General features: G+C 66.2%; 54 protein-coding genes (1 of these 54 only partly in view). 16 read left to right on the plus strand and 38 right to left on the minus strand.

Annotated elements, in window-relative coordinates:
- From WFP78_RS16200 to WFP78_RS16255, 12 genes are all read right to left on the minus strand, one after another.
- On the minus strand, nt 1–798 hold the 5' portion of the coding sequence (locus WFP78_RS16200; RefSeq protein WP_336964581.1) for an alanine/glycine:cation symporter family protein. The gene continues 651 nt to the left of window position 1, outside the view; the window shows 798 of its 1,449 coding nt (coding positions 1–798); the start codon lies at nt 796–798; its stop codon lies beyond the left edge, outside the window.
- 272 nt (nt 799–1,070) lie between these two features.
- The gene (locus WFP78_RS16205) at nt 1,071–1,712 is read right to left on the minus strand and encodes an RraA family protein (RefSeq protein WP_336964584.1); all 642 of its coding nucleotides are present in this window, start codon (nt 1,710–1,712) and stop codon (nt 1,071–1,073) included.
- A 17-nt stretch (nt 1,713–1,729) separates the two neighbouring features.
- Nucleotides 1,730–2,497 (minus strand): ethanolamine ammonia-lyase subunit EutC, encoded by a 768-nt coding sequence (eutC, locus tag WFP78_RS16210; protein WP_336964587.1) that lies wholly within the window; start codon nt 2,495–2,497, stop codon nt 1,730–1,732.
- On the minus strand, nt 2,494–3,885 hold the full coding sequence (locus WFP78_RS16215; protein ID WP_336964590.1) for an ethanolamine ammonia-lyase subunit EutB: 1,392 nt from the start codon (nt 3,883–3,885) through the stop codon (nt 2,494–2,496). The genes eutC and WFP78_RS16215 overlap by 4 nt, the downstream gene beginning before the upstream one ends.
- Before the next feature lie 8 nt (nt 3,886–3,893).
- The gene (locus WFP78_RS16220) at nt 3,894–4,970 is read right to left on the minus strand and encodes an ABC transporter ATP-binding protein (protein WP_336964593.1); all 1,077 of its coding nucleotides are present in this window, start codon (nt 4,968–4,970) and stop codon (nt 3,894–3,896) included.
- The gene (locus tag WFP78_RS16225; RefSeq protein ID WP_336964598.1) at nt 4,963–6,708 is read right to left on the minus strand and encodes an ABC transporter permease; all 1,746 of its coding nucleotides are present in this window, start codon (nt 6,706–6,708) and stop codon (nt 4,963–4,965) included. The genes WFP78_RS16220 and WFP78_RS16225 overlap by 8 nt, the downstream gene beginning before the upstream one ends.
- Nucleotides 6,705–7,814, minus strand: coding sequence for an ABC transporter substrate-binding protein (locus tag WFP78_RS16230; RefSeq protein WP_336964601.1), 1,110 nt, complete (start codon nt 7,812–7,814; stop codon nt 6,705–6,707). Before WFP78_RS16230 ends, WFP78_RS16225 begins: the two co-directional genes overlap by 4 nt.
- Nucleotides 7,811–8,593, minus strand: coding sequence for an HpcH/HpaI aldolase family protein (locus WFP78_RS16235; protein ID WP_336964604.1), 783 nt, complete (start codon nt 8,591–8,593; stop codon nt 7,811–7,813). Before WFP78_RS16235 ends, WFP78_RS16230 begins: the two co-directional genes overlap by 4 nt.
- Nucleotides 8,580–9,419 carry an alpha/beta hydrolase family protein gene (locus WFP78_RS16240; protein WP_336964607.1) on the minus strand — a complete coding sequence of 280 codons (840 nt, stop codon included), beginning with the start codon at nt 9,417–9,419 and terminating at the stop codon, nt 8,580–8,582. Before WFP78_RS16240 ends, WFP78_RS16235 begins: the two co-directional genes overlap by 14 nt.
- Nucleotides 9,420–9,499: 80 nt before the next feature.
- Nucleotides 9,500–11,635: a TonB-dependent receptor gene (locus tag WFP78_RS16245; RefSeq protein WP_336964610.1), complete on the minus strand. Its 2,136-nt coding sequence runs from the start codon at nt 11,633–11,635 to the stop codon at nt 9,500–9,502.
- Nucleotides 11,636–11,764: 129 nt separating this feature from the next.
- Complete coding sequence (locus WFP78_RS16250) at nt 11,765–12,661, minus strand: proline iminopeptidase-family hydrolase (protein ID WP_336964612.1); 897 nt, start codon at nt 12,659–12,661, stop codon at nt 11,765–11,767.
- Nucleotides 12,658–13,494, minus strand: coding sequence for a carbon-nitrogen hydrolase family protein (locus WFP78_RS16255; RefSeq protein ID WP_336964615.1), 837 nt, complete (start codon nt 13,492–13,494; stop codon nt 12,658–12,660). The genes WFP78_RS16250 and WFP78_RS16255 overlap by 4 nt, the downstream gene beginning before the upstream one ends.
- Before the next feature lie 122 nt (nt 13,495–13,616).
- Between WFP78_RS16255 and WFP78_RS16260 the strand changes: the two genes are divergently transcribed.
- The gene (locus WFP78_RS16260) at nt 13,617–14,243 is read left to right on the plus strand and encodes a GntR family transcriptional regulator (RefSeq protein ID WP_336964617.1); all 627 of its coding nucleotides are present in this window, start codon (nt 13,617–13,619) and stop codon (nt 14,241–14,243) included.
- On the opposite strand, the gene WFP78_RS16265 is transcribed toward WFP78_RS16260, so the two are convergent.
- On the minus strand, nt 14,212–14,487 hold the full coding sequence (locus WFP78_RS16265; protein WP_336964620.1) for a hypothetical protein: 276 nt from the start codon (nt 14,485–14,487) through the stop codon (nt 14,212–14,214). The two genes, WFP78_RS16260 and WFP78_RS16265, sit on opposite strands and share 32 nt — an antisense overlap.
- Before the next feature lie 29 nt (nt 14,488–14,516).
- Between WFP78_RS16265 and WFP78_RS16270 the strand changes: the two genes are divergently transcribed.
- On the plus strand, nt 14,517–17,018 hold the full coding sequence (locus tag WFP78_RS16270; protein WP_336964622.1) for a PepSY domain-containing protein: 2,502 nt from the start codon (nt 14,517–14,519) through the stop codon (nt 17,016–17,018).
- A gap of 100 nt (nt 17,019–17,118) precedes the next feature.
- On the opposite strand, the gene WFP78_RS16275 is transcribed toward WFP78_RS16270, so the two are convergent.
- The 3 genes from WFP78_RS16275 to alr are packed head-to-tail and all read right to left on the minus strand — an operon-like array spanning nt 17,119 to nt 19,903.
- Entirely contained in the window at nt 17,119–17,466 is a 348-nt protein-coding gene (locus WFP78_RS16275; protein WP_336964624.1) for a RidA family protein, read from the minus strand.
- Nucleotides 17,467–17,519: 53 nt separating this feature from the next.
- A complete protein-coding gene (locus WFP78_RS16280) occupies nt 17,520–18,773 on the minus strand; it encodes a D-amino acid dehydrogenase (protein WP_336964627.1) in 1,254 nt (417 codons plus the stop codon).
- On the minus strand, nt 18,770–19,903 hold the full coding sequence (gene alr / locus WFP78_RS16285; protein ID WP_336964630.1) for an alanine racemase: 1,134 nt from the start codon (nt 19,901–19,903) through the stop codon (nt 18,770–18,772). Before alr ends, WFP78_RS16280 begins: the two co-directional genes overlap by 4 nt.
- Nucleotides 19,904–20,028: 125 nt before the next feature.
- Between alr and WFP78_RS16290 the strand changes: the two genes are divergently transcribed.
- Complete coding sequence (locus tag WFP78_RS16290; RefSeq protein WP_336964633.1) at nt 20,029–20,472, plus strand: Lrp/AsnC family transcriptional regulator; 444 nt, start codon at nt 20,029–20,031, stop codon at nt 20,470–20,472.
- Between the two features lie 415 nt (nt 20,473–20,887).
- Here WFP78_RS16290 and WFP78_RS16295 read toward each other — a convergent pair whose 3' ends face one another.
- The 4 genes from WFP78_RS16295 to xseA form a co-directional block, all read right to left on the minus strand.
- A complete protein-coding gene (locus tag WFP78_RS16295) occupies nt 20,888–23,872 on the minus strand; it encodes a TonB-dependent receptor domain-containing protein (RefSeq protein ID WP_336964636.1) in 2,985 nt (994 codons plus the stop codon).
- Nucleotides 23,873–24,285: 413 nt separating this feature from the next.
- Complete coding sequence (locus tag WFP78_RS16300; protein ID WP_336964639.1) at nt 24,286–25,203, minus strand: M23 family metallopeptidase; 918 nt, start codon at nt 25,201–25,203, stop codon at nt 24,286–24,288.
- Complete coding sequence (locus WFP78_RS16305) at nt 25,200–25,424, minus strand: DUF2093 domain-containing protein (RefSeq protein ID WP_336964642.1); 225 nt, start codon at nt 25,422–25,424, stop codon at nt 25,200–25,202. Before WFP78_RS16305 ends, WFP78_RS16300 begins: the two co-directional genes overlap by 4 nt.
- Nucleotides 25,425–25,455: 31 nt before the next feature.
- Entirely contained in the window at nt 25,456–26,994 is a 1,539-nt protein-coding gene (gene xseA, locus WFP78_RS16310; RefSeq protein WP_336964645.1) for an exodeoxyribonuclease VII large subunit, read from the minus strand.
- A gap of 7 nt (nt 26,995–27,001) precedes the next feature.
- Between xseA and purD the strand changes: the two genes are divergently transcribed.
- From purD to WFP78_RS16340, 6 genes are all read left to right on the plus strand, one after another.
- On the plus strand, nt 27,002–28,282 hold the full coding sequence (gene purD, locus WFP78_RS16315; RefSeq protein WP_336964648.1) for a phosphoribosylamine--glycine ligase: 1,281 nt from the start codon (nt 27,002–27,004) through the stop codon (nt 28,280–28,282).
- Nucleotides 28,283–28,448: 166 nt separating this feature from the next.
- Complete coding sequence (locus WFP78_RS16320) at nt 28,449–29,066, plus strand: hypothetical protein (protein ID WP_336964651.1); 618 nt, start codon at nt 28,449–28,451, stop codon at nt 29,064–29,066.
- A 230-nt stretch (nt 29,067–29,296) separates the two neighbouring features.
- The gene (gene crtY, locus WFP78_RS16325) at nt 29,297–30,394 is read left to right on the plus strand and encodes a lycopene beta-cyclase CrtY (protein WP_419722986.1); all 1,098 of its coding nucleotides are present in this window, start codon (nt 29,297–29,299) and stop codon (nt 30,392–30,394) included.
- Nucleotides 30,391–31,875, plus strand: coding sequence for a phytoene desaturase (locus WFP78_RS16330; RefSeq protein ID WP_336964656.1), 1,485 nt, complete (start codon nt 30,391–30,393; stop codon nt 31,873–31,875). The genes crtY and WFP78_RS16330 overlap by 4 nt, the downstream gene beginning before the upstream one ends.
- A complete protein-coding gene (locus WFP78_RS16335) occupies nt 31,872–32,453 on the plus strand; it encodes an LOG family protein (protein ID WP_336964659.1) in 582 nt (193 codons plus the stop codon). The genes WFP78_RS16330 and WFP78_RS16335 overlap by 4 nt, the downstream gene beginning before the upstream one ends.
- Nucleotides 32,454–32,494: 41 nt before the next feature.
- Nucleotides 32,495–33,391, plus strand: coding sequence for a phytoene/squalene synthase family protein (locus WFP78_RS16340; RefSeq protein WP_336964784.1), 897 nt, complete (start codon nt 32,495–32,497; stop codon nt 33,389–33,391).
- Nucleotides 33,392–33,444: 53 nt separating this feature from the next.
- Here WFP78_RS16340 and WFP78_RS16345 read toward each other — a convergent pair whose 3' ends face one another.
- Nucleotides 33,445–33,993, minus strand: a complete 549-nt coding sequence (locus tag WFP78_RS16345; protein WP_336964662.1) for a hypothetical protein — start codon at nt 33,991–33,993, stop codon at nt 33,445–33,447.
- Between the two features lie 192 nt (nt 33,994–34,185).
- The gene (locus tag WFP78_RS16350; protein WP_336964664.1) at nt 34,186–35,508 is read right to left on the minus strand and encodes a hemolysin family protein; all 1,323 of its coding nucleotides are present in this window, start codon (nt 35,506–35,508) and stop codon (nt 34,186–34,188) included.
- Between the two features lie 171 nt (nt 35,509–35,679).
- Between WFP78_RS16350 and WFP78_RS16355 the strand changes: the two genes are divergently transcribed.
- On the plus strand, nt 35,680–36,360 hold the full coding sequence (locus WFP78_RS16355) for a YiaD family glycine zipper/OmpA-like lipoprotein (RefSeq protein WP_336964666.1): 681 nt from the start codon (nt 35,680–35,682) through the stop codon (nt 36,358–36,360).
- Nucleotides 36,361–36,526: 166 nt separating this feature from the next.
- On the opposite strand, the gene WFP78_RS16360 is transcribed toward WFP78_RS16355, so the two are convergent.
- From WFP78_RS16360 to WFP78_RS16395, 8 genes are all read right to left on the minus strand, one after another.
- Nucleotides 36,527–37,144, minus strand: a complete 618-nt coding sequence (locus WFP78_RS16360; RefSeq protein ID WP_336964668.1) for a MarC family protein — start codon at nt 37,142–37,144, stop codon at nt 36,527–36,529.
- The gene (locus WFP78_RS16365; RefSeq protein WP_336964671.1) at nt 37,141–37,875 is read right to left on the minus strand and encodes a hypothetical protein; all 735 of its coding nucleotides are present in this window, start codon (nt 37,873–37,875) and stop codon (nt 37,141–37,143) included. Before WFP78_RS16365 ends, WFP78_RS16360 begins: the two co-directional genes overlap by 4 nt.
- On the minus strand, nt 37,872–38,765 hold the full coding sequence (gene folD / locus WFP78_RS16370) for a bifunctional methylenetetrahydrofolate dehydrogenase/methenyltetrahydrofolate cyclohydrolase FolD (RefSeq protein ID WP_336964673.1): 894 nt from the start codon (nt 38,763–38,765) through the stop codon (nt 37,872–37,874). The genes WFP78_RS16365 and folD overlap by 4 nt, the downstream gene beginning before the upstream one ends.
- Complete coding sequence (locus tag WFP78_RS16375) at nt 38,762–39,076, minus strand: DUF167 family protein (protein WP_336964675.1); 315 nt, start codon at nt 39,074–39,076, stop codon at nt 38,762–38,764. Before WFP78_RS16375 ends, folD begins: the two co-directional genes overlap by 4 nt.
- Nucleotides 39,073–39,366, minus strand: coding sequence for a YggT family protein (locus tag WFP78_RS16380; protein ID WP_336964677.1), 294 nt, complete (start codon nt 39,364–39,366; stop codon nt 39,073–39,075). Before WFP78_RS16380 ends, WFP78_RS16375 begins: the two co-directional genes overlap by 4 nt.
- A 122-nt stretch (nt 39,367–39,488) precedes the next feature.
- The gene (gene argB / locus WFP78_RS16385; protein WP_336964680.1) at nt 39,489–40,394 is read right to left on the minus strand and encodes an acetylglutamate kinase; all 906 of its coding nucleotides are present in this window, start codon (nt 40,392–40,394) and stop codon (nt 39,489–39,491) included.
- Nucleotides 40,395–40,432: 38 nt separating this feature from the next.
- On the minus strand, nt 40,433–41,074 hold the full coding sequence (locus WFP78_RS16390) for a queuosine precursor transporter (RefSeq protein ID WP_336964683.1): 642 nt from the start codon (nt 41,072–41,074) through the stop codon (nt 40,433–40,435).
- A 73-nt stretch (nt 41,075–41,147) separates the two neighbouring features.
- Entirely contained in the window at nt 41,148–42,206 is a 1,059-nt protein-coding gene (locus WFP78_RS16395) for an NAD(P)-dependent alcohol dehydrogenase (RefSeq protein WP_336964686.1), read from the minus strand.
- Between the two features lie 381 nt (nt 42,207–42,587).
- Between WFP78_RS16395 and WFP78_RS16400 the strand changes: the two genes are divergently transcribed.
- Complete coding sequence (locus WFP78_RS16400; RefSeq protein WP_336964689.1) at nt 42,588–43,817, plus strand: NupC/NupG family nucleoside CNT transporter; 1,230 nt, start codon at nt 42,588–42,590, stop codon at nt 43,815–43,817.
- 68 nt (nt 43,818–43,885) lie between these two features.
- On the plus strand, nt 43,886–44,953 hold the full coding sequence (locus WFP78_RS16405; RefSeq protein ID WP_336964692.1) for a DUF1176 domain-containing protein: 1,068 nt from the start codon (nt 43,886–43,888) through the stop codon (nt 44,951–44,953).
- Between the two features lie 38 nt (nt 44,954–44,991).
- Here WFP78_RS16405 and WFP78_RS16410 read toward each other — a convergent pair whose 3' ends face one another.
- From WFP78_RS16410 to gluQRS, 3 genes are read right to left on the minus strand one after another with little or no spacing between them, the layout of a single operon-like run.
- Nucleotides 44,992–45,561, minus strand: coding sequence for a cob(I)yrinic acid a,c-diamide adenosyltransferase (locus tag WFP78_RS16410; RefSeq protein ID WP_336964695.1), 570 nt, complete (start codon nt 45,559–45,561; stop codon nt 44,992–44,994).
- 26 nt (nt 45,562–45,587) lie between these two features.
- Entirely contained in the window at nt 45,588–45,821 is a 234-nt protein-coding gene (locus WFP78_RS16415) for a twin transmembrane helix small protein (RefSeq protein ID WP_336964698.1), read from the minus strand.
- 9 nt (nt 45,822–45,830) lie between these two features.
- On the minus strand, nt 45,831–46,721 hold the full coding sequence (gluQRS, locus tag WFP78_RS16420) for a tRNA glutamyl-Q(34) synthetase GluQRS (protein ID WP_336964700.1): 891 nt from the start codon (nt 46,719–46,721) through the stop codon (nt 45,831–45,833).
- 92 nt (nt 46,722–46,813) lie between these two features.
- Here gluQRS and WFP78_RS16425 point away from each other — a divergent pair, with 92 nt between their 5' ends.
- From WFP78_RS16425 to WFP78_RS16435, 3 genes are all read left to right on the plus strand, one after another.
- Nucleotides 46,814–47,380, plus strand: a complete 567-nt coding sequence (locus WFP78_RS16425) for an HNH endonuclease (RefSeq protein ID WP_336964703.1) — start codon at nt 46,814–46,816, stop codon at nt 47,378–47,380.
- A 244-nt stretch (nt 47,381–47,624) separates the two neighbouring features.
- A complete protein-coding gene (gene murA, locus WFP78_RS16430; RefSeq protein WP_336964706.1) occupies nt 47,625–48,908 on the plus strand; it encodes a UDP-N-acetylglucosamine 1-carboxyvinyltransferase in 1,284 nt (427 codons plus the stop codon).
- Nucleotides 48,901–50,457 carry a sensor histidine kinase gene (locus WFP78_RS16435; protein WP_336964709.1) on the plus strand — a complete coding sequence of 519 codons (1,557 nt, stop codon included), beginning with the start codon at nt 48,901–48,903 and terminating at the stop codon, nt 50,455–50,457. Before murA ends, WFP78_RS16435 begins: the two co-directional genes overlap by 8 nt.
- Here WFP78_RS16435 and WFP78_RS16440 read toward each other — a convergent pair.
- From WFP78_RS16440 to WFP78_RS16455, 4 genes are all read right to left on the minus strand, one after another.
- Entirely contained in the window at nt 50,402–50,836 is a 435-nt protein-coding gene (locus WFP78_RS16440) for a response regulator (RefSeq protein ID WP_336964711.1), read from the minus strand. The two genes, WFP78_RS16435 and WFP78_RS16440, sit on opposite strands and share 56 nt — an antisense overlap.
- A gap of 191 nt (nt 50,837–51,027) precedes the next feature.
- The gene (locus tag WFP78_RS16445; RefSeq protein ID WP_336964715.1) at nt 51,028–51,222 is read right to left on the minus strand and encodes a hypothetical protein; all 195 of its coding nucleotides are present in this window, start codon (nt 51,220–51,222) and stop codon (nt 51,028–51,030) included.
- Between the two features lie 100 nt (nt 51,223–51,322).
- Nucleotides 51,323–54,172 (minus strand): TonB-dependent receptor, encoded by a 2,850-nt coding sequence (locus WFP78_RS16450; RefSeq protein ID WP_336964787.1) that lies wholly within the window; start codon nt 54,170–54,172, stop codon nt 51,323–51,325.
- Nucleotides 54,173–54,365: 193 nt separating this feature from the next.
- On the minus strand, nt 54,366–54,686 hold the full coding sequence (locus WFP78_RS16455) for a hypothetical protein (RefSeq protein ID WP_336964717.1): 321 nt from the start codon (nt 54,684–54,686) through the stop codon (nt 54,366–54,368).
- A 119-nt stretch (nt 54,687–54,805) separates the two neighbouring features.
- Between WFP78_RS16455 and WFP78_RS16460 the strand changes: the two genes are divergently transcribed.
- Nucleotides 54,806–55,990 (plus strand): serine hydrolase domain-containing protein, encoded by a 1,185-nt coding sequence (locus WFP78_RS16460; RefSeq protein ID WP_336964720.1) that lies wholly within the window; start codon nt 54,806–54,808, stop codon nt 55,988–55,990.
- A gap of 4 nt (nt 55,991–55,994) precedes the next feature.
- On the opposite strand, the gene WFP78_RS16465 is transcribed toward WFP78_RS16460, so the two are convergent.
- Nucleotides 55,995–56,789 (minus strand): PhzF family phenazine biosynthesis protein, encoded by a 795-nt coding sequence (locus tag WFP78_RS16465; protein WP_336964723.1) that lies wholly within the window; start codon nt 56,787–56,789, stop codon nt 55,995–55,997.
- Nucleotides 56,790–56,800: the final 11 nt, after the last annotated feature.

A 56,800-nucleotide genomic window follows, 5' to 3' on the forward strand; every position in this document is an offset into this window, starting at 1 on the left:
GAAAGCCTCGGTCACGATCAGCAGCAGGGTGGAGGGGATCTTGTCCGCATGCAGGACCAGGATGATCGCGATGCCAAGCATGTAAAAGGCGCACATCACCGGCACCAGGCGGGACGTCACCCGGGCGAGCACGGCCACGCCGCCGATCAGCACGATCGCCGTCGCACCGGCGATGACAAGCCCGTAAATCAAAGCCGGCTCCATGCCGCCGCCCAGCCCGAGCACGATCCTGATCTGCGAATAGGACTGGTTGACCTGCACGACCTGGATGAAGGCGAACAGGGCGAAGATCGCATAGATCATGCCCAATATCTTGCCCAGCCGTGGCATGCCCCGGGCAGCAAGACCATTGCGCAGCATCCACATCGGGCCGCCGGAATAGCGGCCGTTGGACAGGATGGTGCGGTATTTGACGGCAAGCAGAACCTCGGCGAACTTGAGGCTCATCGCAAACAGGCCACCGACAATCATCCAGAAGACCGCGCCCGGACCGCCCATGGCGATCCCGATGGCGACGCCGGCGATGTTCCCCAGGCCAAGCGTGCCGGAAAGAGCGGTCGAAAGTGCCTGGAAATGCGACATTTCTCCCGGCGCATCCTTTTCCCGATGACGACCGAGCAGGATGCCGACGGCAAAGGCAAAGCCGCGAATATTGATGCATTTCAGGCGGATCGTGAAAAACAGCATCGCGGACGCCAGCCAGATCACGATGAGCGGGAAGCGGACCTGGAAGATCTCGATTTCGGCGAACACAAGGGACGACAGGGCATGGGCCGCAGCAGGAATGATATCCAGCATCACGCGGCCTTATCGAACATGATGCGAGGATCATGTCGATCCTCGTTCAGGGGATCAGAAAAACCGGGGTGCTTGCGTTCCGATCGAAACATTGGTCGCGTCCTCCATGCGTGGCGGGATGTTGGCGCGTTGATCGCCAAGCCTGATGCCCGCGACGCTATGAAGATCGCCCGATCGAAGCCAGACGTCGGCCCAAATGCGCCGCATTTCGGCCCAGCATGACAAAACCGGGCGCCTGTTTCGTGGACAGCCGACGCAGCGGCAGCGGCAGATCACATCATCCCGGCGATGAGCGCGCTGGCGCCCGATATGTCCGCAAGCCGCTCTCCATTGCGGAGCCGTTGCAGGATATCGATCTCGGCGGATTGCATGGCGATGGCACGCCGGGCCAGGGCCTCTGCCATGTCCGGCGGCAGCACGACAACGCCGCTCTCATCCGCCAGGATCGCGTCTCCGGGGCAGACGGTCACGCCGCCGACCGACACGGGCACATTCATCGCACCGCCAAGATTGAGGAATTTCGTCGTCAGCGGCGTGGCGCCCCGGCACCAGACCGGCAATCCGACCCGCCTGATTTCCCCGAAATCGGTAGCCGGGCCGTCGATCACGATCGCCGCGACCCCGGCAAGATGCGCCGCATTGGTCGTCACTCCGCCCCAGCAGGCATGCCGGGTATCGCCGCACCGATCGATGACGAGAATGTCCCCCGGGCGGGCAATGCTTACGGCATGATGCAACAGCGTGGAATCCGCGCCGGCGATCCGCACGGTGACGGCCGTGCCTGCGACACGCGCATCCGCATTCACCGCGCGGATGGCAGGATCGAGGAACCCGCCATGCAGCACATGGCCGATCGTGGCCGTTTCCACGTGCGCGAGCAGCGCCACGACATGCTGGGGCAATGGCTGTGGCATAGGGTTGATCCGCAACATCAGCCGGGTTCTCCGTGAAATGCCGTGAGCCTGTCGCTCGATTGCTCGTCCTTGAGCGCGATGCCGGTCAGTTCGAGCGCCCTCGCGCGGCGCAACAGCCAGGCGATCTTCCCCGCCGCCGCCTGATGCGAGAGGCCGTGCGGCGGACGGATGTTGGAGACGCAGTTCCGCTCGCTGTCCATGCGCTCAGGCGCGGGCCGCCATGTGATATAGGCGCCCAGACTGTCGAAGGCGCTGAGCCCCGGCCGCTCGCCGATCAGCACCACGACCATTCGCGCGCCGATCCGCGCGCCGATATCGTCCCCCAGCGCGACCCGCCCCTGATGGGCGACGATATCGGGCGCGATCGACCATAGCGGCAACTGGGCGCGCAGGGCATTCGCGACCGCGGCGGCATGCGCCATCACGGCCATCGAAGACAGCCCGTCCGCCACGACGATGGCCAGATCGAAAGGCCCTTCGGCAGCGATCGCGGCAAGCCGGTCCGCCGACGGGCCGTCCAGCCGCCGGCCAAGATCGGGGCGCTGAAGATAGGTCGGCCGGTCGACCGCCGCGCTCGAAACCGCGATGGCGCCGGGCGAAAGGCCATCGATCAGCCGCTGCGTATCCAGCCCGGCATGAACCGCATCGCGGGCCAGCGCGTGCGCCATCTGGAAATCCAGCATCGCCCGGTTGGGCAGCCCCGCCCCGACCCGCCCCAGACCGATACGCGCCTGGGTCAGCATCGCCAGCCGGGCCTTGAGGGCAGGCGTGGCGGCGTCCGTCATTGCAGCACCGGCGGCAAGGCCAGGGGCGATTGCGCGCCATCGAGCGGGATGTTCCGCAGCACCCCCTGTTCATCCTGCAAGCCCATTTTCGACAGCCAGGCGTCGAATTCGGGCGCGGGGCGCAGGCCCAGCACGCGGCGGGCATAGAGCGTGTCGTGAAAGCTGGTGGATTGGTAATTCAACATGATGTCGTCGGCGCCCGGCACGCCGATCAAGAAATTCACGCCCGCCACGCCCAGCAGGGTGAGCAGGACATCCATATCATCCTGGTCCGCTTCGGCATGATTGGTGTAGCAGACGTCCACCCCCATCGGCAGGCCCATCAGCTTGCCGCAGAAATGATCCTCAAGGCCCGCGCGCACGATCTGCTTGCCGTCGAAAAGATATTCCGGGCCGATGAAGCCCACCACCGTGTTCACCAGCAGCGGGCGGAAGGCGCGGGCCACGGCATAGGCGCGCACTTCCATGGTCTGCTGGTCGATGCCGTGATGGGCGTTGGCCGAAAGCGCCGCCCCCTGCCCGGTTTCGAAATACATCACATTGTCGCCAATGCTGCCGCGCCGCAGGGAAAGCGCCGCGTCCCGCGCTTCGCGGAGGATGGCGAGATCGACGCCGAAGCCGCGATTGGCGGCCTCGCTGCCGGCAATCGACTGGAAGACCAGGTCGACCGGCGCGCCCTGCTCGATCGCCTGGATGCTGTTGGTGACATGGGTGAGCACGCAGCTTTGCGTCGGGATGTCATAGGACAGGCGCAGATCGTCGATCAGGTGGAGCAGGGTCTTGGCCGCCGCGACATTGTCCGTGGCGGGATTGATGCCGATGACGGCATCCCCGCAGCCCATGAGCAGCCCATCCAGGATCGAAGCGGCGATCCCCGCCGGATCGTCGGTCGGGTGATTGGGCTGCAACCGCACGGCAAGCGTGCCCGGCGCGCCGATGGTGCTGCGAAAACGGGTGACGACCCGTATCTTCGCCGCGACCATGATGAGATCCTGATTGCGCATCAGCTTGGAGACGGCGGCCACCATCTCCGGCGTCAGGCCATCGCTGATCGCCGCGATGGCGGCACCGTCGCACGCATCGCCCAGCAGCCATTCGCGCAACTGGCCGACGGTCATGTGCCCGACCGGGGCAAAGGCGGCGGCATCATGGCCATCCACGATCAGCCGGCTGACCTCATCCCCCTCATAGGGGATCAGGCATTCGTCCAGAAACCGGCGGAGCGGAATATCGGCCAGCACATGGCGCGCCGCGATCCGGGTCGCCGCATTGTCCGCGGCAAGTCCTGCCAGCACATCGCCCGACCGCAGGGGCGAGGCCGCGGCCAGCACGTCCTTCAGCGCATCGAAGCGATAGCGCGTGCCGCCCAGATCAACCGAATATACCATCGCACCCCTCAGGCCGACACCAGCAACGTATCCTTCGGTGCGAAAGACGCAAAGACCGGGCCGGGTTCCAGCACATCCTCCGCCTCCGCGATCAGGCTATGGCCGCCAATGGCGATCGCATAGGCGTGCCGCGCGCCCAGATAGGTGCGCTCGACAATCCGGCCTTCCAGGATATTGCTGCCGTTCGCTTCGGGCCGCTGGCGCGACAGGCGGATATATTGCGGCCTGACGGTCAGCATCGCGCTGCTGCCGCATTCCCCCGCCGTCGTCGCCACCGCCGACAACAGGCCCTGGCCTTCGAACAGCACCTGGAAAAACTCCGCCGACCTGCCCTTGGTCTCGACCGGCAGGAAATTGCTGGCCCCCACGAAATCCGCGACAAAGGCATTGGCGGGGCGGGTGTAGATGACTTCCGGGCGATCGAGCTGGGCGATCCTGCCCCGTTCCATCACCGCGATCCGGTCGCTCAGCGCCAGCGCCTCTTCCTGGTCATGGGTGACATAGATGGTCGTGAGGCCGAGCTGGCGCTGCAGCTGCTTGAGCCAGCCGCGCGCCTTGATCCGCAGCTTCGCATCCAGATTGGACAGCGGCTCATCCAGCAGCAGCAGCGTCGGGCGAAACACCAGCGTCCGCGCCAGCGCCACGCGCTGCTGCTGACCGCCCGACAATTCATGCGGCAGCCGGTCGGCATAATCCTCCATGTCGACCAGCGAGAGCGCTTCGGCGATCCGGCTGGCCTGCTCCGCCTTCCCCACGCCGCGCAACTTGAGCGGGAACGCCAGATTCTGCCGCACCGACATATGCGGCCAGAGCGCATAGGATTGGAACACCAGGCCGAGATTGCGATGCTCGGGCGGCACGTCGATGCCCCTGCCCGCGTCGAAGAAGACATTGCTGCCGACCCGGATGGTGCCGCCGGTCGGCCTGTCCAGCCCGGCGATCGCGAACAGCGTGGTCGACTTGCCGCATCCCGACGGGCCGAGCAGCGTCAGGAATTCGCCCTCCGCGACATGCAGGTCGACACCGTGCAACGCGGTGACATCGCCAAAGCGCTTGGAGAGTTTTTCGACATAGACATCAGACATCGCGATGAGTCCTTGTGATGAAACGGGCCGCCGTCACGAAGAAGACGGTGATGAGCAGCTGGATCACGGAGAGGGCGGCGACGGCGCCGGTATTCCCGTTCGACCAGAATGACAGCATGGTCGTGCCGATGATCTCAGACCCCGGCGCGAAGAGGAAGACCGCCGAGGCATATTCCTTGAGCGCCCCCAGAAACAGCAGGGTGAAGGCCGAGAACAGGGCCGGCTTCATCAGCGGCAGGATGATCCGCGTGGAGACCGTCCACCAGCCCGCGCCGGCCGAACGGGCGCTCTGGTCGAGCTCCCGCCCGATCTGCATCAGCGCCGGCGCCAGCGCGCCATAGGCCGTGGGGATGCCGCGCATGGTGAAGGCGATCATCAAGATCCAGATCGTCCCCTGCAGCAGGCTGGCGCCGGGCAGCAGCAGCATCGCCCAGAAGAAGCCGATGCCCGCGACGATGCCCGGCATGGCGCGCGGATAGAGCGCCACGAATTCCAGCTGGCGGCGGAAGGGGAAATCGGACCGCTGGATCACCAGCGCAAGCACCGCGACAAAGGCCGTCGCCACCACGCCGCCGACCAGGGCGATGACGACGCTGTTGGTGATCGCCCGAACATAGGCCGGATAGGCGAACAGGATCGTGAAATTGTCCGTCGTCAGCAACTTCATGGGGGAGAGCAGCGGGGTGAGAAAACTGGTGAAGGCGCGCATGACGATGCCGGCCAGCGGAATGATGACGCAGAGCAGGATATAGAGCCCCAGCAGCGCGGCGACCGGCCAGCCCGCCTTGCCCAGATCGGCCAGCTTGGGCCGCTGCGCCTTGCCCCGCACCGTGATGAAGCGGTTGGCCTTGCGCAGCAGCAGCCCCTGCAGGACGAGCAGACCGGAGACCAGCAGCAGCAGGAACGCCGCCGCCGCGCCCACCATGCCGTAATCGGGCGTGATCGCGCCCAGCCCCTTGCTGTAGAGAAAGGAGGTGAAGAATTCGAGCCCGGCGGGGCGGCCGAAGACAAGCGGGATGGCCAGCATCTCAAGCGACCCGATGAACACGAGCAGCCCGCTGTAGATGATCGCGGGCCGCATCAGCGGCAACGATATCGACCACAGGACGCGGAGCGCGCTCGCCCCCATGCTGCGGCCGGCATCCTCCAGCGTCGCGTCGGCCATCCGCGCGGAGCTGGAGCAGAAGAGATAGACCAGCGGCGCCTGGGTCGCGCCGGCCACGATCGCCATGCCCGGAATGCTGTACATGTCCCATGGGGGCACGCCGATCCACTGCTCCCCCAGCAGGGTGAAATAGCCCGCCGGGCCATAGACCACATACCAGGCAAAGGCGGTCACGAGCTGGGAAATATACATCGGCCACAGGATCAGGCTGCGCAGCAGGCCACGGCCGGGCAGGTTCGTCCGTTCCAGGAACAGCGCGAAGGCGACACCGGCGCCACAGGCGACCAAGGTCGAGAGGAACGCCAGTTCGAAGGAATTGACCAGCACGTCATGAAAATCGGGATCGCCGAACAGGCGCGTGTAGTTCACGCCGGTCAGCAGCGCGCCCGCCTCGTACAGCGGGCGATCCAGCAGGGATTGCCACAGGATCGGCCCCAGCGGCGCGGCCACCAGCACCAGCGTCACGATCGCCATGCCCCACTGGATCAGCACGGCATGGGACAGCGGCGATCGCCCGGAAAAAAGCGATGCGGATGGAGAGGATGTGACGGTCATCGATATCTGTCCGCTCATGACCGGCGCCTGTGGAAAAGGGCGTTCCAGCCTTTGATGAAAGCCGCATAGCCAGCCACCATGCGGGGGTCGTAGCCCACCAGCACGACATTGGCGGCACCCACCCGGCGCACGACGGCATCATGTGTCAGGAAGGGCACCTCATGCTCGCGCACATCGGGCCGATAGGGGGTCAACCCACCCTTCGCCGCCGCGATCTGCCCTTCGCGCGAGAGCAGATAGTCGAGCATCAGCCGCGCCGAGGCCGGGCTTTGCGCCGCCGCCGTGGCCGCCATGCCGCGCAGGACGACGGGCGTGCCGTCGGCGCAGAGCGTCCAGTCGACAATCTTGGCGCGGCCCCGCGTCAGCATCTGCGGCAGCACGGTGACGGCCGACACATGATAACCGACCAGATATTCGCCGACGGTGACTTTATCCATCATCGTCGCGCCGCCCGTTTCCACGCGCACATAGGGCGCGATGCGCTGCATCAGGTCCCAGCCGCCCGGCCGCTTCTGCTGGATCGCCGTCCAGTGGACGGCATAGGCGAGCGCGTGGCTCGATGCGTCATAGGTGGTGATGCGGTTGCGGAACTTGCGCGGATTGGCCTGCGCCAGCGTCAGGAGCTGCCGCAATCCGGTGGGCCTTTGCGCGGGATCGAGCAGCGCCTTGTTGTAGACGATCAGCATCGGATCGGCCGACAGGGTGTAGAGGCCCGGCGCGGGCAGGCTCCATGCGGGAAGATGCGCCGCCTGCGGGCTGCGATAGGGTGCCGCTCCACGCCGCCCGAGGAAACGCAGCCACGCATCGGGCGCGCTGCTGACGATCATGTCCGCCGAGCGCCGCCGCGCCGATGTTTCAGCATAATAGCGTTCGAAGACTTCGGTCGGCCCCATGTCCAGCGTTTCGACGTCGATCCAGGGGTAACGGCGCCTGAAACCGCCCAGAATCTCGCGCCAGTTATAATCGGCCATGTTCGAATAGATGCGCAAGCCGGTTTCACGCCGGGATGCCACCGCCAGATCCGGCCCGGTCGCGGCCGATCCACCCAATGGCCAACAGGCCGCCGCAAGCCCGCCAAGCGCGCCCAGAATCGTCCGCCGGTCGAGGAAAGGCGTGTCTCTCATGACGCGACGATATCCCTCTTTGGCAGGGCGGCAAGCGCGGCCGAACGGAGCAGGCCGGCGTCCGCGCCGACCGTGACGAAGGCATAGCCGCGATCGAACAGCGCTTGCGCCGGCAGGCCGGGCAGGATCGTCCCGCCCAGCGCGATGCCGCTTTCCCTGGTGCGACGCTCGGCTTCATCGGCAAGATCACGGTATGCCGCGCAATCATAGTCACCGGGGACGCCGATGCTGGCCGAAAGATCGAGCGGGCCGAGGAACAGCATGTCGATGCCGGGCACCGCCGCGATCTCCGGAATGGCCGCAACGCCCTTTTCGGATTCGATCATGGCGACAGTCAGCAACTGGCTGGCGGCATGGGCGGGATAATCCGCCGTCGCCGCGCCCCAGCCGGCCGCGCGCGACACGGTATAATGCAGGCCACGGCGGCCGCGCGGCGGATAGGTGGCGCTGGCGACCAGCGCCGCGGCCTCGTCGGCGCTCTCGACATTGGGCGCGAAGAGCCCTTCGGCACCGGCGTCGAGCACGGGCTTGGTCATCATGCTGTCCGCCGCCGGCAGGCGCACCATCAGGGTCGGGCCATCGCTGCCCCGGTCTGCCGCGCGCATCTGGTCCACGACCTGCGCGATGCCGACCGGCGTATGCTCCATGTCGACGATCAGGGCATCGAAGCCGACATGCGAAAGGAGTTCGGCCGCAGGCGGGCTGCCCAGGAACAGCCAGCAACCGGTGGAGGGCTGGTTGCGCGCGATCCGCGCCTTGAGCGCATTAGGCCGCAGCATCGCGTTGCCCATAAAAGCTGGAGAAGAATTTCTCCGCCTGCCCGACCATGGCGGCGCGTTCATGCCGCACGCCCGCCAACAGCTCCATCCGCGCCTCTATGCCCTGCGCCTGGAGGCTGCGATGCAGAGCCCGGAGGCGGTCGACGCGTGTCGTGCCGCTGTCATTCGCGCCCTCCATCCAGTGTGCGCTGCCCGGACGGTGCGTGATCTCCCAGGTGTCGAGGTCCGCCAGCCCCACCGCCAGATGGACCGCAACGCGGCGCATCGCCGCGATATTCAGCGCGCAGCCAAAGCGCGCCTCCATGTCCGCGACGCCCACCCACCATGGGCGATCGGCATCGAGCAATGTGGGCGAGCCCGGAGCGCAGACCGACAGCGCGCTCAACCTGTGCGGATGCAGATAGAAGAAGCGATGCACGAAATGCGCGCCGCCGGAAAATCCGAAAAGGGCAAATGGCCCTTCGGGCACGGCATAGCGTGCCGCCACTTCGTCCACCATCGACAGCAGAATCCGGTCGAAGCGAATGCCGCGATATTCGATATATTTATAATTGTCCCGGTCATGCGGATCATCGATGCCACAGGGGAACAGCGGCGCCAGGATGATGAGGTTGAGCGCGTCGGCCAGGGGCGCGAACAGGTCGCGATAGACATGATTGGCGCGCTCGGTGCCGTGAACCGCCACCAATATGCGCCGCGTGGCCGGATCGCCCTCTTTGGGCACATGGAGCAGATAGGAAAAGCGCTGGTCCAGCCTGCACGCCGTCGCTGGCGTATGACCGAAATCGTAAGGACCAAGGGGCGGCGGTGTAGACGGAATGGACATAGATATGATGGTGCGGCCGGCGCCGGGGCGACCGGCCGCATTCCTCCTTGATCACAGGGTGTCGTGCGGCCTTCAGGCCGTCAGTAATTGAGGCCGAGCTTGATGTAGACGGTGCGACCCTGGGCCTTGCTGTACAGCTCGTTACGATTGAGCATTTGCGACGTGACCGAATAATAGTCTTCGTTCAGGAGGTTGTTCACACCCAGGCTGACGTCGAACGCATCCACCTTGAACCGGGTCGAGGCGTCGATACGGTCGACCGGCCGGACCCTGCCCGTGAAATAGCTGCCGACGGTGGCGGTGGGGAATTTGTTGCGGCTGCCCGAATGGTTATATTGCAGGCGCACCAGCCAGTCGGTCGTCAGGTCATGTTCGATCGCCATGTTGAGCTGATCCGGCCCGATGCGACGACCGCTGAGCGGCGTGTCCAGCGTGCCGTCATGGTCGGCATCCCGGCGGCCTTCGGTATGCGCATAGCTGGCCGACCAGCGTGTGGCGACGCCGATCTTGCCGTCGAGCGACACTTCCCAGCCCTGAATCCGCTCCTTCTCCCGCAGCGTCTTCGCCTCGGTCGGATTGGCGGTGTCGATGACGAAATCCGTGCCATATTTCGATTTGCTGATGAAATAGGCGGCGGCATAATGGATGCCGTAAGCCGTGCCGCGCACGCCCAGCTCGAAATTGTTCACCAGCTGCGGCTTGGGATCGAAATCATCTAGGTTGGTCACGGACACCCGGCGCAGCGGCGCGCCGATGTCGGGGATGGAAAAGCCCTGGGAAAAGCCGCCGAAGACCTGCACTTCCGGCATGACCTGGATCGTGCCGCCGATGTTCACCGGCGTCGCCGCATAGTCCAGCTTGCCGCCCGACACATGCACGCCCGTCAGGCCCGCGACGAAATCGTCGATGGTCAGGCGGAACTCGTCATGCCGCACGCCGGCGCGCAGGGTGAACCAATCGGTGACGGGCAATTCGAGCTGCGCGAAGATCGCATAGTTCATCTGCTTGAGCGGCGGGGTGAAGGTGCGCCCGTCGCCCGGCGCGTTGGTCAAGGGGATAAGGGGCTGCGCGGTCGTATCCCGGCTGATGTCGGTGCCCCACAGCAGTTCGCCCTTTGGCAGGCCGAATTTTTCCAGCGATGTGCGGAAATCAGCCTGCACGCCATATTTTTCCGAGGTGATGGTCGTCTGCGTACCGCCCAGCCGCGCCGGATCGAAGGAGAAGACCGAATAATTCTTCAGATAATAGACCTGCAGATGGAATATGCTGGCGAGCAGGTCGTCATTATAATAGCCGACATAGCTCATCAGGTTGCGATTGACCGGATCGAGCGCGCGCGCGTCATAGGAACCCTTGGTCGCGGTTTCCTTGATGCCGTTGGCGATATTGCCCGTGACGCTGATATAGTCGGTGTCCTGATGCTGGCGATAATAGTTCACCATCGCCTCGATACGCTGGCCGCCGAAATTATAGCCGACCTTGCCGAACAGGTTGACGATGTCGGAGTCGGCGATGCCGCCATAATTGTGCGGATCGGGCGCCAGCCGATCGCCGTCGGCATCGAACTGGCCGTTCACCCGCTCATAGCTGCCGTTCAGGGTGATGTCGAAACCGCCGGCGGCGCCGGTGATCGTCTGCGCGATGGAGGGGTTCAGGCTGTCGCCGAAATGCTCGGTCGAAAAGCCGGTGCCCAGTTCCGTCCGGAATTTCCAGCCATCGCTGGCGGTGCCCTTGCGCGTCACATAGTTGATGATGCCGCCGGCGCCGCCCTGGCCGTAGATGGCCGAAGCGCCGCGAATGACCTCCACACCCTGGATCGCATTGGGGGAAATCAGGCGCAGGTCGCGGCCGCCATCGCGCAGCGGGTTGGACACCGGGACACCGTCGACAAAAACGCGCAACGGCCGGCCACGCAGGCCCTGCTCCACATTCGCCGCCGTGCCGTTGGACGCGGCAAGGCCCGGAACGGTGAAGGCAAGCACCGATCCGATATCGTTGGTGGTGGCGAGCTGTTCTTCCAGCTGCTTTTCCCCCAGCACCGTCGAAGAGCCCGGAAAGGATTCCAGCGTCTTCGACAGGCGCGAGCCGGTGACGACGATTTCCCCTTCGGTGGCGTCACCTGCCGGCGTCCCGCCTTCGCTGCCCTGCGCCAGTGCCTGGCCCGCAAAGCCCAGCATCGCGGTCCCCGCGAGCAGAATGTGAGTGAGTTTGCGCATTCCCCTTATCGTCCTTCCCAACTTGAGATTGGTCGCCCCTGACGACCGACTCATAGATAGTAGCCAATACACGCTACAAATAGTAGCCAATTATTGATACTATCATAAATAGATTATAATCTATGAATTTCAGTTATTTATGCTCTCGTAAAACCGTGTGAGGACCGCAAAATAGGCCTCAGGCTCTTCGTAGAAAGGCATGTGCGAGCTGTGCGGAAAGATGTGGATCTGCGATTGGGGAAGCGCCGCATGCATCCGGAAGGAACATGCCGGCGTCAGCTCGTCATATTTCCCCGCGAGCACCAGGCAGGGCGCGGCGATGCCGGCCATCGCCGGCACCCGGTTCCAGTCCTTCATATTGCCGGTGTAGGTGAACTCATTGGGCCCCTGCATCGTCTCATAGGGGCCCATGTTCCAGTCGGCGAGCGCGTCTGTCAGCGTGTCCGGCCAGACCGGCAGCCGGCAGACATGGCGATGGTTGAGCAGGGCGACCGCCGCCTGATATTCGGGATGATCCAGCGTGCCCTGCGCCTCATGCGCCGTCATCATCGTCACGGTTTCGGCGCCCAGCGCGGCACGCAGCCGATGCAGTTCACTCACCAGATGCGGGATGTCGCACGCGCCATCGGCAATCACATAGCTCTTGACCCATTGCGGATAGGTGAGGCTGTATTCCGTGAAGAGCCAGCTGCCCCAGCTATGCCCCAGGACATGCACCGGCCCCAGGTCCAGCGCGGCGCGCACCTGCTCCGCCTCCTTGACATAACGGTCCAGCGTCCACAGTGCCGGGTCCGTCGGCCGATCGGACGCGCCGCAGCCAAGCTGGTCCCAGGCGACCACGCGATAGCCCCGGTCGACCAGCCGGGCGTGCGGCGCGCGCAGATACAGGCTGGGCAGCCCCGGCCCGCCATTGGCCAGCAGGATGGTTTCCGGCCCGGTGTCATGGAGATCGGGGCCATGGATATAGGCCACGACCTCATATCCTTCGCGCAGGCGGATGCGCCGGATTTCGGGAGCATGGCTCATGCCGCCACCTCGCCCATCGTGATGGCCCGGCCGTTGGCCAGCGAGGGAATGGCGGACCGGAAACGGTAGACCTCCTCCAGGTCGATATCCGCCATGATGACGTCCACCTGGCTGCCCGCCTGCGCCAATATCCGGCCCCACGGGTCGATGATCATCGAATGGCCATGGCTCCAGCGTTCGCCATAATGATGGCCGCATTGCGCGGGGGCGATGACGAAGCTGCCCGTTTCGATCGCGCGCGCGCGCAGCAATGCTTCCCAATGCAGCGGCCCCGTCATGCTGCTGAACGCGGCGGGCACGGCGATGATCTCCGCGCCGGCACCGGCGAGCGACCGATAGAGGCCGGGGAAGCGCACATCGTAGCAGATGCTCATGCCGAGCCGCCCCCAAGGCGCCTGCGCCACCACGCCCGTCGTCCCCGCGCGATAGAAGTCGGACTCGCGCGCGGATGTGCCGTCGGGCAGGTCGACATCGAACAGATGCACCTTGTCGTAGCGGGCCGCGACATCGCCATCCGGCGCGATCAGCACGGACCTGTTGGCCACCGCGCCATCGACAGAGCGTGCGGAAACCGACCCCGCGAGCAGCCAGATCCGCAATTGCCCCGCCAGTTGCCGAAGCATGTTGAGGGCAAGATGGTCGGCCTCTTGCCGGGCATAATCATGCATTTCCGTGGCCGTCGGGACCAGGCAGTCAAATGCCTCGGGCAGAGCGACAAGCTGCGCGCCCTGGCCGGCCGCCTTTTCGATCAGCCCATATGCCTGCGCAAGATTGGCGGGGACATCGGGCGTTGCGCATGTCTGCACGCATGCGACGCGCATGGCTCGTGACATTGGTTTCTCCTTGGATTGATGTCTTTCGAGGCGAAAGCTGGCAACCGATCGAGACAGTTGCTAAACTAGACCGCCATCATTGGCTGTAATGATTGGCTACTATTTTTGCGGAGTCAAACGGTTTGAAGAAAAAAGATGGAGCGGCAGACCTGATTGCGGCGATGGAAGCGGACCTGCTGGGTGGTCGCTTCCGGCCCGGCGAATGGCTGAAACAGGCGGACATCGAGGCGATGTACAGCGCGCATCGATTCGACGTCCGCATGGCCTTGCTGGACCTCAAGGTTCGACATCTGATCGAGCATGTGAAAAATCGCGGCTATCGGGTGATCAACCTGACCGAGCGGGAGCGCGAATATCTTATCGAGACGCGCACCATCCTGGAAACCGGCGCGATCAGCCTGGCGGCGCAGCGGCGCAGCGAAGAGGATATTTCAGACCTCAACGCGCTGGTCCATCAGTTCGAGGACGCCATCGAACTGGGCGACCTCGACGTGCTGCGCGGCCTCAACGCCGAGTTCCACGACCGGCTCTATCAGGCGTGCGGCAACCTCACGCTCGCCGCGGAGATCAAGGCGCTGCGGCAACGCGGCCTGCCGGGCGCGCGCGGCTGGCGCTCCGTCCCGGCCATCAAGAACAGCAACAAGGATCATGCCGAAATGGTGCAGTTGCTGGAAGCCCGCAATGGCGAGGCGCTGTCGGCGATTGTCCGCGCGCACCTCAACAGATGGCGGGAGGGGCCGGAAAACTGAAGAGTGGGCTAAAGGCGGGGGTAATGATGGCCCCGCCGCCGATTACGCCTGCGCCTGACATGCCTTGCCCCGGCCGATCATCCCACGGCAGGCACCCCGACAGAAGCAAGCCCGCAATTCCGATCAGCCAGCCATCAACGCCGGCACAGGAAAGCACGCCGTTCAGCGGCGCCCAGATCGCGAATCGTTTGACACTCGAATAATAGTAGCCAATTATGGCTTCTACGTTGATGCGATCCGTCATCGGCGGTGTCCCGAAGACGAAAAGACCGCATGATCCGTCCGTTGCTCTTCCACATCCATTGGCTGCTGGGGATGACCGCTGGCCTCGTCCTCGCCATCATGGGCGTCACCGGCGCCATGATGGGCTTCGAGGACGAGGTGATGACGGCGTTCAGCCCCGGCATCGTCCGGGTGGAAGCCTCTTCCGCCCCGCGCCTCTCGCCGGACGGGCTGATTGCGGCGGCATCGGCCCAGCGCCGGGGGCTTGGCGTTGCCACCATCGTCATGCCGATCGACACGGACCGGGCACCGCACATCGTCTTCGATCCGCCAGCGGGCAGGCAGGGGCGCGGCGAACGCAGCTATATCGCCCCGCAGCGAGGCACGCTTCTGGGCGACGCCAACGGACAGGGCTTTTTTGCCTTCGTGCGGGCGGTGCATCGCTGGCTTGCCCTGCCCGGCGGTGGCGAAGGCATCGGCCGGCGGATCACCGGATTTTCGGCACTCGCGCTGATCTTCTTCGCGCTGTCTGGTCTCTATCTGCGCTGGCCGCGCAAGCCCTTGGACTGGCGTTCCTGGCTGCTCCTCGACCTGCGCCGGACCGGCCCCAACCTGTACCGCATGCTGCATGCCGTCATCGGCGGCTGGGTGCTGATCTTCTACCTGCTCAGCGCCATGACCGGGCTCTGGTGGTCATATGACTGGTATCGCCAGAGCGCGACCTATGTGCTGACCGGAACCCGTGCCGGGCCGGAGGAAACAAAGCCGCCAGCCCCCGTCGCCCCAGCCCTCCCCGTGCCGATCGACCGCGCATGGGCCAGCTTCAACCGCGTTTCACATGGCCGCTACCAGGAAGCGACCATCGTCCTTCCCAGGGGCGACGGGCCCGTCCGCATCCGCGCGCTGCTGGCTGATGCCCGCCACGACAGGATGCTTGACCAGATCGAGATCGATCCTGTCCGGGGGAACATCCTGAAGATCGACCGATATGCCGACCGCCCGATGGGACAGGTCGTCATCAGCGCCATGCTGGAAATTCACCGGGGCGCCTTTTTCGGTCTCCCCGGCCGGGTCGTCATGACGCTGGCGAGCCTCGCGATGCCGCTCTTCTCCGTCACCGGCTTGCTGCTCTATGTCTCGCGCAGGCGCCGCAAGAAAGAACTGCGCGCGCTCACCCCCTCCCCTTCGGTCGCCTGCGATGCTTCCGGCCCGCTGATCGTCCATGCCAGCCAGACCGGCCATGCCGAACGGCGCGCACGGATGACCGCCAGCGCATTCGACAATGCATCGGTCGTCCCACTGGCGCAGCTCACGCCCGAACGGCTGCGCAGCGCCGGGCGCGCGCTGTTCATCGCCAGCACCTATGGCGAGGGCGGGCCGCCCGACGGCGCGCGCGGCTTTGCAAGGCAGCATATGACATCGCCCGCGCTGCTGGCCGGGCTGGACTATGCCGTCCTTGCCCTTGGCGACCGGGAATATCCCGATTTCTGCGCCTTCGGGCATCGGCTGGACCATTGGCTGCACGACAGCGGCGCCACGCGGTTGTTCGATCTCGTCAAGGCCGATGGCGAGGACAGCCATGCCCTCCACCATTGGCAGCAACAGCTTGCCACAATCGGCGGCCATGGCGACCGGCCCGACTGGCGGGCACCCGCCTGCACGCCATGGCGGCTGGTGGAACGGCGCCTTCTCAACCCGGGGAGCGTGGGCGGCCCGGCCTATCATATCGCGCTGGAACCGGTCGACGCGGCGCATGCCCAATGGCAAGCGGGCGATATCGCCGAGATCGGGCCACGCAACGCCCCCTCGAAGGTCGCCGCATTCATGGCGGAGGCACGGCTGGACATCGCCGACACGGTGAACGGCCTGCCGCTTGCCGATCACCTCGCGCGCAGCATCCTGCCCTCGCCCGCGGATCATGGCGCACTCGACAGCCTGCTTGCCCTGCCTCCCTTGCCCCGTCGCGCATATTCCATCGCGTCCATTCCCGGCTGCGGTCAGTTGCAGTTGCTGGTGCGGCAGGTCGCGGACCCGGACGGCGGCCTTGGCCTTGGTTCGGGATGGCTGACGGCATTCGCGCCGATGGGCGGGGCCGTGGATGTCCGCATCCGGCCCAATCCGGGATTCGGGCCGCCCGACAGCGACCGGCCGATGATCCTGATCGGCAACGGCACCGGCCTTGCCGGGCTGCTCGCCCATCTGCGGCATCGGGCATCTACGGGCGGCGCGGACGCATGGCTGCTGCTGGGCGAGCGCAACCGGGCCTGTGACGCGTTCCACGACATGGCACTGATGGCGCTGATGGCCAGCCGCATATTGACCAGGCTGGACCGCACATGGTCGCGCGATGCCGCCGGAGGCTATGTGCAGGATCTTGTCCGGGCGGCGGCCGAGGATATCCGGCAATGGGTCGCGCGGGGCGCGGCGATCCTCGTCTGCGGTAGCCTGAAGGGCATGGCGCCGCAGGTGGACGCCATGCTGCGCGCCATATTGGGTGACGACAGGGTGGAGGCCATGCTGGACGATGGCCGATATCGCAAGGACATCTATTAAGGTCGTCCGGGTCGATGACGACAAACCCGTCGGCCGCGCACATATCGGCGCGGCCCGATCGCCGAAACCGGCGGTCAGGCCGCGCCCAGGCCGGTCGGCCTCAGTCGATGGCGGCGGTGACGATCACTTCCACCTTATAGTCCGGGGTTGCCAGCTTCGCTTCTCCGGTGGCGCGGGCAGGCGCGTCCTTGCCGTCGATCCATGCATCCCACACCGCGTTCATCTCGGCGAAATCGGCCATGTCGGCGAGCCAGATGGTGGCCATCAGCAGGCGCGACTTGTCGCTGCCCACCTCCGCCAGCAGCGCTTCTACCGATGCCAGCACTGCCCTGGTCTGGGCGGTCACGCTCTCGCCGGGGGCGCCGACCTGACCGGCCAGATAGGCGGTGTTTCCATGGACGACGGCCTGGCTCATGCGCGGGCCGGCCTCAATGCGACGAATGGTCATAACAGCTCCTGTTGTGTGTTGATGAGGGTGAGCGTTCCGGCTTCCCGTCCATTTCAGGCATAGCGGGAGAGCGAGAGATCGCTGGTATCGATGGCGGCCTGACGATCGCTCATCAGGTCGGCGATGACATGCGCCGAACCGCATGACATCGTCCACCCCAATGTGCCGTGCCCGGTGTTTAGGAACAGGTTGGGGATGCTCGTCGCGCCGATGACGGGGGTTCCATCCGGCGTCATCGGCCGCAACCCGGACCAGAAACTGGCCCCCAGCAGATCGCCCGCGCCGGGGAAGAGATCGCCCACGGAGAAAGCCAGCGTATCGCGGCGGCGCTGCTCAAGACCCAGCTTATAGCCCGAAATCTCCGCCATGCCGCCCACCCTGATGCGATCGCCAAGGCGGGTGATCGCGATCTTGTAGCTCTCATCCATCAGCGTGGAGACGGGCGCGCGGTCGGGCTCGACGATCGGGGCGGTGATCGAATAGCCCTTCACCGGATAGACGGGCAGCTTGAGCCCCAGCGGCCGCAGCAGCCCCGCCGAATAGCTGCCCAGCGCGACCAGATAGCGATCCGCCTGCACGTCGCCCTTGTCGGTCTGGATGGCGCGCACCTGCCCGCCCGCCATGTCGATGCGGCGAATGCCCGTGTCATGGCGGAACGTCACGCCCTGCGCCTGCGCCAAAGCGGCAAGCGCGACGGTGAACTTGAAGCAATCCCCCGTCTCGTCCCCGGGCAGGCGCAGACCGCCCACGAACTTTTCCTTCACCACGGCCAGCGCCGGCTCGGCGGCAATGCATCCGGCGGGGTCCAGCACCTCATAGGGCACACCCGTCTCGCGCAGTACGGCGACGTCCTTGGCACTGTCCTGCACCTGCTTCTCGGTACGGAAAAGCTGGAGCGTGCCCTGCATCCGCTGGTCATAGTCGATGCCGGTCTGCGCGCGCAGATCGATCAGGCAATCGCGGCTGAACTCGGCGATCCTAACCATCCGCTCCTTGTTGAGCGCATAGCGTTGCGCCGTGCAGTTGCGCAGCATGGCGAACAGCCAGCCGAGCATCTCGCGGTCGACCGCCGGACGCAGGATCAGCGGCGGATGGTTCATCAGCAGCCATTTGATCGCCTTTTGCGGAATGCCCGGCCCCGCCCATGGCGAGGCATAGCCGGGCGAGATTTCGCCCGCATTGGCAAAGCTGGTTTCCAGCGCGGGGCCGGGCTGGCGATCGATCACCGTCACCTCATGCCCGGCTTTGGCGAGATAATAAGCGGAAGTGACGCCGATGACCCCGCTGCCCAATACCGCAATCTTCATGGCCTGCTGCTCCCCATATGACCGCCCAGGTAAACGCGTTCGTAGCGATGCCCCAGGCTGGTCAGGATCTCATAGGAAATGGTGCCGGCCGCCACGCCGACCGCGTCGATCCCCTGGTCGGGACCGATCAGGTCGACCCAGTCCCCTTCGGCAAGGGTGCCGTCCTCCAGTGCGCCGATGTCGACCGTCATGCTGTCCATCGAAATGCGCCCCACGGTCGGCAGGCGGATGCCGTTGAACCAGGCACTGCCACGACCTCCACCCAGCGACCGCGGCCAGCCATCGGCATAGCCCACGCCCAGCGTCGCAAGCCGGCAGAGCCGGTCCGCACGAAAATCCAGGCCATAGCCGACGCCCGTCCCCGGCCCGATCGCGCGCAACTGGACGATCTGCGCCTGCAACCGCACGACCGGTTTCAGCGCCGCGCCGATCCCGTCATTGGCGGCACCTCCATAATGGGCGATGCCGGGCCGGGCCATCGCCTGATGATAGGAAGACGGCAGGAACACGCCCCCCGAATTCGCCAGTGAACGCGGGACATCGGGGAAGCAGGCCGCCGCCACCTCGAAAGCGCGCAGCTGATCGCCATTTGACGGCGCCTCCGATCGGTCGGCGCAGGCCAGATGGCTCATGATGAGGCGCAACGTCACCGCTGCGCGGAAGGCGACATCCCCCGCCAACGCCGCGGCATCGTCCGGCGACAGGCCGAGGCGCGACATCCCACTGTCGATCTGCAACGCGGCCTTGCCGGGCCGCCCCATGGCTGCGCCGAACGCCGCCCACCGCCTCGCCTGCCCCATGCTGTTGAGCACCGGGATCAGGCCGGCCCGCGCGCATTCTTCTTCCGCGCCGGCGGGGAGCCCATTCAACAGGAAGATTTCGGCATCGTCGGGAAGCATGGGCTTTGCCTCCAGCCCTTCGGCGAGATGCGCAACGAAGAAAGCGCGACAGCCGCCCGCCGCCAGCGTCGCCGCGACCGGCAGAACGCCCAGACCATAAGCATCCGCCTTGATCACCGCGGCGCATTGGGCGGGCGCGACCCGATGGGCGAGGGTCCGGTGATTGGCAAGCAGCGCGTCAAGATCGACCGCCAGCCTGCCGCTTGCAAATGCCTGCCCCGCACCCTTCATCACAGCCCCCTTTTCAGCGGCGCCAATATGAGCGATAATTATTCGAATTTTTGCCCTGATTGCACAATATTTGGCTTTCACAGCGCATAATATAGAATGATATTCGAACTTTTTAGAGGATCATTGTGTCACTCGATTCCATCGACCGGGCCATCATCCGGCAATTGCGGCTGAACGGCAGGCTTCCGAATACCGCGCTGGCCCGGGCGGTTGGCCTCTCCGCCTCCGCCTGCCTGCGCCGCGTCGAGATTCTGGAACGCACCGGCGTGATCAAGGGCTATACCGCGATCATAGGCGGCCTGCTCGATGACGGGATCGTCGCCATCGTCCGCATCACGCTGGAGCGGCAGACGGAGGAATATCTCAACCGGTTCGAGGCCGCCGTTCGCCGCCATCCCGAAATCGAGGAATGCTTCCTGATGACCGGCGACGTCGACTATGTCCTGCGCGCGCGCGCCGCAAACGCCGCCGCGTATGAACAAATCCACAAGGACATCCTGTCCAGGCTCCCCGGCGTCAGCCGCATCCACTCCAGCATCGCAATGCGCAGCGTGATGGCTGCCTTTTGACGAAGGCCTTGGCCGATGCACAAGGATGCGATTCTGGGGAGCGATCCTGCGCTATGAGTGTTCGTCCCGCGTGGCATTCTTAGGCTTAGGCGAGGGGCTGCGGAATGCAGGGACAGATAGCCATCGTCATTCTGGGCGGCTGGCTCAGCGCGGCGTTGGTGGGCCTTCTCCGGCGCCTCGCCCGCGTCCACCGTTGGCGCTGAAAGCCTGAAAACGACGGGCTTTCCACTACCCATGCCCTTGCAAGACAGACGTTCCACGCAGGACTTCTGCCTGTGGAACCGCAACCCGGCATATCCTGTCCGCTATTGCGTAAGCGGGCGAAGCACGGCAAGCGCCCACCAAATGCCGGACAAACAAAAAGAGGCGACACCTTCCGGTGCCGCCTCCCAATGTCATGTTCCGATCGATCGGATCAGAAGCCGAACTTCACGCCGGCCTTGAAGTAACGACCCAGAATACCGGTGCCGCCCTGCACAGCGTTGTACAGGTGGGCGCCATAGGTCACCGGATCAAGCGGCGGCATATCGTTGAACATGTTCAGAACGCTCGCGTAGAAGGTGAACTTGTCATTGATCTTCACCTGGCCCGTCATGTCGAACGTGATGTACGCATCAACCTTACAAGGCACGCTGCCATCGGAGAGGCCGCAATCCTTGTAATCGGTGCCCTGATCCATCGCCGACAGGTCATAACCGTCGAAATAGTTCAGGGTGCCGTTCAACTGGACCTTGCCGAAGTCGAGCGTATTGGTCCAGGTGCCCTTCCACTTCTGCGTACCGTTGCCGGCCGTCAGGTTGAAGTTACCCAGCGTGCCATCATAGCGCTCGCTGGTCCCATCGGGGAACACGGTTTCCAGCTTGATGATGTAGCTGGCGGTCGCGTTCGTCGTCCACTTGATGTTATCGGTGATGTCAAAGCTTGCATCGACCTGGAAATCCAGACCGCTGACCTTGATCGTGTCGGCGTTGATCAACTGCGACTGAACGAACGCAACCCGCGGCGTGGCCGTGGGATTGTTCGGATCAGGCGCATCCGCGATCACCGTGTAGCCGGCCGGAATGGCCTGCCCGGAATAATATGCCGCCAGCGCCGGCGCGTTGCTGGGCGAGGTGATCGCCCCGGTCTTCTTGATGTTGTAATAGTCGACCGAGAACGACACGTTCGGCAACGGCTCAACGAAGATACCGGCCGTGAAGCTGCGCGACTTCTCGGGCTTCAGGTTCGGACTGGCCAGAGTGGTCGAGCCATAGGAACCACTGCGAATGTAGGTGGGGCATGCCGAGAAGGTCGTCACCGAGCAGCCAGCGCCATATTGCGCGAGATAGGTGTTGTTGAACAGCGTCGCGGTGTTGGCCACATAGCCTGTGGTCGGCAACGCATTAGCTTCCGCGAAGGACGGGATACGGAAGCCCTTCGAGTAGGTGCCGCGCAGCACGACCTGACGGATCGGCGTGAACTTCACGCCAACCTTCGGAGAGAAGGCATCCTGACCGCTGGAATATTTGTCGTAGCGGCCAGCAGCGCTCAGTTCCACCTGCTCAAGGATCGGCGCCTTCAACTCGGCATAGGTCGAGTAGATGGTGCGGCTGCCCTTGGTGCCGAATGCGTTCAGCGTGAAGTAACGCTGGGTCGGGCCGTTGATGTCCGAGTTCCCGCTGGGCGAATCCACGGCTTCATAACGGATCGAGCCACCGACACCCAGCTGCAGCGGGCCACCGGGCAGGTCCATCAGCTCGACGCCCAGGTTGGCCTGGAGCTGATACTGATCGGACGTTGCGTTGGTGATGTTGGTCGGCATCAGGTAGTCGAGAACCGACTGCGGCGTCGCAGCCGGATTGACGAAATTGTAGGTGCCGTCTGCGATCACGTCCAGCAGGTGCTGGATGTAGACATAGCCGTCCGACTTACGACGCAGTTCGTCATGCATCGCGGTTGCGCCAATGTCGATGGTGATCTTGTCGCTGAGCGAACCGCTGAGGCCGAAGGCCGCGCGATAGGCACGGTTGCGGGTCTCGTTGTTGGTGACATTGTTGATGTCACGACCAATGAGACGTGCCACCTGCCCCTGAGCCGCAAACGGGTTGTTCGGGTTGAGGGTGCGGTTGGCCGAGGTCGCGCAGTTGACGCGCTCGGGGCAGACATAGATCGGCAAGGTCAGGATGGCCGAACCCGGAGCACGGTTTGCGGCGCCATCAGACGTGCTGTACTGTGGATAGTAGATGCCGGTCGGCGCCACGGCGCGAATGGCCGCCGGATCGCCGGTATAATCCACCTTGCTCTGCATGAAGTTGAACTCAGCATAGGCTTCCAGCGAGTCATTGATGCGGCCGGTGAACTTGGCCGATGCGCCCCAACGCTGGATGTTCGGCTGAATCACGCCGTACAGCTTGGTGTAGTCATACTGGCAGACAGTGCCCGGCGCCGTCGGTGCGGCTGCACGTTCGGCCGCGGTGAGCGTGTAGGCCGTGCCCACGCCGCAGTTGCTGCCCAGATTCTGATACGTTCCCAGCGCCGTCGTGTTGGTCGCGTCATAGGGACGGACCATGAAGTTGGCAGCCGTGCCAAGCGCGAAGGCACTGCCGTCGTTCGAACCATTGATTACGCCGTTGCCGCCGCAGGTGCCGTCGTTACACACGTTGCGCAGGTCGTCCGAATTGTACGGATAGCCACGCTGGCTGTTTTTCACCATCTTCGACTGATAGTAGAAGCCGCTGATATAGGCGTTGTAGCCGTCCTCATCGAGGTCGCCCATGCCCGCAGTCATCGACAGACGATACTGCTGGCCATCGCCGCGGCTGGAAACGCCTCCTTCGGCGCGGCCGCTGATGCCAGTGACCTGCTTCTTGGTGATGATGTTGACCACGCCGGCGATCGCGTCGGCGCCGTAAGCCGACGAAGCGCCGTCACGCAGCACATCGATCCGCTCGACGATGTCGTCGGGGATGGTGTTGAGGTCGACGAAGTTGCGCGAACCGTCGTCAGCCAGCGGATAATAAGCTGCACGCAGGCCGTCGAAGAGCACCAGGGTCGAACTGGTCGACAGGCCACGCAGCGAGACCGCCGAAGCACCCGCCGCGAACGCACCGTTCGCCGAGAAGCTGTTGGTCAGTGCCGGACCGTTGTTCGCCGCCAGCGTCTGGATCGCGTCCTGCACGGTCGACACGCCGCGCTTGTCAAGCGATTCGCTGGTGACGGTGGTCACGGGGGACACGGTAATCTTGTCCGCCTGACGCAGGATCGAGCCGGTGACGACGATGACATCGTCATTGCCGGTGGCGGCAGCCTGAGGCTCCTGCGCAAACGCCGGGGCGGAGAAGGCCGTAAAGCCAGCGCCGACCAGCGCAAGCGTCTGCAATGCTGCGCTGCCGCGCAGTCCGATTTTCGAGATATTCTTCACTATCCAGTCCCTTGCTCTGGAGTAAGGGCCCGTTCAGGCCCCCTGTTTCATGCTAACGCGCAAAGGGGTGAGGTCGCCGATTTCCCGACAGACCCGCGTTGCCCGACAGCAACCCCTATGCACGGGCTGCCCTCAGTCTGCGCGGCGGTCAGACAGGTGTAAAGCACGGCAAAGCGGGCATTTCCGCTTTTGAGATGAGATGTAGTAATTATGCAACAGGCCGTCACATAGGTGCCAAATCGCAGCATTTGGCAACATTGTTTCAGTCTGTGGCAAGAGCGCAATATGATTGATCCCGCTTTGCCGCGACGCAGGAAGAAAGTAACGAAATCTTCCTGCCCGATCGGACTTCGGGCGGTCATCGGGCGGTCATTAAATCGTGAAATCGCGGCCCGGCGCCCCACGCCTGCAGATCAGCTGCCCGGCATCGGCCCCGCCACCAGCAGCGGATCGATCCGCGCATCGTGCCATTTCATCGCCCAGTGGAGATGCGGCCCGGTGGCCCGGCCGGTCGCTCCAACCGCGCCGATCTGCTGCCCCTTCACCACATGCTGCCCCTCCCGCACGTCGATGCGCGACAGGTGCAGGAAGGCGCTATTGAGCCCGGCGCCATGATCGATCATCAGCAGATTGCCTTCCAGGGTGAAGGGATGGTCCGCCGCCAGCACGACAACGCCGTCGGCCGGCGCCAGCACCGCATCGCCCGTTGCGGCGGCGATATCCACCCCGCCATGATAGGCGCCCGCCTGCCCCTGATAGATGCGCTGCGCCCCGAAAAGGCCGGAAATGCGCCCCGTGCGCGGCCAGGCGAAGCGTTGGCGCCAGCCCTCGCTGTCGGTCTTTGCCAGGCGCGCGGCCGCAATCCTTTCCAGTTCGGGCTTGCGGAGCGCCAGGAAGGCCTCGGTGTCCCGCGTCGGGCGCAGCGGCGCGTTGATCCGCTCGATCCGCCAGGCGCGCGGCGCCACGGTCAGCGCCAGGGGCACGGACCGGCCATCCTTCAACTGCGCAACCAGCGTTGCGACGGGCGGCGCATCCCGGTCGAACGCGATGAGGAAGCGGCCATCGGCTTCGACCGGCACCGACTGGCCGTTGAGCGTCAGCGTCGCCGTGCCGGATGGTGCCGTGCCGACCAGCATACCGCCCTGGGTCGGCGCACCCTCCAGGGCGAAGCGCGCCTGCACCGGCTCCTGCGTGATGCGCCGTTCGGGCACGGTCCGGATCGAAGGCGGCGCAGCAGCGACCGGCGCGTCCGCCTGCGGCACCGCGGCACAAGCGGCCAGCAGCGGCGTGATCGATGCCGCGAACAGCCAGCAACGCGTGAAGCCACTCATGCGGGGATGCCGCGCCTCGCCCTGTCCTTCAACTCCGCCTCGGTGGAGAGCGCCGCGCTCGCATAGGCCTCCTGCCGGGCGATACTCCAGTAACGCAGGTCCTCCAGCGCGATCTTGGCGCCCGTCACCGCGCACAGCACATGGTCGCCAGGCGACAGCACGCGGAAGCTGTAGGCCATATAGTGCAGCCTGGCGGGGCGATCATGGTTGGACATCAGCATGGCAATGCATTCCCGGTTCGGTCGCGGCGCATCAGGAGAACAGATCCTGCTGCCGCGTCTCTCGCATGTCTTCGGGCCGCAGCTTGCGCGCGGCCTTCGGGGACGAAGATATATCCACTGCGGCATCCTGCTCAAGGGGCGCCGGGCTGGCGGGAGGGGCACCCTGCCCCGCAATCGCCGCCGGCACGCTGCCATCCGCGAAGGTGAGCGTGAAGTGGCCCGCGGCACGCGCCTCGCCGGTCGATCGGACCAGCCGGTCGCCCGCCATCACCCGCGCAAAGCCACGCGTCAGCGGTGCATCGGGATTGAGCGAGATGGCGAGGCGCGACAATTGCTCCAGCGTCGTGCGGGCATTGGCAAGCGCGCGGGTCAGCAATTCGGGCCGCAGCCGGGCACTCTCCAGCCGCTGCCGTTCCCGCGACACGCGCTGCGCCAGAAGCGCGGGACGCAAGGCGCCGGAGGCCACCGCGAGCGCACGGCCCGCATCGGCCAGCCGGTGCCGCAGCCCCCGCGCCAGCCTTTCGCCCAGATCGTCGGCGCGCTGCCGCTGCGGCGCCAGCAGCCGGTCGGGCGGCGGCATCAGGCGCAACTGCATGTCCAGACGCTCGCGCGCCTGCGCAATGCCGCGCCGGCTCGCCCGCCCCATGCGCAGCCCCTGTTCAGTCAGGAATGCCATCAGCTCGGCCCGCACCGGCACCGCCATTTCGGCGGCGGCGGTCGGCGTGGGCGCGCGGATGTCGGCGGCATAATCGCACAGGGTCGTGTCCGTCTCATGCCCCACGGCCGAGATGATCGGGATGGAACAGGCGGCGACCGCGCGCACCACGACTTCTTCGTTAAAGGCCCACAGATCCTCGATCGAGCCGCCGCCGCGCGCCACGATCACCAGATCGGGGCGCGGCACCGGGCCGCCGGGCCGGATCGCATCGAAACCGCGCACGGCGGCGGCCACCTGCGCCGCCGCGCCCTCGCCCTGCACCAGCACCGGCCAGACGAGCACATGGGTCGGGCAGCGATCCTCCAGCCGGTGCAGGATGTCGCGGATGACCGCGCCGGTCGGGGACGTCACCACGCCGATCACTTTCGGCAGGAACGGCAACGGCACCTTGCGCGCGGGATCGAACAGCCCCTCGGCACCCAACTGGCGCTTGAGCTTTTCCAGCAGCGCCATCAGCGCGCCTTCGCCGGCCAATTCCATCCGCTCGATGATGATCTGATATTTGGAACGGCCCGGATAGGTGGTGAGGCGGCCGGTGGCGATCACCTCCACCCCGTCCTGCGCGGCGAAGGCGAGCCGCTGCGCGCCGCCCTTCCACATCACGCCGTCGATCACGGCATTGTCGTCCTTCAGCGCCAGATAGACATGGCCGGACGCCGCCCGCTTGAACCCGGAAATCTCGCCGCGCAGCTTCACATGGCCGAAGCGATCCTCCACCGTGCGCTTGAGCAGGCCGGACAATTCGCTCACCGTCAGCGGCGGCGCGTTGTCGCCGGGGGTTTCCTCGGCTAACAGGCGCCCCGACGGGTCCGTGCCGTCATTATAATCCGGGAAACCACTGGTCGGGGACATGACGTTGATGAACATCCTTCTGCTGGGCGGCGGCGGGCGCGAACATGCGCTGGCGTGGAAGCTGGCGCAATCTCCGCTGACGCAGACGCTCTATGCCGCACCGGGTAATCCCGGCATAGCCCAGCATGCAAGCCTGGTCGACCTCGACGCGACGGATCATGCCGCGGTGACGGCTTTCTGCGCGGACCATGCGATCGGCCTTGTCGTCATCGGCCCGGAAGCGCCGCTGGTCGACGGGCTTGGCGACAGCCTGCGCGCGGCCGGCGTGCCCGTGTTCGGCCCGTCGCAGGCGGCCGCGCAACTGGAAGGCTCCAAGGGCTTCACCAAGGATCTGTGCGCGCGGGCGAACATCCCCACCGCCGGCTATGTGCGCACGACCAGCGCCGCCGACGCCCTCGCCGCGCTCGACCGTTTCCCACTGCCCGTCGTCATCAAGGCCGATGGTCTTGCCGCGGGCAAGGGTGTCATCATCGCCATGACCCGCGCTGAGGCGGAGGCCGCTATCGCCGACATGTTCTCCGGCGGCTTCGGCGCGGCGGGCGCGGAAGTGGTGCTGGAAGAGTTTATGACCGGCGAGGAAGCAAGCTTCTTCGCCCTGACCGATGGCAGCGCGATCATCCCCTTCGGCTCGGCGCAGGATCATAAGCGCGTCGGCGATGGCGACACCGGCCCCAATACCGGCGGCATGGGCGCCTACAGCCCCGCCCCGGTGCTGACCGCCGCCCTCGAAGCGCGAGTGATGGCAGAAATCATCCGGCCAACCGTCGCCACCATGGCGGCGGAAGGCATGCCCTATAGCGGTGTGCTCTATGCCGGGCTGATGCTGACCGGGACCGGCCCCAAGCTGATCGAATATAATGCCCGCTTCGGCGACCCGGAATGCCAGGTGCTGATGATGCGGCTGGAGAACGATCTGGCCGCGCTGCTGCTGGCGGTGGCGAAAGGCGAACTGGCCGATCACGGCCCGGTGCGACTGTCGGACGATACCGCGATCACCATCGTCATGGCGGCGAAGGGCTATCCCGGCACGCCGGAAAAGGGCGGCACGATCGGCGGCATCGACACGGCGGAAACCACCGGCGCCCGCGTCTTCCACGCCGGCACCGCGACGAAGGACGGCACACTGGTCGCCAATGGCGGGCGCGTGCTCAACGTCACTGCGACCGGCAGCAATGTGACGCAGGCGCAGGCCGCCGCCTATCGCGCGGTCGATGCCATCGCCTTCCCCACCGGTTTCTGCCGCCGCGACATCGGCTGGCGCGAGGTGGCGCGCGAAACGGAAGGATAAGCGCGAAGCCTAAGCGGTTTGCAAGTCGTCAGATGGAATCATCTGATAAGACATCGCTCCAGGTGGACTGATCCGCGTTCATCGCTATCATCACGATTTGACGCCGCCCGAAGCGGCCCCAATATCAAGCCAGTATCAAGGGCCAGCATCAAGGGAGAGCATGCACATGTCCGAATTTTTCGCCGAATATGGCCTGTGGCTGCTGATCGCCCTGCTGGTGGTGATCGTCGTCATGTTCCTGCTGACCGGGCGCAAGCGCGATGCGGCAGCGCCGGTCGACACAAAGCCCGTCGAGGCCGCGCCACCATCCCCGCCCGTCGCCATTCCCCCGGTGGTGAAGGCAGTGCCGCCCACGCCGCCCGCCTCACCGCCAGCGCCCGAACCACTCGCCGACCTGCCGCCTGCCGCGCCGGTGGAAAGCGTCCAGATCCCGGCGTCGCCAGCCGTCGCCGCCGTGCCGGAAGCGCCCACGCCCGCCCCTGAACCTGCACCCGTACCAGCACCTGCGCCGGTTCCAGCCCCTGCGGCACCCGCGCCCTTGGGCGGCGCCGACAATCTGCTGCTGCTGAAGGGCGTCGGCCCCAAGCTCGCCACCTTGCTGGGGACGCTCGGCGTGACCAGCTTTGCCCAGATCGCCGCCTGGACCAATGCGGACATCGCCGCGGTCGACGACAAACTGGGCAATTTCAAGGGCCGCCCCGTGCGCGACCAGTGGATCGACCAGGCCAAGCTGCTCGCCGCCGGCGACACCGCCGGGTTCGAGGCGCGCTACGGGAAGCTGTAAAGCGGCGCCTCCCGCGGTGCATGCCTGCCGCTAGAGTATCCGTGATGGTCAAATGTCTAATCTGATCCGTTCGGGCTGAGCCTGCCCCGAGCCTGGTCCGGGGGTGAACGGGGATAGATATCCACATTTGCCGCACGATACTCTAAGCGGTTCCCGTGACCGACCAGCCCGCCTCTTTTGCCTGCGATCTCGCCATCATCGGCGGGGGGCTTTCCGGCGGGCTGATCGCGATGGCGATGACCGCGCGGCACCCGCAGGCGCGCATCCTGCTGGTCGAACAGGGCGCGACGCTCGGCGGCAATCATCTCTGGTCCTTCTTCGACGGCGATCTGGCGCCGGATGAGGCCGAGCTGGTCGCGCCGATCGTCACCCATCGCTGGCCCAAGGGGCATGTCGTGCGCTTCCCCGGCTTCGCGCGCACGCTCGACACGCCCTATAACAGCATCGCCTCGACCAGCCTTGACGCCCATTTGCGGACATTGGCCAATGTCGCCATCCTTACCGACGCCCCCGTCGCCACCCTGACGCCGGACAGTGCGACGCTGGAGGACGGGCGCCACATCACCGCCCATGCCGTGATCGACGCGCGCGGCGGCGGCGACCTGTCCGTGCTCGATTGCGGCTGGCAGAAATTCGTCGGCCAGCGCTTTCGCCTCGCCGCCCCCCATGGCCTTGAGCGCCCGGTCATCATGGATGCCGATGTGGCGCAGCAGGGCGGCTATCGCTTCGTCTACCTGCTGCCCATGAGCGCCACCGATATCTTCGTCGAGGATACCTATTATAGCGACGATGGCGCGCTCGACACCCCTGCCATTCGCGCCCGCATCGCGGCCTATGCGCAGGCGCGCGGCTGGCGGGTGGATGCCATCGTCCATGAGGAGCAGGGCATCATCCCAGTCGTTCATGGCGGCGATTTCGACCGATTCTGGCCCGGATCGGACGGCATTGCCCGCGCCGGCACGCGCGCCGGGTTGTTTCACCCGCTGACCGGCTATTCGCTGCCCGATGCCGCCGCCTTCGCGCGCGCCATCGCAGAGGTCTGGCCGATGGACGGCACGGCCCTTGCCCGCTGGAGCCGCGCCCGCGCCGCCCGCCATTGGCGCGCCGGGGGCTATTACCGCCTGCTCGGGCGGATGCTCTTCCGTGCCGCCGCCCCGGACCAGCGCTGGCGGATTTTCGCGCGTTTCTATCGCCTTTCGCCCGCGCTTGTCGGCCGTTTCTATGCCGGCCGCTCGACCATTTTTGACAAGGCCCGCATCTTGTGCGGCCGCCCCCCGGTGCCCATAAGGGCCGCCATGCACGCACTTATGAACAGGGATTCCCGATGACCCGCACCGCGATCGTCATCGGCGCAGGCTTTGGCGGGCTGGCGCTCGCCATCCGCCTGCAGTCCGCCGGCGTGCAGACGACCCTGGTGGAGGCGCGCGATCGCCCCGGCGGCCGCGCCTATGTGTGGCACAAGGAGGGCTTCACCTTCGACGCCGGCCCGACCGTCATCACCGATCCCGACTGCCTGTCCGAACTGTGGCGCCTGACCGGCCACGACATGGCGGAGGATGTGACGCTGATGCCGGTGTCGCCCTTCTACCGCCTCAACTGGCCGGACGGCACGAATTTCGACTATTCCAACGACGAGGCCGGCCTGCGGCGGGAGATCGCCAAGCTCGATCCCGCCGATGTCGCGGGCTATGAACGCTTCCTCGACTATGCCGCCGGCGTCTATGAAGAGGGCTATCGCAAGCTCGGCCATGTCGCCTTCCTCGACTTCGCCTCGATGGTGAAGGCGGCGCCCGCGCTCGCCCGCTATCAGGCGTGGCGATCGGTCTATTCGATGGTCTCCAGCTTCGTGAAGAGCGAGAAGCTGCGCGAGGCCCTGTCCTTCCACAGCCTGCTGGTCGGCGGCAATCCGATGAGCACCAGCGCCATCTATGCCCTGATCCACAAGCTGGAAAAGGACGGCGGCGTGTGGTTCGCGCGGGGCGGCACCAACCAGCTGATCGCCGGCATGGCCCGCCATTTCGAGCGGCTGGGCGGCGTGCTGCGGCTGGGCGACGCGGTGGCGCAGATCGAGACCATCGGCGACCGCGCCACCGCCGTCCGCACGAAAAGCGGCTGGCGGGGCGAAGCGGACATGGTCGCTTCCAACGCCGACCTGATGCACAGCTATCGCGACCTGCTCGCCCACCATCCGCGCGGGCAGAAGCAGGGCGAAAGGCTGGCGCGGAAGCGCTGGTCGCCCAGCCTGTTCGTCGTGCATTTCGGCATCAGGGGCAGCTGGCCGGGCATCCCGCACCATATGATCCTGTTCGGGCCGCGCTATGAGGGGCTGTTGACCGACATCTACCAGCATGGCGTGCTGCCGGCGGATTTCTCGCTCTACCTGCACCACCCCACGATCACCGATCCGTCGATGGCGCCGGAGGGTTGCTCGACCTTCTACGCGCTCGCCCCGGTGCCGCACATGGGCAAGCTGCCGATCGACTGGGACGCCTATGGCGCGACCTATGCGGGCCGCATCCTGGACGAGATCGAGCGGCGGCTGATCCCCGACATCCGCTCGCGCATCGTCACGCAATTCCATTACGCCCCGCCCGATTTCGCGCGCGATCTTGCCGCGCACAAGGGCAGCGCCTTCAGCCTTGAGCCGTTGCTGACGCAGAGCGCCTATTTCCGTGGCCATAATCGCGACGATGTCATCCCCAACCTGTATCTGGTGGGCGCGGGCACGCATCCGGGCGCGGGCATTCCCGGCGTGGTGGGCAGTGCCAAGGCAACGGCGAAACTGATGCTGGAGGATATGGGCAGGTGAAGCGACTGGCGGTCTATTGCGGTTCGGCGACCCCCGCCGATCCGGTCTATGTCGAATATGCGAAGCTGGTGGGCCGGGCGCTGGCGGCGCGGGGCATCGGTGTCGTCTATGGCGGCGGGCGGCTGGGCCTGATGGGCGCGGTGGCGGACGCGGCGCTGGCGGCGGGCGGCGAGGTGATCGGCATCATCCCCGAAGCGCTGGTCAGCGCCGAGGTCGCGCATCGCGGCTGCACGCAGCTGCACGTCGTCCCCAACATGCACCAGCGCAAGCAGATGTTCACCGACCTGTCCGACGGTTTCGTCACCCTGCCCGGCGGCGTCGGCACGATGGACGAGCTGTGGGAAGCGGTCAGCTGGGCGCAGCTTGGCTATCATGAAAAGCCGGTCGGCCTGCTCAATGTCGCGGGCTTCTACGACCAGCTGATCGCCTTCAACCGGCATATGATCGCGGTCGGCTTCATCCGCCCCCAGCATGCCGGCATCCTCGTCACCGGCGAGACCATCGAGCAGCTGCTGGACGCCATGGCCGCCTATCAGCCGCATGAAACCATCTTCAGGATGAAGGCGTCGAACCTGTGATCTTCGACCGCGCGGCGCTCGTCGCGCACGCGCGGGAGAGCATCGCGAAGGGCTCAAAATCCTTCGCCCTCGCCTCGAAACTGTTCGATCCGGTCACGCGCGCGCGGGCATGGCTGCTCTATGGCTGGTGCCGCGCCTGCGACGATCTGGCCGACGGGCAGGACCATGGCGGCGCGATGGCACAGGTGGGCGATCCGCAGGCGCGCCTTGCCCATATGCGCGCGCTGACCGACGCGGCGCTGGCGGGACGAGCGACGGGCGATCCGGCCTTTGACGGGCTGGGCGTGGTCGCCGCCGAATGCCGCCTGCCCCATCGCTTCGCCCATGACCTGATCGAAGGCTTCGCGCTGGATGCGGCGGGCTGGCGACCGCAAAGCCAGGACGATCTGCTGCGCTATTGCTATCATGTCGCGGGCGCCGTCGGCCTGATGATGGCGGTGGTGATGGGCGTTCCTCCGGAGGACGAGGCGACGCTGGACCGCGCCTGCGACCTTGGTCTTGCCTTCCAGCTTGCCAATATCGCCCGCGACGTGGGCGACGATGCGGAAGCCGGGCGATGCTATCTGCCAACCGCATGGCTTGAGGACGTGGGATTGACGCCGGATGCGATAGGCGCGCCCGCATCCCGCCCCGCCCTTGCGATGCTTGGACGGCGCCTCGCCGACATGGCGTCGGCTTATGAGGAGAGCGCCCGCCATGGCACCGGCGCGCTTGGCTTTCGATCGGCCTGGGCGGTGCTGAGCGCGGCGGGCATCTATGGCGATATCGCGCGGGAAGTCGCGCGGCGCGGCGAACGGGCGTGGGTCGACCGCGTCGTCACTCCCCGGCGGGACAAGCTGGGCTGGGTCGCGAAGGCCGGGCTGCAAGCCATCGGGCGGGCGCGGACATGGCCGGCGGCCACGCCCCGTCCGGGATTATGGACCAGGCCGGGCCGCTGACACCCTGTCCAAATCCGGCAGATTCAGTCGGGTTCATGACAACGAAGGGCAGGTTACAGCTTTGTCCAGCGCACGGCACGTTCCTCATCGCTCATGCCGGCAAAGCTCTCCACGCGCTGCATCTGATAGGCGTCCAGCGAGGTGGCGCTGAAGTCGGTCGCAATCGCCTCCAGCAGCGCCGCACGGTCGCGGCCGCGCATCTCCGCCTTCGCTTCCATCACCTCGCTCTGGCTGAATGTGCCCGCGCCGTTCAGGACGATGATGGAGAGCGCGCGGGGGCTCATCGTCGTCAGGTCGGCCTTGCCGCTTGCCTTGCCCGCCGCGCTTGCCGCCCGATATTGCTGGTCGAGCGCATCGCGAATCTCGGACGTGAGCGTCGCGGCATCCTTCTTCGCGTCGGCGCTCGTGGCGGCGGCGACCGTTGCCGCGGCCGAAATGGTCACGCCATTGCCTGACGATGCCCCCGCCGATGCGGCTGTCGTCGCCGCCTGTTGCTGGCTGCTCGCAAGCTGCTGGAGCGTCGTCGTATAGAGGGGGCTGAGCGAACCGGAAGAACTGCTTGTCTGGCTGCTGTTGGCATTGATGTAGGAAAAGAGCGACATGACGGCACCCGTTGAAGGCAATGGATGCCCGCAGCGCTAACCCATCATGGTTAACAAAAGGATAAGGGGCTGTCGGCTCGCCCTTCCGCCTAGAGCATTTTCTAGTCAGATGGGATCATCTGACGACTCGGAAAATGCGGAAAACAAAAGATAAATAGAGCATGGTCCGATTCAATCTGATCGGATCATGCTCTATCGCTCGCTCAGCAGCAGCTTGTCGATCTTGCGCCCGTCCATGTCGACGATCTCGAAGCGCCAGCCCTGGTCCTCGGCATATTCGCCGACTTCGGGCAGATGCTTGAGCAGCCAGAGCACATGGCCCGCGACCGTCGCATAATCGCGGTCTTCCGACAGGTCGATGCCGATGCGTTCGGCCAGCGCGTCGACCGGCATCTGGCCGGAGACCAGCAGGCTGCCGTCCTCGCGCTCCACCAGGTCGGGCTCGTCGTCATCGGCGCGGTCGGACGCGAATTCGCCGGCGATGGCGGAAAGCAGGTCGGCGGGCGTCACGATCCCTTCGAAATGCCCATATTCGTCATGCACCATGACCATCGGCACTTCGGACCGGCGCAGCACGTCCAGCGCGTCCATCGCATCGACCTGATCGGGCACGACCTCCGCCCTGCGCAGCAGCGCCGTCAGGTCCAGCGTCTCGCCACGGAACAGCGCCGCCATGATGTCGCGCGCCTGCACCACGCCGATGATATCCTCCACCGATCCGCGCCCCACGGGCAGGCGGGTGTGCGGCGTTTCCAGCAGCCGCGCGCGGATCGCCCCGGCATCGGCATTCACGTCGATCCAGTCGACATCCATGCGCTGGGTCATCACCTCGCGCACCGGGCGGTCGGCCAGGCGCACGACGCCGGAGATGATCGCGCGCTCGCTTTCCTCGATGATGCCTGACTTGCTGGCTTCGGCGACGATCAGGTGCAGTTCCTCCGCCGTCACCTGGCTCTGCGATTCGCGGGCGAGGCCCAGCAGGCGGAAGATGAGACCCGTGCTGCCGTCCAGCAGCCACACCAGCGGCGCGGTGATCCGCGCGATCCACGACATGGCGGGGGCGACCAGCGCGGCGATGGTTTCGGGCGCACGCAGCGCGAACTGCTTGGGCACCAGTTCGCCCACGACCAGCGAGGCATAGGTGGTCAGGCCGATGACGAGGACGAGCGAGAGATTGCCGGCAAGCTCCGGCGATATCCCCAGCCGCGCCAGCCGCTGCGCGACCGGCATGCCAAGGCTCGCGCCCGAATAGGCGCCCGCGACGATGCCGATCAGGGTGATGCCGATCTGCACGGCGGACAGGAACTTGCCCGGGTCCGCCGCCAGCCTGAGCGCCACCCGCGCGCCCCGGCTGCCGGCCTTTTCCATCGCGGCAAGGCGCGGCTTGCGGGCGGAAACGATCGCCAGTTCCGACATCGAAAAGACACCATTCAGCGTCACAAGCGCCAGAATGATGATAAGGTCCACCCATGGGAAGGGTGAGAGCGGGCTCAGCGGGGAAGGAAGGTTGGCCATGGCGGTCTTCCCCCTCATGCCGTCAAACTGTCGATTTCACAACAGCTAGATCATCGAAGGTTCAGTTCGCATGTGGAACAAAGTAGATTGCCGGGCGCTGATGCCGCAGACCATCGGGTGCGGCCCGACCGCGCCCAGGGGCATTTGGGTACAAGGCAAGGGAGATTATCGATGAATACCGCACGCAAACTGATCTGCGCCGCAGGGCTGACGGCGATGCTCGCCACCACCGCCTGCACCACCGATCCGCAGACGGGCGAGCGCCGCATGTCGAAGGCCGCGATCGGCGGCATCGGCGGTGCGCTGGGCGGATATCTGCTGGGCGACCTGGTGGGCGGCCGGCATGACCGCACGGAAAAGATCCTGGGCGCGGGCATCGGCGCCGTCGCCGGCGCGGGCATCGGTTCCTACATGGACGCACAGGAACGCAAGCTGCGCGAGCAGACCGCCGGCAGCGGCGTCGACGTGATCCGCGAGGGCGACAACCTGCTGCTGCGCATGCCTTCGGGCATCACCTTCGCCTATGACGATGCCAGTGTGCAGCCCCAGTTCCAGCCGACGCTGAACGAGGTCGCTTCAACCCTGTCGCAATATCCCAAGACCTATATCGACGTGTACGGCCACACCGACAGCGACGGCAGCGACGCCTATAATCAAGGCCTGTCGGAACGGCGCGCGCAATCGGTCGCCAATTATCTGAGCAGCCATGGCGTGCAGTCCGCCCGCATCGCCACGCGCGGCTTTGGCGAAACCCAGCCAATCGCATCCAACACGACAGCCGAGGGCAAGGCGCAGAACCGCCGCGTCGAAATCAAGATCGTGCCGATCACGGAAGGCGACGTGCGCAGCTGAAGCATTATGAAGTCGGCTGGTACAGCCGACGGCTCGCAGAATACGGAAAACAAAAGACAATCGGGGCGGTGAGCGATTCCATCTCATCATTCACCGCCCTGGGGTGCAGCAAATGTGAATCACCTTCTCCCCGTTCGCCCCCGGATCAGGTTCAATAGGCGATGCTCTAGAAGCTCGCCTTCAGCCCGTCGATCACGAACTGGGCGGCAAGCGCCGCGAGCAGCACGCCGAGCAGCCGGGTGATCACCGCCTCGATCTTCTTGCCGAGCAGGTTCATCAGCGGCCCGGCGGCCAGCAGCGCCCCGAGCATCAGCACGAGCACGGTGGCCATGGCGGCCATCACCGCCAGCCGCTCCTGCAGGCCATCGGCGCGCGCCATCAGCAGCATGACGGTGGCGATGGAGCCCGGCCCCGCGATCATCGGCATCGCCATGGGGAAGACGGAGACATCCTCCACCTCGGGCGTCTCCGCGATCTTCTGCGCGCGTTCCTCGCGGCGTTCCGTGCGCTTTTCGAACACCATGTCCATCGCGATCAGGAACAGCATGATGCCGCCCGCGATCCGGAAACTGTCGAGCTGAATGCCCAGCGCCCCCAGCAGCTGCTTGCCCCACAGCGCGAAGACGATGAGGATGGCCGTGGCGATGCCGACGGCACGCAGCGCCATCGAACGCCGCTGCTCCGCGCTCGCGCCGGTGGTGATGCTGGCATAGATCGGCGCGCAGCCGGGCGGGTCGATCACGACGAACAGCGTGACGAAGGCGGAGATGAACAGCGCCATCATGACGGCGCGCCCACGTTGTCGGTGAGGATGACGACCTCCCCCTCCCCCTGGCGCATGCGCACGACCAGCTGGCGCGACAGATCGGGCGCGACCGTCATCTTCCAGCTGAGCGTCCCGTCCGGCGAGTGCCCCTCGCCCGGTGTCGGCACGGCCTGCGCTGCCGGCCCATGCCGTTCCTGCGGGCTGCTGGATGGTTGTGGCGGCGGAACGCCCTCGCCGCCCGGCCCGCGCCGTCCGCGCGGCGGGCAGGTCGCGACCTTGCCGGTCAGCATTTCGGGCGCCGGGCGCGGTGCCTTCAGCGCGTCGCCATGATCCAGTATCCATTGCCACCCGCGCTTGGGATCGCGCCGCCAGACGGTGGTGAAATAGCCCTGGGTGCCATCGGGTCGCTGCCATGCGCCCGTCGTCACGCCGGTGGTGCCGTCGCAGGAGACATAGGCGATGAAGGGTTGCCACCTGACGGCGGCCGGCGGGTCCTTGCGCTCCTTGAGCCAAACCTGCGCGCTCACCTGTTGCGGCACATACATCACCGCGTCCTTGGTGGCGGCCTCGCGAAAGGCGGTCCATTGCCCGCGCTCCTGCGCCGCCCGCGCGAAGGCAAGTTCGGCGGCGATCACCGCGCTGGGATTGGGCGCGACGTCGACCGGCGCGCGCCGGGCAAGAGCGACGGGCGCGGCGAATATCGCCGCCGTCATCGCGCCAAGGCAGAGTGCGGGCGCGGCGCCCTTCACAACCCCTCGGGTGCGGGGAGACCGGCACGCATGTGCGCCGCGACCAATGTGTTGCGCAGCAGCACCGCAATCGTCATCGGGCCGACGCCACCGGGCACCGGCGTGATGGCACGCGCATGGCTGATCGCCTCTGCCGTGGCAACGTCGCCGACGATCCGGCTCTTGCCCGGCTCCTCGGCCGGCACGCGATTGATGCCGACGTCGATCACCGTCGCGCCCGGTTTGATCCATTCGCCGCGCACCATCTCCGGCCGGCCCACCGCCGCGACGACGATGTCGGCGCGATGCACCACGGATGCGAGATCGCGCGTGCGGCTGTGCGCGATGGTGACGGTGCAGCTTTCGGCGAGCAGCAGCTGCGCCATCGGCTTGCCCACGATGTTCGAGCGGCCGATGACGACCGCCTCCAGCCCCGACAGGTCGCCCAGCTCATCCTTCAGCAGCATCAGGCAGCCGAGCGGCGTGCAAGGGACCATGCCCGGCGCGCCCACCGCCAGCTTGCCGCTGTTGACGACATGGAAGCCATCGACATCCTTGGCCGGGTCGATCGCCGCGATCACCGCCGCCTCGTCGATATGGCCGGGCAGCGGCAGCTGGACGAGGATGCCGTCCACCCGCCCGTCGGCGTTCAGTTCCTCGATCAGGTCGAGCAGGTCTTCCTGCCCCATGCCGGCGGGGCGACGGAATTCGAAGCTCTCCATGCCGACTTCGACCGTCATGCGCCCCTTGTTGCGCACATAGACGGCGCTGGCCGGGTCTTCGCCCACCAGCACCACGGCAAGGCCGGGGCGGCGGCCCAGCTTCCGGGCAAAGGCGGCGACGCCGTCCGCCACCTGCATGCGCAGCCCCGTCGCATATCCCTTGCCGTCGATGATCTTGCCGATTGTCATTGCAGTCCCGCGAGTGTTTCGATTGTCTCGGCCAGCGCCGTGCATGGCCCCATGATCCGCAACCGCTTTAGCCGGTTGCTGTCCCCTGCCGCCAGTGAAATCGCCCGTGGCGGCACGCCGAGCGTCTTTGCCAGCAGCGCGATCAACGCATCGTTGGCGCGGCCCTTTTCCGGCACCGCGCGCACCTGCGCCTTCAGCCAGAGCGCACCCTTTTCATCGGTCCACACCCCGCCGACGCCTTCCCGCGCGCTGCGCGGCGTCAGGCGGACCGAGAGCAGAAGCGCCTCGCCATCCGCCCGCCAGCAACTCACATCATCGACATGAACAGCGGCGGCAGGATCGCCTGGCGGACGATGGCGATCAGCAGCAGCACGACCATGGGCGAGAGGTCCAGCGCGCCCAGATCCGGCATGATCCGGCGGATCGGCGCGTAGATCGGCTGTGTCATCCGGTCGAGCGCGACCATGATCGTGCGGATGAAATCATTGCTGGTGTTGATCACGTTGAAGGCGATCAGCCAGCTGAGCACCGCCTGGATGATGATGATCCACCACAGCACGTCCAGCAGGATGACGATGATCTGATAGAGCGCGTAGGCCATGCAGTCTCCAAATAGCTTTCATAATGCTTAGCCGAGGCAGTGCCCGCCCCACAAGCTGGGTGCGCGGCTTATCCTGTCAATGACACAGCCGGTTCGACGGACAACCGCTTCGGACAACCGTTTCAGCGCCGGACCAGCGTGCCCGCGCCGCGATCGGTGAAGACTTCCAGCAGCATGGCGTGCGGCACGCGCCCGTCCAGGATGACCGCGGCGTCGACGCCGCCTTCCACCGCCTTCACGCAGGTTTCCAGCTTGGGGATCATGCCGCCGCTGATCGTGCCATCGTCCCGCAGGCCATGGATCGCCGCCGGATCGAGATCGGTGAGCAACTGCCCCTGCTTGTCGAGCACGCCCGGCACGTCCGTCAGCAGGAAGAAGCGCGACGCCTTGAGTTCGGACGCGATCGCGCCGGCCATGGTGTCGGCATTGATATTATAGGTGTGGCCGTCCGCCCCGATGCCGACGGGGGCGACCACCGGAATGATGCCGTCCTTCGACAGGCTGTCGAGGATGCGCCGGTCCACCTGCACCGGATCGCCCACGAAACCCAGGTCGACATGGCGCTCGATCCCCGAATTGGGGTCCGGCGCGCGCGATCCGCCCACCTTCTCGCAGATCACAAGGCCGCCATCCTTGCCGGAAATGCCCACGGCCCGGCCGCCGGCCCCCGCGATCCAACCGACGATTTCCTTGTTGATGGAACCGGCCAGCACCATTTCGGCGATCTGCGCGGTTTCCGCATCGGTCACGCGCAGGCCGTTCACGAACCGCGATTCGACGCCCAGCTTCTTGAGCATCGCGCCGATCTGCGGCCCGCCGCCATGCACGACGATGACGTTGATGCCCACCGCCTTCATCAGCACGACATCCTCGGCGAAATCGCGCGCCGCCTCCGGATCGCCCATGGCGTGGCCGCCATATTTGACGACGAAGGTCTTGCCCGCATAGCGCTGCATATAGGGCAGCGCCTCTGTCAGGGTCTCTGCCTTGGCGAGCAGGGCGGGGTCGGGATCGTGCTTGCTGGTCATGGGCTGCGCCCATAGGGCCAACCGGCTGTCATCGCAAGTTAGCGATCCAGTCGACGGCCGATGGCGATGCAGCCGGTGATGAGCAGCGGCACCAGCACGATCGACAGCACCACCTTGGTCAGCATCTGCCCGGCCATCAGTTCCAGAATCGGGCGCTCGCCATAGAAGGAGATGGTGATGAACAGCACCGTGTCCACGATCTGCGACACGACGCTGGCGATCATGCCGCGCAGCCAGACGAGCCTGCCTTTCCCCTGCGACAGGCGGGAGAAGATGAGCACGTTGAGCGTCTGGGAAATGCCGTAGGAGATGAGGCCCGCGATCATCATCCGCGCGCCCTGCCCGACGACGACGGGGAAGGCTTCGATGGCGGGGGGATACATGCCCGGATCGTGCGGCAGCGCGATCACCAGCCGGATGAGCGCGGCGGAGACGATGAGCGGGATGAAGCCCAGCCGCACCAGCGCGGTCGCTACCTTCTGCCCGTGCAGTTCCGCCATGGCGCTGGAGATGACGACCAGCAGCAGGAAGGCGAAGATGCCCGCTTCCACCGCCAGCGGCCCCAGCGCCACCTGCTTCACGCCCAGCACGCCGGCGATGCACACCATGCCGCCGTACAGCACCGAGAAGACGAAAAGAGAGCGGGGAATGCCGGGCGCCGGCGAGGCAGAAGCTGTCATCCGCCGGGCTTATCGCCTTTTTTATGGGCTGGGAAGGGGCGGCAAAACCGCCGCCCCTTCCCGCAGGGCAGCCTCAGGCCGCCTTGTCCAGCGTCGCCATGTCGATGACGAAGCGATATTTGACGTCGCTCTTCAGCATCCGCGCATAGGCGGTTTCGATCCCGTCCATCGGGATCGCCTCGATCTCCGACAGGATGCCGTGCTCGGCGCAGAAATCGAGCATTTCCTGGGTTTCGGCGATGCCGCCGATCAGGGAACCGGCGATCGCCTTGCGACGGAAGATCAGGTTGGCCACGGTCGGGCTGGGATGCGCATGCTCGGGCACGCCCACCAGCGTCATCGTGCCGTCACGCTTCAGCAGCGTAACGAATGCGTCCAGATCATGGCTCGCCGCAACCGTGTTCAGGATGAAATCGAAGCTGTTGGCATGCGCCGCCATCTCGGCCTCGTTGCGGGAGACGACCACCTCGTCCGCACCCAGATCATGCGCATCCTGACGCTTGGATTCGGAGGTGGTGAAGGCGACGACATGCGCGCCCAGCGCATGGGCCAGCTTCACACCCATATGGCCAAGCCCGCCGATGCCGACGATGCCGACCTTCATGCCCGGCCCGACCTTCCAGTGGCGCAGCGGCGACCAGGTGGTGATGCCCGCGCACAGCAGCGGCGCGACGGCGGCCAGATCCTTCTCGTCATGACGGACCTTGAGCACGAATTCCTCGCGCACCACGATATGGTCGGAATAGCCGCCAAAGGTGTAGCCATAGTCCGGATCGGGGCTGTTATAGGTGCCGACGAAGCCGTTCTCGCAATATTGCTCCAGTCCCTCGTCGCAGGCGCTGCACTGCTGGCAGCTGTCGACCAGGCAGCCCACGCCCACCAGATCGCCCACGGCGAATCCGGTCACATCGGCGCCGACGGCGCGCACGCGACCGACGATTTCATGGCCCGGGACACAGGGATAGAGCGTGCCGTCCCATTCGCTGCGGGCGGTGTGGAGGTCGGAATGACAGACCCCGCAATGCAGGATGTCGATGGCGACGTCATTGGCGCGCGGCGCACGACGTTCGAAGGTGAAGGGGGCGAACGGTTTGTCGCCGGCAGGCGCGGCATAGCCATGGGCTGTCGTCATGGGGGCCTCCATTGGAAAGGTCAAAAATGTTGGAAGGCGCCGCCGCTGAGAGGGGGTGCGACGGCGCCGTCGGAAATCTGGGTGCGCCGCAGCAAATATCAAGGGGCGTTGCAGCATATTTTGCGCCGATACGGCACTGCGGCGATGGTGCGGCGCAGTCCCGGTCAGCCGACCGTCCTCCAGTCCAGGTGGCGCCGGAACAGGCGCCGGAACAGGGGCAGACATAGGGCAACGACATGTCTTTCGCGCGCCATGGCACGGGACGGCGCGTTTTGCGGGCCGGCATGGGCGCAATGTCGATCGGCCCTAGCGGCCCCCCGCATCGCGTGTATAGATTGGCCAATTGGGCCGGGGGGACCGGCATGTCCAAGAAAGTACGCCATGAAGTTGCTGATCGGCCTTGCCGGCATCCTGCTGATCCTTGCCATTGCCTTTGCCCTGTCCTCCAATCGCCGCGCCATCCGGCCGCGCGTGGTGGGCGCCGCCTTTGCGCTGCAGGCGGGCATCGCGCTGCTGGTGCTCTATGTGCCCGCGGGCAAGGCGGTGATCGCCACCATGTCGCGCGGAGTCGCCAATCTGCTGGGCTATGCGCAGGCGGGCACGAACTTCATCTTCGGCCCGCTGGCGAGGCCGGAAATCGGCGGCGCGAGCTTTGCCATCGCGGCCCTGCCGGTCATCATCTTCTTCGCCGCGCTCGTCTCCATCCTCTACCATCTGGGCATCATGCAGCTGATCGTGAAATGGGTGGGCGGCGCCATCCAGGCGGTGACGGGCGTGTCGAAGGTCGAATCGCTCTGCGCCGCCGCCAACATCTTCGTGGGCCAGAGCGAAAGCCCGCTCGTCATCCGCCCCTATCTCGCCAGCCTGACGCCGGCGCAGCTGTTCCTGGTGATGACCAGCGGCATGGCAGGCGTCGCGGGCACCATCCTGGCCGCCTATGCCTCCATGGGCATCAAGATCGACTATCTGCTGGCGGCGAGCTTCATGGCCGCGCCCGGCGGCATCCTGATGGCCAAGATCATGATGCCCGACAATCCCGACGATCCGGAGATCGAGCCCGTCATCCTGCCCGACGCGCATGACGAGGAGAAGCCCGCGAACCTGATCATGGCCGCCTCCCAGGGCGCGCAGACCGGCGTCAAGCTGGCGGTGGCGGTCGGCGCGATGGTGCTGGCCTTCGTCGCGCTGGTGGCGCTGGCGAACGGCATATTGGGCGGCGTCGGCAGCTGGTTCGGCCTGCAGGGCCTCAGCTTCCAGACGATCATCGGCTGGCTGTTCGCCCCGGTCATGTACCTGCTCAACATCCCCTGGCATGAAGCGGGGCAGGCCGGCGGCCTGTTCGGCACGAAGATCGTGCTCAACGAATTCGTCGCCTATATCGAACTGGGCAAGGAACAGGCGGGGCTGTCGTCCACCACGGTCGCCGTCGTCACCTTTGCGCTGTGCGGTTTCGCGAACTTCTCGTCGATCGCCATCCAGATGGCGGTGACGGGCAATCTGGCGCCCAACCAGCGGCCGGTGATCGCCCGCCTTGGCCTGAAGGCGCTGGTCGCGGGCAGCCTTGCCAATCTGATGAGCGCGGCGCTCGCCGGCCTGATGCTCAGCATCTAGGCGTCTTTCTCCCCCTGTTCGATCACTCCGTTATGGAGTAATTGCGCCGTCAAAGGGGGACCGACCGCATGATGACAAGGATTTGCGCGATGGCGATATTGGCGCTCGCGCCATCCGCCCACGCCGCAGCGACATCGCCCACGGCCCCCATGCCGGCGCCCGTGCCGGGCAAGCTCCAGACTTACAGGGACTGGACCATCGGCTGCGACAACGGCAATGGCTGCGAGACCGTATCGCTGATCCCCGAACAGGGCGACCCGTCCGACACCGCCTTGATGATCGGCCTCCGGCGCGACGCGGGGCCAGCGGCCCGGCCTTTCCTCTGGACCAGCACCAATGACGAAAGCCTGTCGGGCACGCTGGATTTCATCGTGGACGGCCGCAAGGCCATGAGCGCGCCGATGACGCGGGGCGAGTTGCGCATCGAAGGCCCGCAGGCGAGCGCCCTGGCCGCCGCCATCGCGCGGGGCACGGTGCTGGAGGTGAAACAGGGCGCGCGGCTAATCGGCAAGCCCTCGCTTGCCGGCGCGGCGGCGGCTTTCCGCTATCTCGATGCGCAGCAGGGGCGTGCGGGCACGATCACTGCCCTTGTCGCCACCGGCCCGCTGCCCGCGCAGGCGGTGAAGGCCGCCCCTGCCCTGCCCGTCCTGCGCCGGCCCGCCCTGGCGGCCGCCAAGGCGGTCTCGCTCTGGCGTCAGGAACTGGCGAGCGCGGGCAGGATTTCCGGCTGCACCGACGAGATGGAGGACCGGGACGTCGAGATCCACCCGCTCGGCCATGAACGCGCGCTCGTGCTCGTCCCCTGCGGCGCGGGCGCCTATAATTTTTCCAGCGTGCCGCTGATCGCCACCGGCGCGCCCGGCCGCCGGACATTCGCCTTCGCCCGCTTCGACTATCAGCCGGGCTGGAGCGAGAATGCCAGCGAACCCATGCTGGTCAATGCCGGCTGGAACGAGGCGACCGCCGAACTGTCGAGCTATGCCAAGGGCCGGGGCCTCGGCGATTGCGGCAGCGCCGAAACCTATATGTGGGATGGCGCCATGTTCCGCCTCACCGAAGCCACCGCCATGGGCGAATGCCGCGGCGCATGGCACTGGCTGACGCTGTGGCAGGCGAAGGTCGTACCGGCGAAATGATCCCACGCACAGAGTGATCCTGGCGCACGGGGCGTTGGTCAGCGCGAGGCGCCCGGCACCCATTTGATATCGGCCGCGCCATTGCCGTTGAGCCGCCGCGCCAGCACGAACAGATGGTCGGACAATCGGTTGATATAGGCCAGCGCCTGCGGATTGAGGCGCGCGGTCGCCGCGGCCGCCGTGGCGCTGCGCTCGGCCCTGCGCGCGACGGCGCGGGCCAGATGCACGGCGGCGGCGGCAGGCGAGCCGCCCGGCAGGATGAAGCTGTCCAGCGGCGAGAGTTCCGCGTTCATCGCGTCGATCTCCTGCTCCAGCCGCGCGACCTGGCTTTCCACGATGCGCAGCGCCCAGGCGGGCTCCTCGCCATCGCCGATCGGCGTCGCAAGGTCCGCGCCCAGATCGAACAGGTCGTTCTGGATCATGCGCAGCATCGCCGCTTCGGGCATGTCGCCCAGCGCCGCGACGGCCAGGCCGATGCCGCTGTTCGCCTCATCCACATCGCCCACCGCCTGCATGCGCGGATCATGCTTGGCGATGCGCGATCCGTCGACAAGGCCGGTGGTGCCGCCGTCGCCGGTGCGGGTGTAGATCTTGTTGAGCTTGACCAAGGCGCAAACCTTACAGGGGGGGAGTCTTACTGGCTGCCGCCATTCATCAGCAGAAGCAGCGCGATCAGCATTATCGCCGCCGCCTGAAAGCCGACGCGGGCGAACATCATCCGGTTCTGCTTCAGGCTGGACGCGCTGGGGCCGGTGCCGGATTTCAAATCTTCCTCGGTCGTCCTGAGGAAGGTGACGATCCCACGGATCAGCGCGACCACGGTCGCGATGCCGGCAGCGATGATGCACAGGACAAGGAAAGTGTTCATGACGGCAATCTAGGCCCCTGCGAGCGAGATGCCAACCGGAAAGCGTCCGCGGCGCAGATCGGCCGCCAGCACCATGGGATCGACGCCCGCGTCGCGCATGGCCGCCAGCGCGATCCCGCCGGTCCGTTTGGCGAGCCGCCGGCCGTCCGGCCCGAGCAGCAGCGGATGGTGCCGATAGCGTGGCGTCGGCAGATCGAGCAGCGCCTGCAGCAACCGGTGGACATGCGTCGCCGCCAGCAGGTCATCGCCACGCAGGACAAGCGTGATGCCCATGTCCGCATCGTCCACGGTCGCGGCGAGATGATAGCTGACCGGCGCATCCTTGCGCGCGAGCACGACATCGCCCGCCGCGCGCGGATCGGCGGCGATGACGCCGCGCCGCTCGTCCACCCAGGCCAGCGGTCCGGCAAGATCGGCGGCACGGGCCATGTCGATCCGCCATGCATGGGGCTCATGCGCCATCCTTGCGGCGCGCTCCTGCAGCGACAGCGCGCGGCAGGTGCCGGGGTAGAGCGCCCCATCCGGCCCATGCGGGGCAGAGGCGCTGGCGACGATCTCCGCCGCGATGTCCGCCCGCGTGCAGAAGCAGGGATAGAGCAGGTCCATCGCCCGCAGCCGGTCCAGCGCCGCCGCATACAGGCCAAGCCGTTGCGACTGGATGACCACCGGCCCGTCCCAGGCGACGCCCAGCCAGGCAAGATCGGTCACAATGCCTTCCATATGCTCCGGCCGGCTGCGCGCGCCGTCGATATCCTCGATGCGCAGGCGAAACAGGCCGCCGGCGGCGCGGGCCGCGTCCATCGCCATCAGCGCCGACCAGCCATGGCCGATATGCAGCCGGCCGGTCGGGCTGGGCGCGAAACGCGTCACAATATGCTGTGGGAAGGCATGTTGCGTCATACCGACTCTTGACGACGATGATCTGTTGGTGCTGTCATGCAGGTGTCACGCTTATCGCCGATCAGCGGGGCAGTCAGGGGGTAGAGCAATCTATGTATCATCCCGATATCATCCGGCACCCGGAAAATTGCCCGGCGCTGGTTCTGAATGCCGATTACACGCCGCTCAGCTATTATCCGTTGAGCCTGTGGCCATGGCAGACGGCGATCAAGGCGGTCTTCCTCGACCGGGTGGACATCGTCGCCAATTACGACCGCGAAGTCCACTCACCCAGCCTGCAGATGAAGATCCCGTCGGTGATCGCGCTGAAGCAATATGTGAAGCCGTCGGAACATCCGGCCTTCACCCGCTTCAACCTGTTCCTGCGCGATCGCTTCGCCTGCCAATATTGCGGATCGCCAAACGACCTGACCTTCGACCATGTCGTGCCGCGCCGCGCCGGCGGCCGCACGACATGGGAAAATGTCGCGACCGCCTGTTCCCCCTGCAACCTGCGCAAGGGCGGACGGACGCCGAAGGAAGCGCATATGCAGCTGCACGTCCAGCCGATCCGCCCGACCAGCTGGCAGTTGCAGGAACATGGTCGCGCCTTCCCGCCCGGCTATCTGCACGAAAGCTGGCACGACTGGCTTTATTGGGATGTCGAACTGCTCGCCTGATCCCAACGCCCGAGCCGCCCTGCGAAACGCCTGCCTGGCACGCCAGGCATCTTCCAGGGCGCCAGTGTCGTCACGGCGGCAAGGAGGCGCGTGCGCCCTCTGGCAGGATCATGCATCGCGCAACGCGATCGGCTTTCGGGATTCCAATTTTGTCTCAAGCGCTTAGAAAAAATCGCGCGGCTGCATTTTTTTCGATGAAAACGCCGCCTTGCGCGGGCCGCAATAGCCATTAAGAAGCGGCGGGATGGACCGCATTCACATCCGCGGGGGCAACCCGCTCAAAGGCCGCCTTCCCATTTCCGGCGCGAAGAATGCAGCCCTGACGCTGCTACCCTGCGCGCTGCTGACCGACGAGCCGGTGACGCTGCGCAACCTGCCGCGCCTCGCCGATGTCGACAGCTTCGGCCATCTGCTCAATCAGCTGGGCGTATCGACCATGATCGAGGGCGCCCGGCCCGAGGATTTCGGCCGGGTGATGACGATGCGGGCGGGCCGCCTCACCTCCACCGAGGCGCCCTATGACATCGTGCGCAAGATGCGCGCGTCGATCCTGGTGCTCGGCCCGCTGCTGGCGCGCGCCGGCGAGGCGACCGTCTCGCTGCCCGGCGGCTGCGCCATCGGCAACCGCCCGATCGACCTGCACCTGAAGGCGCTGGAAGCGTTCGGCGCCACCATCGAACTGGCCGCCGGCTATGTGAAGGCGACCGCGCCCGACGGCGGCCTTCCCGGCGGCGCCTATGCCTTCCCGGTGGTGTCGGTGGGCGCGACCGAGAATGCGGTGATGGCCGCGGCCCTCGCGAGCGGCACATGCACATTGGAAAATGCCGCGCGTGAGCCGGAGATCGTGGACCTGTGCCGCCTGCTCGTCGCCATGGGCGCGGAGATCGAGGGCATCGGCACCGATCGGCTCGTCATCCATGGCCGCGACCGGCTGCACGGCGCCACCTATCGCGTCATGCCCGACCGCATCGAAGCGGGCAGCTATGCCTGCGCCGCCGCCATCACCGGCGGTTCGGTGGAGCTGGTCGGCGCCGAGGCCGGGGACATGCTGGCCATCCTGACCGCCCTGCGCGAGGCCGGCGTGCATGTCGAACAGAAGAAAGACGCCATATTGGTCGAGGCGCATGGCAAGCTGAAGCCGCTGACCATCTCCACCGCGCCCTATCCGGCCTTTCCCACGGACATGCAGGCACAGTTCATGGCCATGCTGACCCTGGCGGACGGCGCGAGCGTGTTGACTGAGACGATCTTCGAAAACCGCTACATGCATGTGCCCGAACTGGCGCGCATGGGCGCGGATATCGCGGTCAGCGGGCGCACGGCGGTCGTCCGGGGCGTGGAGAAGCTGACCGGCGCGCCGGTGATGGCGACGGACCTGCGCGCCTCCATGAGCCTGGTGCTGGCCGGCCTTGCCGCGCAGGGCGAGACGCAGGTGCAGCGCGTCTACCATCTCGATCGCGGTTATGAACGGCTGGAGGAAAAGCTGTCCGCCGTGGGCGCGGACATCGAACGGATCGGCGATGGCTGAGTGGCGCGGCACCGAGACCGACCGGGCCGCGATCCTCAGCCGATATGACCTCGACGCCAGCGGATTCGAAGCGCTGGACGACATCACCCGCTTTGCCGCCAGATTGTGCGATGCGCCGATCTGCATCGTCAATATCGTGGACATCGACCGGCAGCGCTTTGTGTCGCGCATCGGCATGGAAGGCACAGAGCCGCCGCTCCCGCTCTCCTTCTGCGCCCATGCGATGACGGCGCCCGCGCTTTTCATCGTCCCCGACGCGCGCCAGGACGGGCGCTTCGCGACGAACCCCCTGGTGACGGGCACGCCCCATATCCGCTTCTATGCCGGCGCGCCGCTGGTCTCGGACGAGGGCGCCCCCCTTGGGGCGCTGTGCGTGATCGACGATCGCCCGCGCGCAGGGCTGACGCCGCTGCAGGCCGAGGGGCTGGCCGTGCTCGCCGCACAGGTGATGATGCGCCTGCAGAGCCGGCGGATCGGCCGCGAAACCCGCGAACGGGTGGCGCAGAAGGCGCTTGCCCTCAGCGACAGCGAAAACCGCTTCCGCATCCTTGCCGACACCATGCCGCAGATGGTCTGGTCCGCCCGGCCGGACGGGTATAACGACTATTTCAACGCCCGCTGGTATGAGTTCACGGGCGCATCCCCCGGATCGACCGATGGCGAGGGCTGGAGCGCCATGTTCCATCCAGACGACCGGGAACAGGCCTGGGCGCTCTGGCGGCATTCGCTGGCAACCGGCGAACCCTATGAGATCGAATATCGGCTGAAGCACCATAGCGGCCAATATCGCTGGACGCTGGGGCGGGCATTGCCGGTGCGCGACGAACAGGGCGCCATCACGCGCTGGTTCGGCACCTGCACCGATATCCACGAACAGAAGATCGCGATGGAAGAGCGCGAGATCGTCGCGCATGAACTGAGCCATCGCATCAAGAATATCTTTTCGGTGATCGCCGGCCTGATCGGCATCTCCGCCCGCGAGCATCCGGAAATCGCCGAGGCGGCGGAGGATCTGCGCGACCGGGTGATGGCGCTGGGCCGCGCGCATGACTATGTGCGACCGCACAACATGCACGCCCTTTCCCGACAGGACCAATCTCCGGAGACTCAATCCCCGCAGGCCCATAACAGCCTTCAGGGCCTGCTGGGGCAGATTTTCTCGCCCTATCTTGCCCAAGGCAGGCCGCGGGTCATGCTGACGGGGGAGGATTGCCCGATCGACGATCGCTCGGCAACGCCGATCGCCCTGCTGTTCCACGAGCTGGCCACCAATGCCGCGAAATATGGCGCGCTTTCCAACGCCGACGGCAAGGTCGGCGTCCAGATCGCCCGGCGCGACGGCATGTGTGTGATCGATTGGCGCGAAAAGGGCGGCCCCGCCATCGCCCAGGCGCCCACCCAGCAGGGCTTTGGCAGCCGCCTGATGGCGCTGGCGGCCGAGCGGCAGCTTGGCGGCCGGGTGGAACGCGACTGGGCGCCGGACGGGCTTGCCGTCAGGCTGTATATCCCCGACCGGGCCATGAGCCGAAAGACGGAAGGAACGGCGTAAATCCGGCGATCTCGACCGCCGCCGGATCGGGATCGTCCTGGGCCGCCAGCCGCAGGGCGTCGCGGATGGTGACATCGCGGAACGGCTTGGTGATCGCGCCCAGCGCCCCTACCGACGCGCCGCCGATCTGCGCGGGATTGGCCGTCACATAGATGACCCGCACGCCGCGCGCGGAAAGCGCCTGGCCGATCTGCGGCCCGGTCGCGCCATCGCGCAGGTTGAGGTCGACAAGGGCGATATCGCAAAAATCGGCGGCGTCGAATGCCGCGGCGCAATCGGCCGCGATGCCGCAGACCTCATGCCCTGCAAGCTGAACGATATGTTCGATTTCCAGAGCGACGAAAATCTCGTCTTCAACAATGAGTACGCGCTTCTTCATTCTCGATTTCACCCAGATGCGAATCCCACAATGCACGGGAAGGCACCGGGTTCCGCCGCCTTTGCGACCATGAAGGTTCATGTGACAATTTAGCCACATTTGGCAAGCATTGTTCGCAGGGCGCGCGCATGCGCCACCGGCACGCCGTCATCTCCGGCGGCGCGGCGCCAAAAGCCATTCCGGGAAAGGATTCAGGAGCGGCGCTTGGTGTAGAGAAGCGCCGCGACGATCGCCGCGGAACCGATGCCGACGGCCGTCCCCATCCAGATCTTGCCATTGCCCTTGCCAGGGGCCTTGCCCTTGCCGGCAGGAGCAGGCGCAGCCTTTTCCTCAGCGGCAGTGGCGGTCGGTGCGCTCTCGGGCGCGGGTGTCGTCTCGTCGGCCATGCCCGGTTCTATGGCGCATCATGCGCGCGGATGGAAGGCCAAAGCGCGTGCCCCGGCTCTCTTGATGCCACCTTCGCGCACCCGGCCCACCGCCCGGCGATCAGAAGAAGAGCTTGCGGAAGCTCAGCATCACCGTCCTGCCCAGCGGATCGAGATAGCCCTGCTGGTAGCGCAATGGGGTCGATCCGGTTCCGTCGCTCACGCTCTGGCGCGTGTTGAACAGGTTGGTGATCGACAGCGAAACCCGCGAACCGCGCAGGAAGGGATGATTACGCACCAGCCCCGGCATCTGCCCCAGGCTGGCAAAAAGCCGCAGGTCGGCCGTCGCCAGGCTGGAGAAATGCAGCGTCTGGTTGGCCGCGCCAAGCGCACCGTTCACATCCGTCCCGCTCTGCCAGTTGGCGGACAGGCGCGCGCCAAGGCCATTGTTGAAATAGCCGGCCTGCGCCTGAAGCTCATGGCGGGACTGGCCGCCATTGGACGCGACGGCGTCGCCATCCAGCAGGTCGAGCCGGGGCACGCCGGGCGCGATCAGGATGCTGTCGGTAAAGTGCCAGGTGTGGAACAGCGCAAATTGCAGACGACCGCCGCCGCCTCCACCGCCACGCCCGCCGCCACCGCCGCCCGGGCCGCCAAATCCTCCCGGACCGCCAAAGGGCCCGCCCGGTCCACGGCGGCCGCCCGCGGCGTCCGATCCGCCCTGGCCACCCTGGGCGCCTTGGCTACCCTGAGCGCCCTGGCCGCTCTGGGCACCCTGGCCACTCTGGCCGCCCTGCCCTTCGCCGGCCGGCCGCTCACCGCCTTCGGGCGGACGACGCATGCCGAACAGCCCGGCGATATCGGGCCTCTCCTCCGGCTTGCTGCCATTGGCGCGCCACGCCTCCATCACCTTCTGGATGTGCGACTTGAGCGGCACCGAGAAATTGACGCCCCAGCGCAATTGCGAACTGCGCGCCTCGGCGAAATTGATCGGCCGTGCGTCGACGCCGATCAGCGTGCCGTCCGCATCGCGCATGAAACGCTGCGCAAAGGCCGCCTCGATCTGCGGAGTCGGCGTGGGGAAGGCGGCGATCGGATTGTCGGTGCGGCTGCGCGTATAGCTGGCCGTCAGCGTCAGGTCCTTCGAATCGATCGGCTTGATGGTCGCCGCAATGCGCAGCAGGTGCCGCTCGCTGTCGCGCAGCGACGCATTGCCCCCGCCCGTCTGCGACACATAGACCGTCTGCCCCGTCGCATAGTCGAACACCGGGATATTAGGCGTCACCACCAGCGGATTGTTGATCTGCTGCCCGGTGGGCGCGGCCTGATCGTCGGTCATGGATGCGATCAGGCGGATCTGCGGGATTGGCGTCCAGCGCAGGCCATAGCCGATCGTCGTCAGCGTGCCCGCGTCGGAGAGCGATTTCACCGCGATATTGCCGTTGAGCGCGAAATCGCCCAGCGCCGACAGCACGCCCAGGCGGCGGCTGGTCAGCGGAATGTCGATATTGGCCTGCCCGCCGGCAATGTTGCGGGTGAAATCCGCCGAACTGGCGATGCCCAGGCGCAGCGAACTGCTTTCGAAGCTGTTGGTCGACGCGCTCAGCGTGACGCTGCTCGTCACGGGGCCCGCGGGCAGGCTGAACAGCGGGCCGCTCATCAGCAGGTCGGCGGTGCCGGCGGACGTCTTGCCCCGCGCCCGATCGTCGGGCCGCACCGCCAGCAGCGCGGTCGGGAGGGTGGCATAGGGATTGACGCTCGCGTCGTCGGCATCGAGCGCGGCCTGCACGGCGGTCACATCGAAACCGCGATCGGTGCGGGTCTTGCTGTCCGAATAATCATAATTGCCGGTGAGCGACCATTGCCACCGGTTGAGCTGCCCGTTCAGCGTCAGTCCGACATGGCCGGTGACGCCGCGCACGCTCTGCCCGAGCGGCCCGGCCTGATCCAGATAGCGATAGAGCGTCGTGTCGCCCGCAAAGGGCGACCAGGGATTGCCGGCGGGCAGGGTCAGCGTGGCCGACGGCAGGCCCTGCAGCGAATCGCTGTTGATCATCTCGACCCGGCCGTTGAGCGATGCCGACACCCCGCCCAGTGCCCGCGCGAGCGTTGCGTTGACCGCAAGATTTTCCGTGGATGGGCTGAGCGTGCGATAGCGGCCAAGGTCGTCCACGGTCGCAGTGCCGGCGCCGGCCACGAAATCGGCCAGCGTCGGGCGCCCGGACGCGGCCGATGCCGGCACGCCGGCCACCGTCACGCTGCTGCCGGCAAGGGCCGACAGCGCCGGGTCTATCTCCGTGTCATTGATGCCGGTCACATTGCCCAGCAGCGCATAGGGGCGCGCGGGGCTGGTGGGGGTGATGTCCCGCTGGCTTTCCTTCAGGCTGTCGGCCGCGCTGTATTTGATGTCCAGGGTGAAGCGATTATCCTCGCGGATGCGCAGCATGGCGGCATCGACGCTGCCATTCTCGCGCCCGCCATCGGTTGTCGTGCCGGCCCGCAATTCGCCGGAATAGGCGCGGAAGCGCGGCCGCAGCACGATGTTCACGACCTTTTGCGAGGCCGAATAGCCATAGCTGAGCGACACTTCTTCCGGCAGGATGTCGACGCGGGCGATGGCTTCGGTCGGGATATCCTGGATTTCGGAGAAGGAGGATATCCGCTTGCCGTTGAGCAGGATGACCGGCGCGCCGCCGCCGGCATTGGTCTGCGGCGCCAGCGCCGTCACCAGCTCGCTGATCGAGGTGACGCCATAGGATCGGACATCGGCGGGCGAAAGCTGCTGTTCGGGCTTGATGACGCCCGGAACGGCGCCGCGCTCCGGCGCGCCGGTGACGACGATTTCGGGATCGTCGAATTCCTGGGGGGCGGCGCCCTGCTGGGGGGGCGCCTTGCTCGCCTGCGCATGCAGCGCGCCCGGTGCCACGCCCAGCATCAATCCCACCAGCAACGCCGAACGCGCTTTCCCCATCGTCATATCATCCCTGCATGGGCTTTATACGCCCGTCTCTCTGTCACGCTTGTCGCGTCCATGAACCGGATTAGAGAAGGGATGTCGCCCAATTATGGCAAAGCTGTCGTCATATTGTCGCAAATTGTCGCGTCGGGGATCGGGGCCTGCGCCTCGCCCCCATGGGCAGGTGAGCGGGCGGGCGCCGATGCGCTCAGGGGTCGATCAGGCAGCCAAAGCCGGGCTTGAACCGCGCCGTGCGCGACGCCATCAATGTCACGCTGGCCGTCACCGCCTTTTCATCGGGCAGGTCGGTCAGGCGGACGGAAGGGGATGGCCCGGCGGCGGCATCCGCCGCGCAGCTTGCGATCGATCGCCCCTCGATATGCCGGCAACCGCAGGCGACGCGCGCGCCATAGGCCGCCCCCACCTGCGCACGCGCGCGCCAGCCCGCCCAGTTCCACAGCAGGAAGCCGACCAGCGCCACCGCCGCCACGATCATTGCAAGGCGAACCGCCCCGGCGCGCATCTTCATCGCTCCCCTCTTCCGGAACCCGTGCTAGAGCATTTTCCAGCCGGATGAATGCCGAAAACAAAAGACAAATAGCGCATGATCCGATTCAATCTGATCCGATCATGCGCTAGGGACGCGCCATGAAGACGAATATCGGCCCGCACGCAAGCCTGATGCGGGAAAGATTGATGAAGGGCGGACTGGCGAAGGGAAAGCTGGCGATCCCCGCCCTGCTGCTGGCGGCACTGGCGCTGCCGGCATTCCTGCTGGCGCGCGCGGTGGCCGGTGGCCCCGCCGAATCGGACGCGCAAACCCATGTCGCGGCCGACCCCGGCGTCGACACAGGCGCCCTGCGCGCGGCGATCGATCCGCTGTTCACCGACGACACGCTGGGCACCAGCCGCGCGCTCGTGATCATGCGCGATGGCGCAATCGTCGCGGAACGCTATGCCCCGGGGTTCGGCGCGCAGAGCCGCCTGCCCTCCGGCGCGATGGCCGGCGGCGTCACCGCGCTGCTGGTGGGCTTCATGGTGTCCGACGGACGGCTGGCGCTGGACATGCCGGCGCCCGTGCCGGGGTGGAACCAGCCGGGCGACCCGCGCGGCAAGATCACCCTGCGCCAGCTGCTCACCATGTCCTCAGGCATCGACATGGCCGACGATCCCGCCCTGCCCGCGGCGGCACGCGACGGGATGCGGATGCTGTTCACCGACGGCGCGCAGGATATCGCCGCCTATGCCCAGGGCAAGCCGATCGGCCACCGGCCGGGCAGCGTCTTTGCCAGCAGCCCGGTCGGCACCACCCTGCTCGCCGACGCGGTGACGCGCATGCTGACCGACAGCAGCGATCCCGAGCGGCGGCGCGCCGCGATGGCGCAGTTCATCGACGGGCGGCTGGCGACCCCGGTGGGCCTGTCCAGCCTCGTCCCGGAATATGATGCGAAGGGCACGCTGATCGGCGGCGACTTCATGCACATGACCGCGCGGGACTATGCGAAGCTGGGCGAGTTCCTGAGGCGCGGGGGCCGGGCCAATGGCCGGCAGGTTCTCTCGCAGCGCTGGGTCGCCTTCATGACCCGCCCCTCGGCCCGCAACCGCGCCTATGGCGGGCATCTCTGGCTCAACCGCGATGGCGGCGAAGGCGCATTGATGCCGGGGAGCGCCCCTTCGACGCTCTATGGCCTGACGGGCGCCGGCGGGCAGTATATGCTCGTCTCGCCCACGCAGCGCCTGGTGGTGGTGCGCCTGGGCCTTGCCGACGCGGAGCAGGAAAAGCCGCTGCACGATGCCATGGCGCGGCTGATCGGCCTGTTCCCTACAGGCTGATTCCCTACAGGCTGAACATCCCCTCGATGACGGTGCGACACCGGCCGCCCAGCACCACGCGATCCCCCTCCAGCGCGCAGTCCAGCAGGCCGCCGCGCGCGGATGCCTGACGGGCGCTGAAGGCCGTGCGGCCAAGACGCCGCGCCCAATAGGGCACCAGCGCGCAGTGCGCCGATCCGGTCACGGGGTCTTCGTCGATCCCCGCATAGGGCACGAAGACGCGGCTCATGACGTCGGTCGTGGTGCCCGGCGCCGTCGCGATCAGCAGATACGCCCCCATGCCCCGCAGCGTCGCGAAATCGGGCGTCAGCGCCAGCACGGCAGCCTCGTCGGGATAGACGAACAGCATATAGCCGCGCTCATGCGCCTGCGTTTCGACCACGGGCCCGCCCATCGCCACCGCCAGATCGTCCAGCGGCAGCGGAACCGGCGGACAGGCGGGCAGCGACAACGCATAGCCCTCGCCCTGCCGCCGCACCTCCAGCAGCCCGGCCTTGCGGGTGCGGAAGCGCACGACATCGCCGCGCATCAGCACATGGCCGCTCGCCAGCGTGGCATGGCCGCAAAGCTGCACTTCCACCTGCGGCGTGAACCAGCGCAGCTCATAATCCGCCTCGCCGCTTGCGTCGGGCACGGTGAAGGCGGTTTCCGACAGATTGTTTTCCGCCGCAATCGCCTGCAGCGTCGCATCGGGCAGCCATGCCTCCAGCGGCATCACCGCCGCCGGATTGCCGGTGAAGGGCGCGTCGGCAAAGGCATCGACCTGAACGAAGGGGAGTTGCGATGGCGGCTGGGTCATGAAGGGCTCCT

This window comes from Sphingobium aquiterrae (assembly GCF_037154135.1).
Classification (GTDB): Bacteria; Pseudomonadota; Alphaproteobacteria; order Sphingomonadales; family Sphingomonadaceae; genus Sphingobium; species Sphingobium aquiterrae.

Coding starts and splice junctions, on each gene's coding strand:
- WFP78_RS16205 (WP_336964584.1), bottom strand. CDS start 1,712: ATGCCACAGCCATTGCCCCAGCATGTCGTGGCGCTGCTCGCGCACGTG.
- eutC (WP_336964587.1), bottom strand. CDS start 2,497: ATGACGGACGCCGCCACGCCTGCCCTCAAGGCCCGGCTGGCGATGCTG.
- WFP78_RS16215 (WP_336964590.1), bottom strand. CDS start 3,885: ATGGTATATTCGGTTGATCTGGGCGGCACGCGCTATCGCTTCGATGCG.
- WFP78_RS16220 (WP_336964593.1), bottom strand. CDS start 4,970: ATGTCTGATGTCTATGTCGAAAAACTCTCCAAGCGCTTTGGCGATGTC.
- WFP78_RS16225 (WP_336964598.1), bottom strand. CDS start 6,708: ATGAGCGGACAGATATCGATGACCGTCACATCCTCTCCATCCGCATCG.
- WFP78_RS16230 (WP_336964601.1), bottom strand. CDS start 7,814: ATGAGAGACACGCCTTTCCTCGACCGGCGGACGATTCTGGGCGCGCTT.
- WFP78_RS16235 (WP_336964604.1), bottom strand. CDS start 8,593: ATGCTGCGGCCTAATGCGCTCAAGGCGCGGATCGCGCGCAACCAGCCC.
- WFP78_RS16240 (WP_336964607.1), bottom strand. CDS start 9,419: ATGTCCATTCCGTCTACACCGCCGCCCCTTGGTCCTTACGATTTCGGT.
- WFP78_RS16245 (WP_336964610.1), bottom strand. CDS start 11,635: ATGCGCAAACTCACTCACATTCTGCTCGCGGGGACCGCGATGCTGGGC.
- WFP78_RS16250 (WP_336964612.1), bottom strand. CDS start 12,661: ATGAGCCATGCTCCCGAAATCCGGCGCATCCGCCTGCGCGAAGGATAT.
- WFP78_RS16255 (WP_336964615.1), bottom strand. CDS start 13,494: ATGTCACGAGCCATGCGCGTCGCATGCGTGCAGACATGCGCAACGCCC.
- WFP78_RS16265 (WP_336964620.1), bottom strand. CDS start 14,487: ATGACGGATCGCATCAACGTAGAAGCCATAATTGGCTACTATTATTCG.
- WFP78_RS16270 (WP_336964622.1), top strand. CDS start 14,517: ATGATCCGTCCGTTGCTCTTCCACATCCATTGGCTGCTGGGGATGACC.
- WFP78_RS16275 (WP_336964624.1), bottom strand. CDS start 17,466: ATGACCATTCGTCGCATTGAGGCCGGCCCGCGCATGAGCCAGGCCGTC.
- WFP78_RS16280 (WP_336964627.1), bottom strand. CDS start 18,773: ATGAAGATTGCGGTATTGGGCAGCGGGGTCATCGGCGTCACTTCCGCT.
- alr (WP_336964630.1), bottom strand. CDS start 19,903: ATGAAGGGTGCGGGGCAGGCATTTGCAAGCGGCAGGCTGGCGGTCGAT.
- WFP78_RS16300 (WP_336964639.1), bottom strand. CDS start 25,203: ATGAGTGGCTTCACGCGTTGCTGGCTGTTCGCGGCATCGATCACGCCG.
- WFP78_RS16305 (WP_336964642.1), bottom strand. CDS start 25,424: ATGCTGATGTCCAACCATGATCGCCCCGCCAGGCTGCACTATATGGCC.
- xseA (WP_336964645.1), bottom strand. CDS start 26,994: ATGTCCCCGACCAGTGGTTTCCCGGATTATAATGACGGCACGGACCCG.
- purD (WP_336964648.1), top strand. CDS start 27,002: ATGAACATCCTTCTGCTGGGCGGCGGCGGGCGCGAACATGCGCTGGCG.
- WFP78_RS16320 (WP_336964651.1), top strand. CDS start 28,449: ATGTCCGAATTTTTCGCCGAATATGGCCTGTGGCTGCTGATCGCCCTG.
- crtY (WP_419722986.1), top strand. CDS start 29,297: ATGGCGATGACCGCGCGGCACCCGCAGGCGCGCATCCTGCTGGTCGAA.
- WFP78_RS16330 (WP_336964656.1), top strand. CDS start 30,391: ATGACCCGCACCGCGATCGTCATCGGCGCAGGCTTTGGCGGGCTGGCG.
- WFP78_RS16345 (WP_336964662.1), bottom strand. CDS start 33,993: ATGTCGCTCTTTTCCTACATCAATGCCAACAGCAGCCAGACAAGCAGT.
- WFP78_RS16350 (WP_336964664.1), bottom strand. CDS start 35,508: ATGGCCAACCTTCCTTCCCCGCTGAGCCCGCTCTCACCCTTCCCATGG.
- WFP78_RS16355 (WP_336964666.1), top strand. CDS start 35,680: ATGAATACCGCACGCAAACTGATCTGCGCCGCAGGGCTGACGGCGATG.
- WFP78_RS16360 (WP_336964668.1), bottom strand. CDS start 37,144: ATGATGGCGCTGTTCATCTCCGCCTTCGTCACGCTGTTCGTCGTGATC.
- folD (WP_336964673.1), bottom strand. CDS start 38,765: ATGACAATCGGCAAGATCATCGACGGCAAGGGATATGCGACGGGGCTG.
- WFP78_RS16380 (WP_336964677.1), bottom strand. CDS start 39,366: ATGGCCTACGCGCTCTATCAGATCATCGTCATCCTGCTGGACGTGCTG.
- argB (WP_336964680.1), bottom strand. CDS start 40,394: ATGACCAGCAAGCACGATCCCGACCCCGCCCTGCTCGCCAAGGCAGAG.
- WFP78_RS16390 (WP_336964683.1), bottom strand. CDS start 41,074: ATGACAGCTTCTGCCTCGCCGGCGCCCGGCATTCCCCGCTCTCTTTTC.
- WFP78_RS16395 (WP_336964686.1), bottom strand. CDS start 42,206: ATGACGACAGCCCATGGCTATGCCGCGCCTGCCGGCGACAAACCGTTC.
- WFP78_RS16400 (WP_336964689.1), top strand. CDS start 42,588: ATGAAGTTGCTGATCGGCCTTGCCGGCATCCTGCTGATCCTTGCCATT.
- WFP78_RS16405 (WP_336964692.1), top strand. CDS start 43,886: ATGATGACAAGGATTTGCGCGATGGCGATATTGGCGCTCGCGCCATCC.
- WFP78_RS16415 (WP_336964698.1), bottom strand. CDS start 45,821: ATGAACACTTTCCTTGTCCTGTGCATCATCGCTGCCGGCATCGCGACC.
- gluQRS (WP_336964700.1), bottom strand. CDS start 46,721: ATGACGCAACATGCCTTCCCACAGCATATTGTGACGCGTTTCGCGCCC.
- WFP78_RS16425 (WP_336964703.1), top strand. CDS start 46,814: ATGTATCATCCCGATATCATCCGGCACCCGGAAAATTGCCCGGCGCTG.
- murA (WP_336964706.1), top strand. CDS start 47,625: ATGGACCGCATTCACATCCGCGGGGGCAACCCGCTCAAAGGCCGCCTT.
- WFP78_RS16435 (WP_336964709.1), top strand. CDS start 48,901: ATGGCTGAGTGGCGCGGCACCGAGACCGACCGGGCCGCGATCCTCAGC.
- WFP78_RS16440 (WP_336964711.1), bottom strand. CDS start 50,836: ATGAAGAAGCGCGTACTCATTGTTGAAGACGAGATTTTCGTCGCTCTG.
- WFP78_RS16445 (WP_336964715.1), bottom strand. CDS start 51,222: ATGGCCGACGAGACGACACCCGCGCCCGAGAGCGCACCGACCGCCACT.
- WFP78_RS16450 (WP_336964787.1), bottom strand. CDS start 54,172: ATGGGGAAAGCGCGTTCGGCGTTGCTGGTGGGATTGATGCTGGGCGTG.
- WFP78_RS16455 (WP_336964717.1), bottom strand. CDS start 54,686: ATGAAGATGCGCGCCGGGGCGGTTCGCCTTGCAATGATCGTGGCGGCG.
- WFP78_RS16460 (WP_336964720.1), top strand. CDS start 54,806: ATGAAGACGAATATCGGCCCGCACGCAAGCCTGATGCGGGAAAGATTG.
- WFP78_RS16465 (WP_336964723.1), bottom strand. CDS start 56,789: ATGACCCAGCCGCCATCGCAACTCCCCTTCGTTCAGGTCGATGCCTTT.